47 protein-coding genes, 1 tRNA gene and 3 pseudogenes (2 of these 51 only partly in view) are annotated in these 57671 nt (G+C 41.8%); 11 read left to right on the top strand and 40 right to left on the bottom strand.

The features are described from left to right. On the bottom strand, positions 1–730 hold the 5' portion of the coding sequence (locus tag BJI48_RS01335; protein WP_095331032.1) for a DUF5718 family protein. 95 nt of this gene lie to the left of the window's left edge; 730 of the gene's 825 nt are visible here — the first part of the coding sequence; it begins with the start codon at positions 728–730; its stop codon lies beyond the left edge, outside the window. 149 nt (positions 731–879) lie between these two features. On the opposite strand from BJI48_RS01335, the gene BJI48_RS01330 reads away from it, so the two are divergent. Continuing rightward, positions 880–2817, top strand: a complete 1938-nt coding sequence (locus BJI48_RS01330) for an acetate--CoA ligase family protein (RefSeq protein ID WP_095331030.1) — start codon at positions 880–882, stop codon at positions 2815–2817. On the opposite strand, the gene BJI48_RS09385 is transcribed toward BJI48_RS01330, so the two are convergent. The 3 genes from BJI48_RS09385 to BJI48_RS01320 form a co-directional block, all read right to left on the bottom strand. Further along, a complete protein-coding gene (locus BJI48_RS09385) occupies positions 2792–2962 on the bottom strand; it encodes a hypothetical protein (protein WP_180763007.1) in 171 nt (56 codons plus the stop codon). The genes BJI48_RS01330 and BJI48_RS09385 overlap by 26 nt on opposite strands. 705 nt (positions 2963–3667) lie before the next feature. After that, on the bottom strand, positions 3668–4879 hold the full coding sequence (locus tag BJI48_RS01325; protein WP_180763006.1) for a HAMP domain-containing sensor histidine kinase: 1212 nt from the start codon (positions 4877–4879) through the stop codon (positions 3668–3670). Next, a complete protein-coding gene (locus tag BJI48_RS01320) occupies positions 4866–5537 on the bottom strand; it encodes a response regulator transcription factor (RefSeq protein ID WP_095331092.1) in 672 nt (223 codons plus the stop codon). The genes BJI48_RS01325 and BJI48_RS01320 overlap by 14 nt, the downstream gene beginning before the upstream one ends. Positions 5538–5609: 72 nt before the next feature. Between BJI48_RS01320 and hisH the strand changes: the two genes are divergently transcribed. Beyond that, positions 5610–6224, top strand: coding sequence for an imidazole glycerol phosphate synthase subunit HisH (hisH, locus tag BJI48_RS01315; protein ID WP_095331090.1), 615 nt, complete (start codon positions 5610–5612; stop codon positions 6222–6224). 570 nt (positions 6225–6794) lie between these two features. On the opposite strand, the gene BJI48_RS01310 is transcribed toward hisH, so the two are convergent. Both BJI48_RS01310 and dnaG read right to left on the bottom strand, forming a co-directional pair. Next, positions 6795–7844, bottom strand: coding sequence for an argininosuccinate synthase domain-containing protein (locus BJI48_RS01310; RefSeq protein WP_095331026.1), 1050 nt, complete (start codon positions 7842–7844; stop codon positions 6795–6797). After that, complete coding sequence (gene dnaG, locus BJI48_RS01305; protein WP_095331024.1) at positions 7841–9496, bottom strand: DNA primase; 1656 nt, start codon at positions 9494–9496, stop codon at positions 7841–7843. The genes BJI48_RS01310 and dnaG overlap by 4 nt, the downstream gene beginning before the upstream one ends. 257 nt (positions 9497–9753) lie before the next feature. Between dnaG and groES the strand changes: the two are divergent. The 5 genes and pseudogenes from groES to BJI48_RS01280 all read left to right on the top strand — a co-directional run. Then, positions 9754–10023, top strand: a pseudogene (groES, locus tag BJI48_RS01300) (co-chaperone GroES); the annotation flags it as partial. Positions 10024–10062: 39 nt separating this feature from the next. Further along, entirely contained in the window at positions 10063–11706 is a 1644-nt protein-coding gene (gene groL / locus BJI48_RS01295) for a chaperonin GroEL (RefSeq protein ID WP_095331020.1), read from the top strand. A 295-nt stretch (positions 11707–12001) separates the two neighbouring features. Beyond that, complete coding sequence (locus tag BJI48_RS01290) at positions 12002–13075, top strand: NAD(P)-dependent alcohol dehydrogenase (protein WP_219350118.1); 1074 nt, start codon at positions 12002–12004, stop codon at positions 13073–13075. Between the two features lie 161 nt (positions 13076–13236). Next, entirely contained in the window at positions 13237–14826 is a 1590-nt protein-coding gene (locus BJI48_RS01285; protein WP_095331016.1) for an MFS transporter, read from the top strand. Further along, positions 14826–15785, top strand: a complete 960-nt coding sequence (locus tag BJI48_RS01280; protein ID WP_095331014.1) for a linear amide C-N hydrolase — start codon at positions 14826–14828, stop codon at positions 15783–15785. Before BJI48_RS01285 ends, BJI48_RS01280 begins: the two co-directional genes overlap by 1 nt. A 1-nt stretch (position 15786) precedes the next feature. Here the strand turns inward: BJI48_RS01280 and BJI48_RS01275 are convergent, their stop codons facing one another. Both BJI48_RS01275 and ccoG read right to left on the bottom strand, forming a co-directional pair. After that, positions 15787–16722, bottom strand: a complete 936-nt coding sequence (locus BJI48_RS01275) for a bile acid:sodium symporter family protein (RefSeq protein WP_095331012.1) — start codon at positions 16720–16722, stop codon at positions 15787–15789. Positions 16723–17115: 393 nt separating this feature from the next. Next, complete coding sequence (gene ccoG, locus BJI48_RS01265; RefSeq protein WP_095331008.1) at positions 17116–18498, bottom strand: cytochrome c oxidase accessory protein CcoG; 1383 nt, start codon at positions 18496–18498, stop codon at positions 17116–17118. Between the two features lie 253 nt (positions 18499–18751). Here ccoG and BJI48_RS01260 point away from each other — a divergent pair, with 253 nt between their 5' ends. Further along, entirely contained in the window at positions 18752–20347 is a 1596-nt protein-coding gene (locus BJI48_RS01260; RefSeq protein ID WP_095331006.1) for an ATP-binding cassette domain-containing protein, read from the top strand. An 884-nt stretch (positions 20348–21231) separates the two neighbouring features. Beyond that, complete coding sequence (locus tag BJI48_RS01255; protein ID WP_180763005.1) at positions 21232–22416, top strand: phosphoethanolamine transferase; 1185 nt, start codon at positions 21232–21234, stop codon at positions 22414–22416. 1347 nt (positions 22417–23763) lie between these two features. Here BJI48_RS01255 and BJI48_RS01245 read toward each other — a convergent pair. The 3 genes from BJI48_RS01245 to pyrG are packed head-to-tail and all read right to left on the bottom strand — an operon-like array spanning position 23764 to position 27880. Then, entirely contained in the window at positions 23764–24696 is a 933-nt protein-coding gene (locus BJI48_RS01245; protein WP_095331000.1) for an RluA family pseudouridine synthase, read from the bottom strand. Beyond that, positions 24684–26252 (bottom strand): single-stranded-DNA-specific exonuclease RecJ, encoded by a 1569-nt coding sequence (gene recJ, locus BJI48_RS01240; RefSeq protein ID WP_095330997.1) that lies wholly within the window; start codon positions 26250–26252, stop codon positions 24684–24686. The genes BJI48_RS01245 and recJ overlap by 13 nt, the downstream gene beginning before the upstream one ends. After that, entirely contained in the window at positions 26249–27880 is a 1632-nt protein-coding gene (gene pyrG, locus BJI48_RS01235) for a CTP synthase (glutamine hydrolyzing) (protein ID WP_095330995.1), read from the bottom strand. The genes recJ and pyrG overlap by 4 nt, the downstream gene beginning before the upstream one ends. 122 nt (positions 27881–28002) lie before the next feature. On the opposite strand from pyrG, the gene BJI48_RS01230 reads away from it, so the two are divergent. Together BJI48_RS01230 and prmC are read left to right on the top strand one after the other, a co-directional pair. Next, positions 28003–29217, top strand: a complete 1215-nt coding sequence (locus BJI48_RS01230; RefSeq protein WP_095330993.1) for a M48 family metallopeptidase — start codon at positions 28003–28005, stop codon at positions 29215–29217. Between the two features lies 1 nt (position 29218). Beyond that, positions 29219–30067, top strand: coding sequence for a peptide chain release factor N(5)-glutamine methyltransferase (gene prmC, locus BJI48_RS01225; RefSeq protein ID WP_180763004.1), 849 nt, complete (start codon positions 29219–29221; stop codon positions 30065–30067). Positions 30068–30103: 36 nt separating this feature from the next. Here prmC and BJI48_RS01220 read toward each other — a convergent pair whose 3' ends face one another. The 29 genes and pseudogenes from BJI48_RS01220 to BJI48_RS01085 form a co-directional block, all read right to left on the bottom strand. Then, complete coding sequence (locus BJI48_RS01220; RefSeq protein ID WP_095330989.1) at positions 30104–30544, bottom strand: copper resistance protein CopD; 441 nt, start codon at positions 30542–30544, stop codon at positions 30104–30106. A 683-nt stretch (positions 30545–31227) separates the two neighbouring features. Then, positions 31228–31302 (bottom strand) — tRNA-Asn (locus BJI48_RS01215). 139 nt (positions 31303–31441) lie between these two features. Next, complete coding sequence (locus BJI48_RS01210; RefSeq protein ID WP_095330988.1) at positions 31442–32773, bottom strand: nucleotide sugar dehydrogenase; 1332 nt, start codon at positions 32771–32773, stop codon at positions 31442–31444. An 88-nt stretch (positions 32774–32861) separates the two neighbouring features. Then, positions 32862–33011, bottom strand: a complete 150-nt coding sequence (locus BJI48_RS09380) for a hypothetical protein (protein WP_180763003.1) — start codon at positions 33009–33011, stop codon at positions 32862–32864. An 11-nt stretch (positions 33012–33022) separates the two neighbouring features. Then, positions 33023–34126 carry a DegT/DnrJ/EryC1/StrS family aminotransferase gene (locus BJI48_RS01205; RefSeq protein WP_095330986.1) on the bottom strand — a complete coding sequence of 368 codons (1104 nt, stop codon included), beginning with the start codon at positions 34124–34126 and terminating at the stop codon, positions 33023–33025. After that, positions 34116–34661 carry an acyltransferase gene (locus tag BJI48_RS01200; protein WP_095331087.1) on the bottom strand — a complete coding sequence of 182 codons (546 nt, stop codon included), beginning with the start codon at positions 34659–34661 and terminating at the stop codon, positions 34116–34118. The genes BJI48_RS01205 and BJI48_RS01200 overlap by 11 nt, the downstream gene beginning before the upstream one ends. A gap of 62 nt (positions 34662–34723) precedes the next feature. Next, positions 34724–35674: a Gfo/Idh/MocA family oxidoreductase gene (locus BJI48_RS01195; protein ID WP_095330984.1), complete on the bottom strand. Its 951-nt coding sequence runs from the start codon at positions 35672–35674 to the stop codon at positions 34724–34726. Beyond that, positions 35671–36831: a UDP-N-acetylglucosamine 2-epimerase (non-hydrolyzing) gene (gene wecB / locus BJI48_RS01190; RefSeq protein WP_095330982.1), complete on the bottom strand. Its 1161-nt coding sequence runs from the start codon at positions 36829–36831 to the stop codon at positions 35671–35673. Before wecB (BJI48_RS01190) ends, BJI48_RS01195 begins: the two co-directional genes overlap by 4 nt. Positions 36832–36833: 2 nt before the next feature. Next, a pseudogene (locus BJI48_RS09620) lies at positions 36834–37508 on the bottom strand (glycosyltransferase); the annotation flags it as partial. A 135-nt stretch (positions 37509–37643) separates the two neighbouring features. Then, a pseudogene (locus tag BJI48_RS09615) lies at positions 37644–38045 on the bottom strand (glycosyltransferase); the annotation flags it as partial. Positions 38046–38069: 24 nt separating this feature from the next. Then, the gene (locus BJI48_RS01180) at positions 38070–39050 is read right to left on the bottom strand and encodes a glycosyltransferase family 2 protein (protein ID WP_095330978.1); all 981 of its coding nucleotides are present in this window, start codon (positions 39048–39050) and stop codon (positions 38070–38072) included. A 174-nt stretch (positions 39051–39224) separates the two neighbouring features. Beyond that, entirely contained in the window at positions 39225–40277 is a 1053-nt protein-coding gene (locus BJI48_RS01175; RefSeq protein WP_095330976.1) for a glycosyltransferase family 2 protein, read from the bottom strand. Beyond that, the gene (locus tag BJI48_RS01170) at positions 40267–41886 is read right to left on the bottom strand and encodes a glycosyltransferase (RefSeq protein WP_095330974.1); all 1620 of its coding nucleotides are present in this window, start codon (positions 41884–41886) and stop codon (positions 40267–40269) included. The genes BJI48_RS01175 and BJI48_RS01170 overlap by 11 nt, the downstream gene beginning before the upstream one ends. A 138-nt stretch (positions 41887–42024) precedes the next feature. Further along, positions 42025–44313, bottom strand: coding sequence for a UDP-N-acetylglucosamine 2-epimerase (non-hydrolyzing) (wecB, locus tag BJI48_RS01165; protein WP_095330972.1), 2289 nt, complete (start codon positions 44311–44313; stop codon positions 42025–42027). Then, positions 44310–45134, bottom strand: coding sequence for a glycosyltransferase family 2 protein (locus BJI48_RS01160; RefSeq protein ID WP_257874337.1), 825 nt, complete (start codon positions 45132–45134; stop codon positions 44310–44312). The genes wecB (BJI48_RS01165) and BJI48_RS01160 overlap by 4 nt, the downstream gene beginning before the upstream one ends. Next, entirely contained in the window at positions 45134–45481 is a 348-nt protein-coding gene (locus BJI48_RS01155) for a hypothetical protein (protein WP_095330970.1), read from the bottom strand. The genes BJI48_RS01160 and BJI48_RS01155 overlap by 1 nt, the downstream gene beginning before the upstream one ends. After that, the gene (locus tag BJI48_RS01150; protein ID WP_095330968.1) at positions 45478–46044 is read right to left on the bottom strand and encodes a class I SAM-dependent methyltransferase; all 567 of its coding nucleotides are present in this window, start codon (positions 46042–46044) and stop codon (positions 45478–45480) included. Before BJI48_RS01150 ends, BJI48_RS01155 begins: the two co-directional genes overlap by 4 nt. Continuing rightward, a complete protein-coding gene (locus BJI48_RS01145) occupies positions 46044–46898 on the bottom strand; it encodes a methyltransferase domain-containing protein (RefSeq protein ID WP_095330966.1) in 855 nt (284 codons plus the stop codon). The genes BJI48_RS01150 and BJI48_RS01145 overlap by 1 nt, the downstream gene beginning before the upstream one ends. 47 nt (positions 46899–46945) lie before the next feature. Beyond that, positions 46946–47923, bottom strand: a complete 978-nt coding sequence (locus BJI48_RS01140) for a polysaccharide deacetylase family protein (RefSeq protein ID WP_095330964.1) — start codon at positions 47921–47923, stop codon at positions 46946–46948. An 11-nt stretch (positions 47924–47934) separates the two neighbouring features. Then, complete coding sequence (locus tag BJI48_RS09610; RefSeq protein ID WP_257874336.1) at positions 47935–48396, bottom strand: methyltransferase domain-containing protein; 462 nt, start codon at positions 48394–48396, stop codon at positions 47935–47937. A gap of 237 nt (positions 48397–48633) precedes the next feature. Then, the gene (locus BJI48_RS01125) at positions 48634–50550 is read right to left on the bottom strand and encodes a glycosyltransferase (protein ID WP_095330960.1); all 1917 of its coding nucleotides are present in this window, start codon (positions 50548–50550) and stop codon (positions 48634–48636) included. Further along, the gene (locus tag BJI48_RS01120; RefSeq protein ID WP_095330958.1) at positions 50547–51503 is read right to left on the bottom strand and encodes a LicD family protein; all 957 of its coding nucleotides are present in this window, start codon (positions 51501–51503) and stop codon (positions 50547–50549) included. The genes BJI48_RS01125 and BJI48_RS01120 overlap by 4 nt, the downstream gene beginning before the upstream one ends. A gap of 9 nt (positions 51504–51512) precedes the next feature. Further along, the gene (locus BJI48_RS01115; protein WP_095330956.1) at positions 51513–52556 is read right to left on the bottom strand and encodes a phosphonoacetaldehyde reductase; all 1044 of its coding nucleotides are present in this window, start codon (positions 52554–52556) and stop codon (positions 51513–51515) included. Then, positions 52546–53715, bottom strand: coding sequence for a phosphonopyruvate decarboxylase (gene aepY / locus BJI48_RS01110; protein ID WP_095330954.1), 1170 nt, complete (start codon positions 53713–53715; stop codon positions 52546–52548). The genes BJI48_RS01115 and aepY overlap by 11 nt, the downstream gene beginning before the upstream one ends. A 50-nt stretch (positions 53716–53765) precedes the next feature. Next, a complete protein-coding gene (aepX, locus tag BJI48_RS01105; protein WP_257874335.1) occupies positions 53766–55085 on the bottom strand; it encodes a phosphoenolpyruvate mutase in 1320 nt (439 codons plus the stop codon). Next, a complete protein-coding gene (locus BJI48_RS01100; RefSeq protein WP_095330952.1) occupies positions 55082–56038 on the bottom strand; it encodes a glycosyltransferase in 957 nt (318 codons plus the stop codon). Before BJI48_RS01100 ends, aepX begins: the two co-directional genes overlap by 4 nt. A 43-nt stretch (positions 56039–56081) precedes the next feature. Further along, positions 56082–56909 carry a 3'(2'),5'-bisphosphate nucleotidase CysQ gene (locus BJI48_RS01095; RefSeq protein WP_095330950.1) on the bottom strand — a complete coding sequence of 276 codons (828 nt, stop codon included), beginning with the start codon at positions 56907–56909 and terminating at the stop codon, positions 56082–56084. After that, positions 56906–57658, bottom strand: a complete 753-nt coding sequence (locus BJI48_RS01090; protein ID WP_095330948.1) for a phosphocholine cytidylyltransferase family protein — start codon at positions 57656–57658, stop codon at positions 56906–56908. The genes BJI48_RS01095 and BJI48_RS01090 overlap by 4 nt, the downstream gene beginning before the upstream one ends. Beyond that, positions 57655–57671, bottom strand: partial view of a gamma-glutamyl-CDP-amidate hydrolase gene (locus BJI48_RS01085; RefSeq protein WP_095330946.1) — the end only. Its footprint extends 583 nt past the window's final position; the window shows 17 of its 600 coding nt (coding positions 584–600); its start codon lies beyond the right edge, outside the window; it ends in the stop codon at positions 57655–57657. The genes BJI48_RS01090 and BJI48_RS01085 overlap by 4 nt, the downstream gene beginning before the upstream one ends.

Below are 57671 nucleotides of genomic sequence, written 5' to 3'. Positions count from 1 at the left end.
TTTTGTGGTTATACACGACAATAGCGATGACATCACCTTTTTTCAAAAATCTCTTCTCAGCAAAATGTGTGTAGCGTGTCGCCCCGATGGCGATGATGATTTTTGTGGGATAATTGGCCTCTTTGAGCACCGCACCCAAATCCTCCAAAACAGAAAATTCTTTTTGGGTGTTGAGCTTGGATTTTATCCAATCGATAAGTTTTTGATAAAAATAACTATAGCCGGTGAGTTCGCTATTTTCGCCATACATATGAACCTCATTATCGCAAATCAAAAAAGAAGCGATGGAATAATCATCACAGATTCCGCCAGGTGCAAACGAATCAATGGGGATTTTTTTTCCCATTGCCTTTGAGCCTTCTGAAAAGTTTTTTTTCTGTGAAAGCTTGGTGGCATTTTTGTCATTCCTCACCGAAGCGTCATTAAATGCCATAAAATATCTTGGAATCACCTGGGTTACTTTGCCATCCTCGTATTTTAGTTCGCATTCCAAGCCAACTTCTGGCTCTGCTTGGACATTGAAAGTGCTATCTTTGGGCAAAACAATGGCGTGATTATTGATACAATACCTACCCAAAGGCGTCGCACTGCTTGGGATATAAAAAGGAAAAATCCCTTTGGGAGCGTCTTTTTCTTCCCCGATAATATCGGCAAAATCGCTAGACTCCCCCGCTTGCTCTAGATGATTGGCAAAATTTCCGGCAACGCCAAACCCTAAATATTCTTTCATTATTTTTTTCCTTAAAATTTTTGATGGAAATCATACTCCAATTAAAAATAAATTTTGATAAAAAATTTCAAACTCTTGCAAACTCATCGAAGAAACGTAAAACTTAATCTATAATATACACATACAAAACAAATTTTCAAGGAGAAATAATGACAGAAAGCGAACTTTATGAATGGCTTAAAAAATATGGCATTCCAACGCCCCTGTATCGGGTTGTTGGAATGGATGAACCTATTTGTGTGGATTTCTTTCCTGCGGTGCTAAAAATCCAATCCCCCAAAATCATTCACAAAAGCGATGTGGGCGGGGTTGTGCTGAATCTTAATTCCAACGAAGAGCTTCAAATTGCCCGAGAGAAAATGAAGCAGACTATCCAAGAAATTCACAAGATTCCTCTGGATGAAAAAGATTGTTTCATAATTACACAAATGCTCAATGGAGAAGAATTATATGTGGGTTCTATTGAGGATAATACATTTGGAAATGTGATACTTTTTGGAAAAGGTGGGGTTTATCTCGAGCTTTATAAAGACATTTGTTATATTGATTCTGAAGCCAAAGAAGATGAAATATTGCGCGCATTCAAAACGACTAAAATCTCCAAACTTTTTGAGGGTTACCGCGGGAGCAAGCACGCAATAAGCGAGGTGGTTGCGCTCATCAAAAAGGTCCAAAACCTCATCAAAGACAATCCTGATATCAAAGAGCTTGACATCAATCCTCTCAAACTCACGCAAAATGGTCTCATCGCTGTCGATGCCCGTATCAAAAAAGCGCCCTCTAGCACCCCAAGCACCCCAACGCTCGAACGCCCGAATTTTTTGAGTAATCAACGCATTGCTATCATCGGGGCAAGCACGGATAAAACCAAAGCCGGCTATGTGGTGGCAAAAAATGCCATCGGTTTTGCAGGGGAGTTGTTTTTCATCAATCAAAAAGGGGGCGAGCTTTTGGGCAAGCCCTTGTTTAAAAGTATCGAAGAAATAGAGGGCGACATCGATACGGCGGTGCTGGCTATCCCGGCAAAATGTGTTATCCCTACGATCAAAGATCTGGTGAAGAAAAACTTGAAAAATCTCATCGTCATCACAGCGGGTTTCAAAGAAAGTGGCAGGGAAGCAGAGGAGCAAGAGATTGGCAAGCTTGCTAAAGAACACCATTTCAATGTGCTAGGGCCAAATTGTCTGGGGTATTTTAACGACGCTTTGAAGCTTAATCTCACCTTTGGGACAGGCAATCTTAAAAGCGGGGATTTGGCGTTTATCTCACAATCGGGTGCGGTGCTTGCTGGTTTGATGGATACTGCCAATACGCTTGGAATCGGCTTTTCACATATCTTTAGCACCGGTAATGCGATCGATTTGGAAAGTTCGGATTTGATTGCAATGCTCCAAGATGACCCCCATTGCAAAAGCATTTCGCTCTATCTGGAGGGGATCAGCAAGGGCAAGGCGCTATTAGAGGCTATCCGCAATTGCCAAAAGCCTATTTTTCTTTTCAAATCAGGCAAGAGTGAGGAAGCTGCCAAAGCAGCGTTTTCGCATACGGGCAATCTGAGCGGGAATTATGAAATGTTTGCGGGGTTGATGGAGAGTTTGGGTGTGAATGTGCTTGATAATATCGAGGCACTCATTTTGAAACCATCATTTAAAAACAGCGATAAAATCGCTATCATCACCAATGCGGGGGGTCCTGGCACGGTGCTAACCGATGCGATTGTCTCTAAGGGCAAAGCGCTCTATACACTCACCCCAAGTGATTTGGACGCTCTCAATGCTGTTTTGCCCCAACACTGGTCGCACAACAACCCTATCGACATCATCGGGGATGCCCTCGCTGATCGCTACAAAATCACACTTGATATTATCGATACATTTGAGGGGATTGGTTTTATCTATATGCTTATCACCCCCCAAGATATGACCGACCCGCTCGGTAGCGTGCAAATCCTCAAGCAAAATGCCTACAAACACAAAGTTGTCCCGATTCTCATTGGCGGGGAGATGGTCGAGGAAGCCAAAGCATTTTGCAGAAAAAACAATATCTTGTTTTGTTCGAGTATCACCGAAGCCACGTCGTTTTTATGAAGTCTTCATTATGCCTACTCGATTCAGTTTTGAAAAACTGAATCTGAAGACCGCTACGCAGAGCAAAGCTCTGCTTCGCTCCTAAAGTAACCATCTCATATTCAAGCAAGCTTGAATATTGGAGATAGATTTCTAAGGTTTTCATTATTTTTTAATCGATTCAGTTTTTGCAAACTGAATCTGAAGACCGCTCCCACCGATTAAATCGGTGTTCGCTCCTAAAGAACAGGGTTATTCCCAGCTACCGCTGGTCATCAACCCGTTTTATAAGGTTTTCAATTTTAAACCACTTTCAAACCAAGCAATCTACGCCCTGTCATCTGGAATTACTAAGGGGGCGTGACGGGGGTAGGGGTTTTAAAGGGGCTTAGGGGGGCGGTCTTCGCAATTCTAAGCCCCCCTAGTCCCTTTCTAGCTGGTATAAGAAAAAATTACTAGCGATATTACTATGGAAAAACCAAACTTTCATTATTTTTACTCGATTCAGTTTTGAAAAACTGAATCTGAAGACCGCTACGCAGAGCAAAGCTCTGCTTCGCTCCTAAAGTAATCATCTCATATTCAAGCAAGCTTGAATATTGGAGATAAGTTTTATAGGTTTTTATTTTGCTTGCTCGGTTGGCTCTGCCAACCTGAAGACCCGCTCATTATGTTTTACTCGATTCGGGTTAAAGCCCGAATCTGAAGACCATTCCGCAAGACACTTAATCTTGCTCTATTCCTAAATTATTCTAACCCCCGCCTGATTTATTTCACGCTAACGCTTCTCATCAACCCCGCTCCAATGCAATCTAACGCATTTTTTATCATACCAAGCAATATATCCAAGCCTTTACATCAAGTTTTTACATCAAGCCTTTTGCCATCGCAATAAAAACGCACTCCCTTTGCCTATTTCGCTTTGGCATTTTATCTCGATACCATAATGTTTGCATAGCTCGCCAACAAGCGAAAGACCGATACCAAACCCCCCTTGAGATGGGTTACATCGGGCATAGCGTTCAAAAATTTTATGCACTTCTGCTTCGCTCATACCGCACCCGCTATCTTGGATACTCAGGCAGTGCGGTTCTAGCCTGATGGTGATTTCCCCGCCTTTTTTGTTGTATTTGACCGCATTACTCAAGAGATTATCGATAATACAGCCGACACCATCTTTGTTTGCCTCGATAGTAGCGGGATGCAAAAAGGTCTGGATTTTTAGGTTTTTGTGTGCAAACAAAGGTGTAAAAAACTCAAGCCGTTGTTCAAGAATCTCTTGGATATTGATAGGGTTTTTTTGCCCAGTATTTGGCGAAAAGCTATGCAAAACCAAATTTTGATAGATACTCGCGATGGTTTTAGCAGCGATATGGATACGATTGATTTTTTTGAAGTCATCACCAGGAATGTTTTGCGGATTTAGCCTTTCAATACTCATCAAAATAACGCTTACAGGCGTATTGATTTCGTGTGTGGTATCTTTGATAAAGCGATCAAGAAAGGTTATTTTGTCTTGGAGTGGTTTGAGCGAGAGTTTGAGTAAAAAATAAGCGATAAGTCCCACCCCTAAAAGACAGAGCAATAAAAATCCGGCTGTTTTGACTCGGAGTCCCCAAATCTCAGGGGTGATGGCATCCCCTTTCATCACGATTTTATAGCCAAAAGATGGCGGGATGGGAGAGATTTTTTTGTGGTGTTTGTGGTGCTTGAATGAGCCAAAATCAATCACAATATAGCCTTTGGAGACATAAATCCCATTTTTTTTGAGCTTTTTTGATGGCTTTGGCAGGTCTAAATGATTGTATAAGACATTGCCTTGTTTATCGCTAATCATAAAATCCGTGTTGAGGTTTAGGGTTTTGATTTCTTCTAAGGTGGCGGTATCGAATTTGCCGTATTTATCGATGACTCGGTTGATGGCTACGAAGTCTTCGCGCAAGTCGTTGGCTTTTTCGTGGATAATCAAGCCATAGCCCCTGTCATAATAAAGCCCAAAAAGTATGCTCAAAAAAATCGCCGTCGTCAAAAGATAGAGTGCGAGAATCTTGATAATAACGGATTTTTCTTCAGTGTTTGACATAGCAGTAACCATTTCCTCTCTGATTGATGATCTTGTCTTTCCCAATTAGTGCGCGTAGGTTTTTGATATACACACGCAAGCTCATCTCGCTAGGCTCTTGGTGAAAATCCCACAATCTTTCAAAGATTTCTTGCTGGGAGATGAATTGATTGGGTTTTTGTAGCAAGATACTCAAAAGCTCGATTTCTTTTTTGGGCAAAAAAACCAATTCTTCATCGCGATAAATGGTTTTGCTCACCAAATCAAACCGCACCCCATTGCCAAAATCTTCAAAATCCTTGTTGGTGTGAGCAAAATTTCTTTTCAAAAGTGTCTGGATACGTAACAAAAGCTCGGCAAGCTCAAAAGGTTTGCGGATATAATCATCACAGCCACTTTGGTAGCCAAGCTCGAGATCTTTGAGTTTGGCAAGCGATGTGATAAAGATTGCTGGGGCGAGTTTGCCCGCTTCTCGAAGTGTCTTTAACGCCTCAAAACCATCCCCTTGTGGCACCATCACATCAAAAAGATAAAGATCAAAGTGATTTTCATACCCCATATCGAGTGCTTCAGTGGCATTTTCACAATGCCAAACCTCAAAATGATGTTCGCTCAAAAATTCCAAAAGGATTTCAGAAAGTAACACATCATCTTCTAATAAAAGGATTTTATAAGCCATTTCAAACCCCATTGAAGTTCATTTCTGGTTTCATTTGGGTTATAATACCTCAAAAATTCAAGAAGTGAAATGATGCGAATCGGTATTGTGAATTATGATATGGGGAATCTTGCGAGCGTGCAGAATGCCTTTGAAACTATTGGTATAAAGACTCAGATCCAAACAGATCCATCGAAGTTGTTAGAATGCGATAAGCTCATTTTGCCCGGTGTGGGGGCATTTGGCGATGCGATGAAAAACCTTGAAAGCACGGGGATGAAAGAAGCCGTGCTGGCATTTGCCCAAAGTGGGCGGTATATCCTTGGGATTTGTCTGGGGATGCAACTGCTTTTTGACAAAAGCGAGGAATTTGGCGAACACAAGGGGTTAGGGCTGATTGCTGGGGAAGTGGTGAGGTTTCAAACCCCCCATCTCAAAGTCCCCCATATGGGCTGGAATCAATGCCATTTCTCTGAAAATGCTAGCGAACACCCTTTGTTAAAAAATATCCAAAATCAAACTTATCTTTATTTTGTCCATAGCTATCACGCCCGTTGTGATGACGCACGCACGATCCTTGCGAGCTGTGTTTATGAGGATACTTTCCCAGCGATTGTGGCGAAAAACAATATATTGGGTATCCAACCTCACCCTGAAAAATCCCATAATGAGGGGCTAAAAATCCTAAAAAATTTTGCCAATCTTTAAAAAATAGTGAAAAATATAGTTTTTATGGGAGAATTTTGCAAGGATAACGCACCGGATTTTGCTAGATTTTGCTCCATCAAAAAACAATTTCTTGGCTTTATCGAAAAATAATATTTTACTTTTTGTGGATTTTGCGGGGTTTTTGGTTTATTTTTAAAAAAATAAATTTGGTTGTGTTGTATATTGTCTGAAAAATAAAAATATATTTAAAGTATTTCAATATTTTTCAGGTTCAGTTTGCAAAAATTGAATTGAGTCCAACATAATAAAAACCTTAGAAAACGGGTTGATGACCAGCGAAGCTGGGAATAAATCGGGTGGGCGGGTAAAATAACTTTAGGAGCGAAGCAAGATTTTACATCTTGCGCAGTGGTCTTCAGGTTTGTGAAACAAACCGAGTAAAACATAATGAAAACCTTAGAAACCTATCTCGAACGCACAGCCTCTGGCTGGGTGTGAGATGGTTACTTTAGGAATGGAAAGAGGCTTTGCCTCTTGGAATGGTCTTCAGATTCGGGCTTTAACCCGAATCGAGTAAAACATAATGAACCAAAACCTTTGGAAAATAAATTATTTTAAAAATAAAAATTCCCTCGCTTCTTCCCTGTCATACGGCTCTAAAGCCAGTTCCTTTTCCCCGATACGCACGCGGTAGCTTTGATTTTTTTGACTTTTGCCATAACCGAGCACAATCCGCCCAGCTAGCACTTTGTCCGCATCGCTGGCTTGAGATTCTACCAAGCCAACAGGGCCATTGCATTCAAGCAACTCGATTTTATCCATCAAGGGGTGTGGCGCAGCGATTTTGTGATTTTCATCTTCATTTCTTGCTATCACGCACCTTGCGCCATCTTTTAGCACGAGATAACGCCCGACTTTTACCATCGCACTATCTTCAATCACCATTTTTCGATGACTGCTTAAGTCTTTGAGTTTCAAACTCACGCTTGTATCGGTGAGCAAACAGCCCCCACCAGGGTTTTCATAATATTTCCAGCCAAAATTTTTGAGCATTTCTAGCTGGGTGCTTCTGCCCCTGCCACTGACATCTAGCAATTTTTCTCTATCCACCCAGAGGGCTTTTTCGGGAAATGTAGGCTCTAAAAGCTTCGCACTCATTGGTCTTAACACCAGCTCATCAAGATATTTGGGCTTGCTAGAATCCTCTGTGTCTCGGCTCAAGATCGTATCAAAAGCGCTATCGCTCCCGATCTCTCTAACGAGCTTCCTGACTTGATCGAGTGCTTCTCTGCGCTGGCTTTTGGGGCGTTGCCCGATGACCTCTCCACTGATGACAAAATCTGCTTTTAATTCCAAAAGCTTATAAAATGCGTTTTTAAACATATTGGCGTGGCAGTCGATACAGGGGTTGAAAAACCTACCATAGCCGTATTTTGGCTCAAAAAGCACCTCATCAAAAAACTGCTTCCTGATATCGCATACCTGAAGCTCTACGCCGACTTGGGCGGTGGCGTTTTTGAGGTATTCAAGCTTGTCGCGATTACCACCAAATCCGATGTTAAAATGCAGGGCAATGACCTCAATACCCTGATCTTTGAGTAGTTTCATACTGATCATACTATCTAGCCCGCCACTAAATAATGCCAATGCTTTTTTCATATGGGTATCAATTCTCCTTGTCTTAGTTTGATGATGGCGTTTTTGATTTTTCGGATTTGGAAGCTTCTTTCTTCAAAGCTCAGATCAACGTTTTTGCTTACATTTTCGAGGCGATTTTGATAATGCTTCAAAACCAACAATTTTAATTCATCTCTAAACCCGCCCTCGCGCAACAAAAGCCCCTCATCAATGGCGATACCAATGAGTGCGGGGTTTGCAAAATCCCCCCGACAAAGGGCGTCAAATTCTTTGGCTCTATGGCGAAATGCCCGCACATCGATATATTCGATCGCCATATCAAGTAACGCTCTATCTTCTAAAATGTATTTGATGATGAGGCTTTCAAGTTTGTCAGGCGAGTTGCTTTGCGGGAGATTCATCGCGGGGTTTTTGGGATAGATTTTTGCACTCCCTTGGTATTTTGGGGCAATGAGATTCAAAGGGATTTTTAAAATCTCTGCGACAAAATTGCGGTATTCTTCTTGGAGTATTGGGGAAAGCTCGTGCAAAAATCCCGCACTCTCTTTGAGCGCACTTTCTTTTTGAAGCGGATCGCTAAGATCGTATTTTTTGGCGATTTGGCGGAATGCAAACTCGATAAAAGGGACGGGTGAAGAAAATAGTGCCTCAAGTTCATCGGTTTTTTTTCTCACGACCATATCGGCAGGGTCAAGCCCCCCATCAAATATCACCACACCACCTGCTTTACTTTCTTTGGCAAGCAACATCGAGGCTTTGAATGCCGCGTTGATACCGGCTTTGTCCCCATCGTAGCTGAGGATAATCTTGGGATTGCCTTTGGCAAGCAATGGGAGATGGTCGCGATTGAGCGCTGTTCCGAGTGTCGCCACAGCGGTATTGAAGCCGGCTTGATGGAGCATAATGACATCCAAATACCCCTCAACAACGATGATTTGATTGTATTTATAGATATGTTCTTTGGCAAGATGGTAGCCATAAAGCAGTTTTGACTTGCTGAATTGCTTGGTTTGTGGGGAGTTGATGTATTTTGCCAACCCCTCTTTGAGCGTCCTGCCCCCAAAGCCTACGACCTTGCCATTGGGCGAATGGATGGGAAACATAATGCGTTCTGCAAACCGCGCATAAATGCGTGCATTGTCCTCGCCAAGCACGCCTAAGGCGATCAATTCTTGCTTGTCTAGCCCATTTTCTTCCACAAATCTTGCTGTCTCAAAGCTAGGACCGCAAAATCCTAATCCAAACTTTTCAATAAAGCCCAGCCCCACGCCTCTTTGCAAGAGATAATCCTTATAAGGTGGCGACTCCATCAAGCGCCTTTGATAAAATCGTGAAATTGTCTCTAAAAGCTTGGAATCATCTTTTTTGGATACGGAGTTTTTTTCGTATTCAAGGGAAAAATTAAATATATCAGCGATTTTTTCGATCGCCTCAGCGAAATTGATTTTTTCATACTCCATCACGAATGCGATCGCATCGCCACCCACCCCGCAACCATAGCAATGATAAAGCCCTTTGGTGCGATTGACAACAAAGCTGGGCGTTTTTTCATCGTGAAAGGGGCAACAGGCGACAAAATTGCTCCCAACACGCTTCAAATCAATGTATGAAGCAACCACATCAACGATGTCAATGACTTGTTTTAAGCCCTCAATCGAGGCTTGCGTGATCATTTTTTCCCTTGTATTTTTTGATTTTATTTTATCGAAAATTATTATCCTTAACTCTTAAACCAAACGGCATAATGCCAAAAATCTGAAAAGTTATGCAATATCATTATATTAATATTTAGTCTATATGACTAATATATTTTGATACATTTATCATAAGCATATTGACTTGTTTAATAAAATCCATTATAATTATGGCACTTAAATTTTTTAAGTGCTAATTTTTCAGATAAATTAAACTTGAAAACAAGGAGACAAAAATGAAGTTCAAACCACTTGGTGAAAGAATCTTGGTCGAAAGACTCGAAGAAGAAAACAAAACAAGCTCTGGGATCATCATCCCTGATAATGCAAAAGAAAAGCCATTGATGGGTGTGATAAAAGCCCTTAGCAAAAAGATTAGTGATGAGTGCAAATGCGTGAGTGAGGGCGATACCGTCGTTTTTGGAAAATACAAAGGTAGCGAAATCAAACTCGATGGCAAAGAGTATATTGTTCTTGATCTTGAAGACGTTCTAGGCGTTTTGAGTAAATAAAATAAAATAAAAACATCATATAAGGAGTAAAAAATGGCTAGTAAAGAAATCAAATTTTCAGATGCTGCAAGGAACAAACTTTTTGAAGGCGTAAAGCAACTCAGCGACGCTGTCAAAGTAACAATGGGACCTAGAGGTCGCAATGTGCTAATCCAAAAAAGCTATGGCGCCCCTGCGATCACAAAAGATGGTGTGAGTGTCGCCAAAGAAATCGAGCTTGCTGACCCTATCGCTAATATGGGCGCACAGCTTGTCAAAGAAGTAGCGAGCAAAACCGCTGATGCAGCAGGTGATGGGACAACAACAGCGACCGTTTTGGCTTATAGTATTTTCAAAGAGGGCTTGCGAAATATCACTGCAGGTGCCAATCCTATCGAAGTCAAAAGAGGGATGGATAAAGCGAGCGAGGCTATCATCGCTGAACTCAAAAAAGCAAGCAAAAAAGTCGGTGGCAAGGATGAAATCGCACAGGTTGCGACGATTTCTGCTAATTCTGATGAAAAAATTGGCGCACTCATCGCTGAAGCAATGGAAAAAGTAGGCAAAGATGGCGTGATCACCGTCGAAGAAGCGAAAGGTATCAATGACGAACTTAGCGTGGTTGAGGGTATGCAGTTTGATAGGGGTTATCTTTCGCCTTATTTTGTAACCAATCCTGAGAAAATGACCACCCAGCTTGAAAATGCCTATATCCTTTTGACAGACAAAAAAATTTCAAGTATGAAAGATATTTTACCTTTGCTTGAAGCGACAATGAAAGGTGGCAAACCATTGCTTATCATCGCTGAAGATATCGAAGGTGAGGCGCTCACAACATTGGTCGTCAATAAACTCAGAGGCGTGCTTAATGTCGCAGCGGTCAAAGCCCCTGGATTTGGCGATAGAAGAAAAGAAATGCTTAAAGACATTGCGATTTTAACAGGTGGTCAAGTGATCTCAGAAGAGCTTGGCAAAACACTTGAAAATGCTGAAATAAGCGATTTGGGGCAGGCGGCTAGGATTGTGATCGACAAAGATAACACCACTATCGTCGATGGCAAGGGCAATAGCAATGATGTCAAAGACAGGATCGCCCAGATCAAAACCCAAATTGAAGCTACAACGAGTGATTATGACAGAGAAAAACTCCAAGAAAGGCTAGCTAAGCTTAGCGGTGGGGTTGCTGTTATCAAAGTCGGTGCGGCGTCTGAAGTCGAAATGAAAGAGAAAAAAGACCGCGTTGATGACGCCCTTTCTGCGACAAAAGCAGCGGTGGAAGAGGGTATTGTCATTGGCGGGGGTGCAGCGCTCATCCGTGCAGCCCAAAAAGTCGAGCTCAAGCTTAGCGATGATGAACTTATCGGCTATGAAATCATCAAACGTGCTATCAAAGCCCCGCTGGCACAAATCGCCTCAAATGCTGGCTATGATGCGGGTGTGGTGGTAAATGAAGTGGAAAAAAACAAAGAATCTTTTGGGTTCAACGCTAGCAATGGTGAGTATGTCGATATGTTTAAAGTCGGTATCATCGATCCGCTCAAAGTCGCTAGAGTAGCACTTCAAAATGCGGTATCTGTGTCTAGCTTGTTGCTCACCACAGAAGCGACCATCAATGAGATCAAAGAAGACAAACCTGCTCCTGGTATGCCAGATATGGGCGGGATGGGAGGTATGGGGGGAATGGGCGGTATGATGTAAGCCCCGCCTTACCACCTTTGCCTTGCTATAGTCTTTTATAAAAAATTTTTCTACCCCTTTCAGACTGCCTTTTATGCGGTTTGGAGGGCTTCAAACTCTTAAACCCCATAAAAACCTTTTAGTTTTATTGCTTATTTTTCTCAAATCTGTGAGTAATCCATTGTAAAACTTTTGATTGTAAAAACTTTTTTGTCTAATTATAAAGATGTTTCTCAAATTCCCTTGAGAATGTTTTGTTATTACTTGGATTATGTTTTGGTTTTATAATCACTCAAACCAAAACAAAGGAAGTTCTATGCAAACACCCACAAACACCCACCAAAGAATCCCCGCAAAAGGCTATGCCGTACATTCAAAAGATGGCAAATTCGAGCCTTTTGCTTTCAGTCGCCACCCTGTTGGGGCAAATGACATCTTGGTCGAAATCCTTTATGCAGGCATTTGTCATAGCGATATCCATAGCGCACGCAGTGAATGGCGCGAGGGGATTTACCCGATGGTGCCAGGACACGAAATCGCTGGGCGTGTGGTGGCAATAGGCGCAGAGGTGAGTAAATTCAAGGTTGGCGATTACGCCGGTATCGGCTGTATGGTAAATTCTTGCGGGGAATGTGAGGCGTGCAAAAAGAGTCAAGAGCAATTCTGTGAAAATGGCAAAACCGTTTTTACCTACAATTGTTTGGATTATTTTCACGATAATGAACCCCATTATGGCGGATATTCTGACAATATTGTCGTGAGTGAAAATTTTGCTATCAAAGTCCCGCAAAATGCGCCATTAGAAAAGGTCGCTCCTTTGTTGTGTGCGGGAATCACGACATATGCCCCTTTAAGATTTTCAGGCGTGAAAAAAGGCACAAAGGTCGCTGTAGCCGGGTTTGGCGGTTTGGGTAGTATGGCGGTGAAATACGCTGTGGCGATGGGTGGGGATGTCGCAGTTTTTGCAAGAAATGAAAACAAAAAGCAAGCTGCCTTTACTATGGGGGCAAAAAGCTTTTACACCTCTACAGATACGCCTAAAGAAAGGTTTGATCTCATTATCTCAACCATCCCAGAATCCTATGACGTGTTAGCTTACATCAAGCTACTTGCCTATGACGGGGAGCTTGCTATCGTGGGGTTGCCACCCAGTGCTGTTGTGCCAAAGATTCCAATTTCTCAGCTTGTCTATAATGCTAATCGCAAGGTCTATGGCTCACTCATTGGCGGTATCAAGGAGACCCAAGAAATGCTTGATTTTTCATTGCAAAATAAAATCTATCCTGAAACAGAGCTTATCACCCCTCAAGACATTGATACCGCTTATGAAAATCTCACCACTGGAAAAGCCAAATTCCGCTATGTTATCGATATGAAGCGTGCAAACTGAGTATTTTTACTCAGTTTTTGTCCTAAAATTACTCAAATTTCAACTATTATGTAACTTTTTGTAAAAAATAGGGAATTTAATTTTATATTGCCTAAATAATCTTTCATCAATATTTATAAAATTCATATAATCAAAAGAAACCAAAATTAAAGGAACTTTTGATGAATAAAATAAATTCCAAGCAAACTTTTCTCATTTTGCCTCTTATTATTTTGATGATGGGTCAATTTGGCACGAGTGCGGACAATAATTTCTTAGCCATCGGGGCGCGGGCGATTATCCAAAGCCTCAATGCCAATATCTCCGATATTTCGCTAGCCAATTCGATTTATTCGTTAATTGCGGCTTCTTTTATGATTGCCGGCGGGTTGTTGGCTATCACGCTGGGGTTAAAAAATACATTCAGAATCGGCGTGATTTTGGCCGCTACTGGGGAATTTATCCTTGCATTCTCCCCAAATATCACGTTGTTTATCTGGGGCGGGCGTGTTTTGGTTGGTTTGGGGGCATCCTTGCTTATCCCGAGCGTGCTAGGGCTTATCGCAGCGATTTACCAAAAAAAAGATCGTGCCATCGCTTTTGGTTTCATCGGCACAGCCACGGGGATTGCCAAGATTTTTGGGATGGTCGCTGGTGGTTATATCATTGACTTTTTTGGCTTCCGTGTTGCTTTTGGTATTTTGGGCGTTTATTTTCTCATTTTGCTTTTTATGAGTATTTTTATCCCGGATACTTCGGGTGCGGGCAAAAAAGTGCGATTTGATTTTTTAGGGACCATCATCGCTTCGCTCGGGCTTTTTTTGTTTGTCATTGGAATCAATAAAATCTCGATTTGGGGGCTTATCGAGCCTATCAAAGCGCCATTTGAAATCTTTGGCATTTCGCCGGTTTTGTTTTGTATTGGCGCAGGTTTGGTGCTTTTGGCTATCCTTATCCCCATCGAAAAGCGTATTGAGGACAAATATGGCCAAGCTTTGTTGCCACGAAGCTTTTATCAAAACCCTGCCGTGCGCAATGGTCTTTATGGCTGTGCGATGGTATTTGGCGGGCTTGGGGCGATTATTATCTCCATCAATCCGTTTTTTATGCTCGTGGCGCATTTTAGTGCGGGGCAAACCGGTGTAGCCGTCCTCCCGACCTCCATAATGATGATTTTGTTCTCCGTAGCCATCCCGAGATTGTTCCCTAATATCAATCGACGCTTTGCTGTGCGTATGGCATATATGTCTTTTATCGTTGGATTTTTACTCATTGCTGGGGGTATGCAAGAAAATGGCGTGAATGTGGCTATTTATTTTGGTTTGGCATTTTTGGGGGCAGCGATGGGGATACTCACCTCCCAAGCTGATAGCGTGGTGGCTAATTCGCTCAATAAAAAAGATGCCGAGCAAAGCGGGGGTATCCAAGCGACGACTAGAAATATTGGCGAAGCCCTTATTATCTCGATTTTAGGGATGTTTTTGACCTTTATCCAGCCGGTGGTGTATGAAAAATCCGTCCAAAAGCTCGATGTTTCACAAACCTCCAAAGAATATGTCGCCCAAACCAAATTTGCCTTTACGAGTAATGATAAATTTGACCAAATGAACGCACAACTCCCAGAGAACGACCAGAGCATTCTTAAGGAACAATACATTCACGATCGGCTTTTGGTTTCTCGCCTCACAATGCTTTTATCAGCCCTCATATCCTTGCTCGCCCTCTTTGGCACCAGGCATATCCCCACTACCAGAACAGAAGGAGAAAAATAATGTGTACCGCTTTTAGTTTAGAAACCAAACAAGGATTTGTTAGCGCTAGGACGATGGAAAGCCCAACACCTGGGAGTTATGAACATTTTGTAACGCTGAGTTTGCCACGAGGATTTTGCGTGAGTAACGCCCAAAATATGGCTATCAAAAACAAATACGCAATGGTTGGGAGTAGCCATTATGGGCTATATGCTCTCTGTGATGGGGTGAATGAAACCGGGCTTTCTGGCAGTGTGAATCTTTTCCCTCATCTCGCTTGCTATCCCCAAACGCCCCAAAAAGAGCTTTCTTTTGCCCCGCAAGATTTGCTTCCCTACCTTTTGGGGAATGCCAAAGATTGCAAGGAAGCCAAGGCGATAGCAGAAAATGTCGAGATGGTTGCGATTGCCTTTGAGGACACTGGCAAGGTTTTGCCCCTGCATATTGCATTGTTTGATAGCAAAGGCGGGTTTTTAGTCATCGAGCCTACTGCCACAGGACTTCAAATCTATGAAAGCCCGATCCGTGTGATGACTAACGCCCCAGATTTCCCTTGGCATATCAAAAATCTTGCCAACTATGCCCACCTCAAAACAAATAACCAAAAAGATAGTATTTTCAAAGATATTTTTCCATTTGGGCAAGGGAGCGGGAGTATGGGCTTGCCGGGGGATTTTACCCCAGCATCTCGCTTTGTGCGTGCGAGCTTTTTTCTGAGCGCTTCGCCGGTATTTGAGAGTAGCGAGGAGGGCATAAGGCAGGCACTAAGAATCTTACACCAATTTGACATCCCTTTTGGCAGTGTTAGTGAAAAAATCGGCGAAGAAGAAGCCCTAGAAATCACGCAATACAGCGCAATGATGGATAATGTCGCACGCAAATATTATCTCAACTATTATCGTGAGTTTGATGTGATTTGCTTTGATTTGGAGGATTTTTTGGAGTTAGAAGAACCAAAAATCCTCAAAACGATGAGCTAAATCAGCCTTTGATTTTGCTATACACGCTTGCAAGCAGGCTACCTGAGACATTGTGCCAGACGCTAAAAATCGCTGCTGGGACCGCTGCAAGGGGGTAAATAGCAAAATGGCTCACAGCTAGCGAGGCAGCTAATCCAGAATTTTGCATCCCTACTTCAATGGAAATCGCTTTGATTTGTGCGAGGGAAAACCCCATCAATCGTGCGATAACAAATCCAGCCAGATAGCCCAATACATTATGCAACATTACCACGAGCAAAATCGTCGTAGCGCTTGTTAGCAATTTTTGGGCGTTCGCACTCACGATAGAAGTGACGATCGCCACAATGCCAATCGTAGAAATCAATGGCAAAATCTCCTCAAAACGCTTCGAAAAGTTTGGGAAAACCTTGTGAATTAGCACGCCCAAAATAATAGGGAGCAAAATGACTTCAATGATGGAGAGAAACATACCCCACGTATCTACTGCCACACTCTGATTGGCTAGCAGATAGATGAGTAGGGGCGTGATGATGGGTGCAAGCAAGGTCGTGCAACTTGTGATCGCCACAGAAAGTGCCACATCGCCCTTAGAAAGGTAGGTGATGACATTTGAAGATGTCCCTCCCGGACACGCCCCAACAAGTATCACACCGAGGGCAAGCTCGACGCTTAAGCCAAAAATCTTCACCAAAACAAATGCCAAGCAAGGCATCACGATAAATTGTGCTAACACGCCAATGAGGACGGCTTTTGGCTTCAAAAACAAGAGTTTAAAATCATTTGCCTTGATACACAGCCCCATCCCAAACATAATCACCCCGAGCAAAGGCGTGATAAACGATGGTCTGATAAATGTAAAATATTGGGGTAAAAACAACGCCAAAGCACTCAAAATCACCACGATGAGTGCCAAATATCGTCCCGAAAACACGGCACATTTTCTTAAAAACTCCACAGCGATCCCTTTGTGGATTTGTCTTGGGCTTGTTTTTTTTTGAATGCAAATAAGTCAAGACAAATCAAAACTAATTTTAAAAATGTGATTATAACAAAGACTTTGCTTGTCATCATAATAAAAATAATAAAATATTTTATTGATAAAGTATTTTTTGATGGTGTGGGTATGCAAGGGCTTGCCTCGATTTATTTTTTTCCTTGATGGTAATTTATGGGGTTTTGGTTTAAATTTGCTTTTACCCAATCGATTCAATCGTGCGTGCAGTGCGATGTGTTTTTGAATTGATTTGTAGGAGGCAAGTTTTGCCCCCAAAAAGTGGTTTTTGGATTTGGGTTTTAACCTAAATGGTGTAAAAAAACAATGGAGCAATGAAGCCCCTCTGCACGCCTCTTATTGGTGTTTTTTGATAACATCAGCACGCGGATAGACAAAGACGGTTTTTCGCTCAATGCGGATTTTCTCCGGATCATCAGTCGCAAATGCTTCGATGGTAATAGGGATAGTAAGGTCGTGGTTGGCATTATCCCCAAGAGGTGCTCTGGCTCGGAGAATTACTACTTCCCTGATTTTTGCCCCCGCAGAAAGCGGGATCTCCCCTTTAGGGCGCATAATCTCAATATCATCACGATTTTTAATCCTGAAAGCATAGCGGTGATTAACTTTGTCGGTATTTTGAAACAAAAAGACATAATCATTGTCAATGATATTTTGGCTTCGGATTTCATAGAGTTCGGTGGTGCGACTGATGTTGAGGAGCATTTGTTCCTTTTTGCCTCCCATCGCTACGAGCAGGGCAAAAACAAGTCCCAGCACGATGATGTAGCCAATGGTTTTGAATCGGAAATATCTGACTTTGGTTTTGCTCTCAAGGGCATTGGGTGAAATCCAGCCAATCAGCGAGGGTTTGCCAAGCTTACCCATCACGCTTGTGCAGGCATCGACACATTCAAGACAATTGATACATTCAAGTTGCATTCCTTTGCGAATATCGATGTGCGTAGGGCAGACACGCACGCATTTTTCGCAGTTGATACATTCAGCGTTGCTATCACGTTTTTGTGGTGGGAGAGGGATTTTTTCTCCTGCTGGGGTGTAGATAGGACCGCCACGCTTTTCATCATAAATCGCTGTGATGGTATCATCATCATAAAGCACAGATTGGATACGGGCATATGGGCACATATAAATGCAGAAATTTTCAGCGATAAATGTAATATCAAAGATCAAAAACCCCGCAATGCAGAGCCAAAATGCTAGCAATACTTTATGATCGAGCGGGGAGGCAAGATAGGCAAAAAAATCCTCTGGTGGGACAAAATAAAACAAAAATACCGCTGCAGCCATCAATGCGATGAAAGCAAACATAATAATCCCGATGATTTTTTTGACATCATTGCTGAATTGGTTGAATTTAGGCTTTTCTTGTTTGTTAGAGATTTTTTTGCGGAGTTTGAGGATTTTGGTCTCGATAAGATCACGATAAATCACACGAAATATCGTCTGTGGGCAACTCCACCCACACCAAATCCGCCCCCCTAAGGTTGTCATAAAAAACACACCCACAAATAAAATAATGAGCAAAAAAGGTAGCAAATAGAGTTGCTGGACATTATAAACAACCCCAAGGAGGTGAAATTCCATATGATCAAACGATAGCAAAAAAATATGATTGCCATTGATCGTGATAAAAGGCAGACTGATGGCAATCAATGTGATGATGGTATAGACAAAATAACGTTTTTTCCGATAAAAAATACTCCGAAGTGTGTCCATTTATCTCTCCTTATGTGGGACGCACAGGGCTTTAGCGATAATCGTGAAAAACCGCTTGAAATCATCATAACCTGTTGTGTGTCCGATTTTTTGGGCAATTTACTTCTAATGTTGGTTAGTTTCGATGTTGTTTGGGTGCAATCGAATCCAGACAGCTTGTATTGTATAACTTTTGTCTTGAAATTCAAATTATCCCCACTAGTTTTGGTAAAATTTGATGAAAGTATTTTAAATTTTAAACAAGGGACTTTATATGCTACAAACCATCAATCTGACTATGCGTTATGCGAGTAAAAAACTTTTTGAAAATGTCTCCATCAAGCTGGATAAAAACAAGCGATACGGGCTTATCGGGGCTAATGGTGCGGGTAAAAGCACGTTTTTGAAAATCCTAAGTGGTGTCTATGAACCCAGTAGCGGGGAGGTCATCATCGAATCAGGGCTAAGGCTTGGGGTTTTGGGGCAAGACCAGTATGCGTTTGAGGATTTGAGCCTCAAAGACGCTGTTTTGATAGGGAACAAACGGCTTTATGAAGCCCTCAAAGAAAAAGAACATCTTTATGAAACGGGTGATTTGAGCGATGAAAAGGTCAATGAACGTTTGGGTGAGCTTGAAATCATCTGTGCTGAAGAAGATCCGATGTATGAGCACGAGGTTGTTATCGAAAAGATTTTGGAGGATTTGGGCTTTGAGGCATCCAAGCATACCGAGCTGATGAAAACGCTCACCGGCGGGGATAAGTTTAAGATTTTGCTTGCACAAGTGCTTTTTCCCAAGCCCGATATTTTGTTGCTTGATGAGCCGACAAACAATCTGGATTTGCACTCGATTGGCTGGCTAGAAGAAAATCTCAAGCGCCACGAAGGCACGATGGTAGTAATCAGTCACGACAGGCATTTTTTGAATGCGGTTTGCACGCATATTTTGGATATGGATTTCCACACTGTGCGGGAGTTTAGCGGGAATTATGATGATTGGTATATCGCTTCGACGATTATTGCAAAGCAACAAGAAGCAATGCGGAATAAAAAACTCAAAGAAAAAGAGGAATTAGAGACCTTTATCGCACGATTTTCTGCCAATGCATCTAAAGCCAAGCAAGCCACATCCCGCCAAAAACAGCTTGAAAAGCTCAACATTGAGAGTTTGGCGGTTTCCACTCGGCGTGATCCCAGCATAGTTTTTAAGCCCAAGCGCCCCATTGGCAACGAGGCTTTGGAGTGTGAGGGGATTTCAAAAAGCTATGATGGGCGTGTTGTGCTAGAAAATGTGGGTATCAAGGTCCTGCCCGGAGATAAAATCGCTATCATCGGACCTAATGGTGTAGGCAAAAGCACGCTGTGTAAGATCCTGGTTGAGGAGCTTTCGCCCGATAGTGGCGGGGTGAAATGGGGGGCAACGGTGCAAAGGGGGTATTTCCCTCAGAATGTGAGCGAAGAAATCAAAGGCGAAGAAAGCCTTTATGAGTGGTTGCGGGGATTTGACAAAAAAATAGAATCAGGTGAGATCAGGAATAGCTTGGGGCGAATGCTCTTTAGTGGCGAGGAGCAAGAAAAGAGTATCAATGCCTTGAGTGGGGGCGAGAAACATCGGATGGTGCTTTCAAAACTGATGCTTGAGGGTGGGAATTTTTTGGTGCTTGATGAGCCGACAAATCATCTTGATCTTGAATCCATTATCGCTTTGGGCGAGGCGCTTTATAAATTTGAAGGGTGCGTGATTTGTGTGAGCCACGACCGCGAACTTATCGATGCGTATGCCAATCGGATTATCGAGCTTGTTCCTAGCGAAAATGGGGCGAAACTAGTCGATTTCAAAGGTAGTTATGAAGAATATTTGCAGCGGTAAAATCCCGCAATCAAAAGCGCTTATTTTTGGTCTAAATTTTTAGATTGGGTTTGTGCATTTGATGGGCAAAATAAAAATCTTTGAAACTTTTGTAATCTATTCTTTAATCCGCCTCTAAATACTTTAAGGAATAAAGCAGGGATTTGCTCCCTGTGTGGCAATCTTCTGCTTAATTTGTTTTTAAACAAATTAAGCAGAAGATTGCTGAAGTATTATCCAGACTTAAATAAATAATGATTTATTTAATAATATTTTTTAAAAATCACCAAAACCCCCATTTTTATAGGCTTTATGTCATAAAATATACAGAATCTTCAAATATCTTTGAAATCTTATCGGAACTTAAAATATCCTAGAATTTATTATGTTATAATATAAACTTAAAATATATTTTTCATAATTAAGGATATGTGGTGGTTTTGGATAAGAAATTTTGTGTGTTTGTTTTAATTAATACTATATGTGTTTTTTTAGCCCCATTTTCAAAAATAAACAAATATACTCAAACAATCCTTTATAGTTTTATTTTTATATTATTAATTTATCTTATTTTGGATTTTATAAAATACAAAAAAATAAGAAATTTTTTAAGAGATTTGATTATTATTTTTTGTATGTTTGTGGGTTTTATTGATTTATTTTGCATTTTAAATTTTAATATCGAGATTTCTGTTCCAACGGCTAGGATATTTTTAGGGACACAACAAAATGAAGCCAAAGGGTTTTTAACATTTTATTTTTCAATGCCAAAAAATATTATTTTTATACTATTTTATTCGGGCATTTGTATTTATATTTTTTGTAGTAAAAAAGATTTTAATATTAAAATAAATAAAATTTTTGTTTCCATATTTCTTGGAATTGCGTTGATTGTTTTAGGAGGATTGTCAATACGGGATTATATCAGAGGCACATCCCATAAATTTCATACATTAGAAAAGCTCGCAAAATATGTTAATGTGAGTAATATTTTTTATTCTGTGTTGGTAGCAAAAAATCAGATGGAGGGCTACCTTGATGGTTCAAAATTTTTGGAAGTTCAGCTTAAAAATTTCAAAACCTATTTGTTAAAAAATGATTCCAATATTCCAGATATTGTGCTTGTCATTGGTGAAAGTGCCTCAAAAAATTTTATGGGAATTTATGGCTATTCACCCGACACCACGCCCAATCTAAGCGCTATCAACAAGAACAAAAATGCTGGAGAATTGTTTGTTTTTGATGATGTTATCAGCCCTTATGCCAGCACGAATGAAGTATTTAAAAGACTTTTGACTTTTAGTGATTATGAAAATAAAAATACCCCCTGGTATGAGAAAATGAATCTTTTAGATATTATGCGACAAACAGGTTATAAAACGCTCTGGCTATCCAATCAAGATAAAGAAAGCTTTTATCGAAATTCTCAAGATTTGTTAATGCAACGAGCCGATAAGGGGATTTATGAGCGTAGTGGTGCTTTTGATGGGGCATTGTTGGATACCTATAATAAAAATAAAAGCTTTTTAGATAATAAAAATTTTGTTATTTTTCATCTGATGGGTTCGCATCCAAACTATCAAGACAGATACCCTGCAAAAGATAAGATTTTTCAGACAAAAGATATTGATTTAAAAAATTTTCATTTTGGATTTTTTGGAAAGGAAAAAGATATACAAATTATTGATGACTATATCAATTCCATCGCCTATACCGATGAAGTTTTGAAAAATATTTTTGAACTTTTTGATGATCGTGATGCGATTATTTTTTATTTGAGCGATCACGCCCAAGATATTTTTCAAAGTCGCCATTCAGTCGGACACGCTTGCACAAAATACGGCGTTGAGATTCCTTTTTTGATCTATGTTACCAAGACTTTTATCCAAAAACATCCCGAAAAAATAAAAATGATAAAAAATGCCTTGCATAAACCCTTTATGACTGATGATTTTATCGAGTCTTTTTTGCCGTTGGTGGGAATAGAAACTCAGGATAATGTTGCTAGCAAGAATATTTTTAGCCCTGATTTTGATGAAAAACGCAAGCGAATTTTTTGCGACAATATGAACTATGATGGCAAGCGGTAGGTGGTTTTCCTATTTCTACTTGATCCGCAAGCGAATCTGAAGACCGGCTCATCTATTTTTTACTTGATTCGATAAATCGAATCTGAAGACCACTCACAGGAGTAATCCCGCTCGCTCCTAAAGGATTTTCACCCGCCCATCCAAAGAGGTTTTAGGAAGGGGGCGGGTAGCTTGCCAAGTAAAACCCGCCCCCTGCATAATAAAAAAAATAAAAAGGTGGAAGACCAAAAACATTATTTTCTACTCAATTCAGTTTTGCAAACTGAATCTGAAGACCGCTTCGCAAGGCAAAGCCCCCAAACGCTGCTAAAGTTCAGGGTTATGACGGCGTTCACTTCGTCATCAACCCGTTTTCTAAGGTATTTAATCTTATCCACCAACAAACCCAGCCAGCTACGCACTTTCACCCTATCAACTAAGGGAGCGGGTCAGGGGGAAAGGGTTGTTGAGGGGAATTTGACCCACCCGCCCATCTGGGCGGACTTCGTAAGGAGAGGCGTAAAGGTGAAGCCAACTGCTTGGCTTCACTAGCCTCGCACGCCGATGTGTTTATGCTCCGATAGGAGCATAGCATACGGCTAGCCCCCCTTCCCCTTAAAAGGCGTAAGCCTCATTAATTTGAAATCGATTCGGGTTAAAGCCCGAATCTGAAGACCGCTACCACCGATTGAATCGGTGTTCGCTCCTAAAGTAATCATTTCACACCCAAGCTACGCTTGTGCGTTGGAAATAGGTTTTTAAGGTTTTCATTTTGCTTACTCGGTTTGTTTGTAGCAAACCTGAAGACCATTTCGGGCAAGCAATTAAGGTTTGGGCGTCCGGTATGCTCCTGATAGTCGCACATCGCAATCGCCGTGCGGAGCTAAAAAAGATAAGCAGTTATCTTTTTTTAATGCTCCTCCTGTTCCTAAAGGACACAAGCAAGCGACTTCCCCTCCCATCGATAAATATTTGAGCCGAAAAGGAACGGAGGCTTATTCTTTTCGTGGGTTAATTGGGGGAGAGGCGTAAAGGTGAAGCCAACTGCTTGGCTTCACTAGCCTCGCACGCCGATGCGTATATGCCCGCAAGGGCATAGCAGACGGCAGGTTAGGGGTGGGATAACTCCTTTTGTTGAAAAAGAAAAATATTATTTTTCCACTCGGTTTGTCTGAAAACAAACCTGAAGACCGGCTCATCTATTTTTTACTCGATTCAGTTCTTTAAACTGAATCTGAAGACCAAACCGAGAGGCAAAGCCTGTCTCCATTCCTAAAGAATGGGGTTATGGTCAAGCTATCGTTTGCCTCATCAGCCCGTTTTTATTAGCTTTGAACTCGGTTTGTTAAAAACAAATCTAGCAACCACTCACGGGAGCAAAGCCCCAACTCGTTTCCATTGTAAAAAATCTTGAAAGCGTGATGATTGCGTGTTTTTGGTGCGGTTGCTTGTGATGTGGTAGCTTACATTATTATAGGCAAAACTTAAGCTATGGGCGTGCAACATTAGGGTCGGTGTTTTGTCTTGAGCCTGCTTTTTTTGGGCTAAATAATCCCTAGCCACCTCATCGCTGACACCATAGAGACAATCCCCGATGATTTTGTGTCCGATATGGCAGAGATGGATTCGGATTTGATGGGTTCTGCCAGTGATGGGGATGACATTGAGCAAGGTCGTATCTGAGGGCGCATCATAGAAGATAGGCGTGATTTGGGTGATGGATCTTTTACCATCGGGAGATATTTTGCAACGGATACCCAAATCGGTATGCCTATCCGCACGCTGTGGCACACAGATGGGGAGATCGATGGTTTGGGGCATTCGCACCCTCCCAAGGACTTGGGCAAAATATTGCTTTTGAACTTGTTTTTTTGCAAATAAGGCTTTGAGTGAGGCTTCATAACGCTTTTTTCTGCTAATCATCACCAGCCCGCTGGTTTCATAATCGAGCCGATGGACGGGGTTTGCCTCTTTTCCAAAGTCTGATTTGAACGCATCAGAAAGCGTAAGGTGTTCAAAATAGCCCTTTGGGTGGATGAGCATTTTGGGCGGTTTGTCATAGATGGCAAAAAACGGCGTAACAAAAATCGGCTCAAGCTTCACAAGAGTGGGGCTAAAATATGTCAGCGTAACGTTTCCTGCGATGGTTTGGGATTTTCCGATAGGGAGATTGTTTTGCCTGAGGCGTTGTTTGTCTAAATGCCTTTGGGCTTCTTTTTGCGTGCAACCTAGCACTTCCATCACGAACAAAAAGGATTTTTTGGGGGAATGGAGCGTGAAATCTTTGGTTACAAAGGGCATTTTATGATGGTTTTTAAAATCATTAGCGGGGCATTGCTGAAGCCATCTCGTTGGAGATTGAAGCGGATATTGACTGCGTCATTGGCTTGATAGAATGTTTCGCAAAAAAACGCCATCGCTTTTTGTTTGCGTGAAGCGATATGAAATTCCAACTGCTGGTGGCGTGATTTGAGGTTTTTAGCGGATGTAATGGTGAGGTTTTCGCACAAAAAGCTTGGCTGTGGGTTGCCCTGCCCATAGGGTTCAAATCGCTCCAATATGCTAAGGAGTTCATCATCAATATCACAAGGGTCTAAGATACCCAAATCCTCATCAGGCTCTTTTTCTTTTAAACGGGGCATTTCAAAATCCCTGAAAGCTTCAAAAAATGATTCCAGATTTTTGTGTTCGATTTGCAGGCCAACGGCTTTGGCGTGCCCGCCAAATTGCGTGAAATAGCCCGAATGTGCTTGGAGCGCTCCGATCAGATTAATATCGCCATAGCTACGTGCGCTACCTTTGAGGGTGTTATCTTTTTGGCTCAGCACAATGGCGGGCTTGTGGTGGGTGTTGGCAAGATTGGCAGCGACAATGCCAAGAACGCCTTCGTGCCAATCTTTGCCATAGGCGATGACGCAGTTTTTTCCCACTAGTGGCGTATTTTGTGCGAGTTCAAGGATATTTTGTGCGGTTTGTTTTCTGGCTTCATTGAGCGCTTTAAGCTCCAAAAAAAGGCTTTGGGCGGTTTTTTCATCATTAGCGAGCAAGAATCTTGCTGCAAGATTCCCATCACCCATTCTCCCCGAACTATTGATGAGCGGGGCGATAGAGTAGGCGATGTCTTGGGCGGTCAGCGTTTTGGTTTTAACAAAGTTTTTGAGTATTTGGTTGGGTGCTAAGGGCGAAGTGATGAATTTTTTTAGCCCGGCTTTTACAAGGATTTTGTTGATTTTAAGTAGTGGCATCATATCGGCAATCGTGGCGATACAGACCAAATCAAGCAACCCAGAGAGCGAAATCTCTAGCCCCATTTCTAGCTTGATAGCATTGCAGAGATACCAAGCGAGCGTTGCCCCGCAGACTTCTTTTTGGGGAAAGGGGCAATCGGTTTGTTGGGGATTGATGATCGCATCAGCGGTGGGGAGCTTGTCTTTGATGGTGTGGTGATCGGTGATGATAAAAGGGATATGGTGCTTTTTGCAGTATTCTCCGGTTTCAAACGCACTGATACCATTATCGACGGTGATGACAAGCTCGGCGGGATTTTTTTCTACGATGGTTTTGCTGATACCATAGCCATCATTGAAGCGATTGGGGATAATGTAGGCAAAGTTTTGGTAGCCAATGAGCCGAAAAAATCGTGCCATAATCACGCAAGATGTGATACCATCGACATCGTAATCCCCTACGACAAGGATTTTTTGATTTTTTTTGATGGCTTTTGTGATGAGGGCGGCAGCTTTTTTGGCGTCTTTGAGTTCATAGGGGTGAGGGAGTTGTTGCAATGAAGTGAATCTATCATCTCTAAAGCGCCTTGAAAGGGCATTTTCTATCTCTTGTTTGCTGATAAAATTCATTTATTTTGTAATGTCAATGTTTTTTTGACAAATTCCAAGATGATGGGGTTGGGATTTTGCAATCTGGAGGTAAATTCGGGGTGGAACTGCACGGCGACAAAAAAGGGATGATCGCTGATTTCTATCGCTTCAATCAGCCCATTTGGGGATTCCCCGCTGATGATCATCCCATTGTCTTCGAGATTTTTTTTGTATTTAGGATTGGCTTCATATCGGTGGCGATGGCGTTCTTTGATGGTGCGTTGGTTGTGGTAGGCACGGGCTAGTTTGGTGTTTGGTGCGATATTGCATTCGTATTCACCCAGTCGCATTGTCCCGCCCATCGGGGATTGGTGGGTGCGGATCTGTTCTTTGCCTTGCTGGTCGATAAAATCCTCAATCAAATACACAACCGGGTTTTTGGTTTGAGCGTCAAATTCTGTGGAATTGGCATCAGGGATTCCCAAGACGTTTTGGGCAAATTCGATGATGGAGAGTTGCATTCCCAGACAGATCCCCAAAAACGGGATTTTGTTTTCTCTAGCGTATTTGATCGCTTCGATTTTGCCCCGCACGCCCCTTTCTCCAAACCCGCCTGGTATGAGTATCCCATCGACATCTTGGAGTTCTAAAATGGTTTCAGAAGAAAGCGTTTCGCTATCAATCCATTTGATATGCACGCCCACATCGGTATTTGCCCCAGCGTGCGTGAGGGCTTCTATGAGGGATTTATAAGATTCTTTGAGGCTGAGATATTTACCGACAAATCCGATGGTGATTGCATCTTTTGGGGAGATGATTTTTTTGACTAATATGTCCCATTCATCCATTTTGGGCTTGAGCTCGCCAAGTTTGAATCGCCTAGCAATCGGGGTGAGGATATCTTCTTTGAGGAAATTCATCGGGCATTTGTAAATGCTTTCGGCATCTTCAGCGACAATCACGCTATCATCATCGACATCGCAACTCAAAGCGAGCTTTTTTTTGAGTTCCTTGCTGAGGGGCTTTTCACAGCGTGCCAAAATGATTTGCGGGGAAATCCCAATGCGCCTGAGTTCTTGGACTGAGTGCTGGGTTGGCTTGGTTTTGAGTTCTCCAGCAGCCTTGATCAGCGGGATAAGGGTAACGTGAATGCTAATAACCAAATCGCCCCCAAGCTCGTGCTTCATCTGGCGCATTGCCTCTAAATACGGCATTCCCTCCATATCCCCGACAGTGCCACCAAGCTCAATAATCAAAAAATCACTCCCTATCCCAGCGACTTTGATCCGATTTTTGATTTCATCGACGATGTGAGGGACGATTTGGATCGTTTTGCCTAGATACTTGCCGTGGCGTTCGTTTTCGATCACAGAGAGATAGATTTGCCCGGTGGTGAAGTTATTTTGTTTGGAGAAATTTTTATTCAAAAATCTTTCGTAATGCCCGATGTCAAGGTCGGTCTCTGCCCCATCAAATGTAACAAATACTTCGCCGTGCTCTAGGGGGCTCATCGTGCCGGGATCGACATTGATATATGGATCGATTTTTAAAATCGAGACTTCAAAGCCTGAATGTTGCAACAATGTGGCGATCGAAGATGAGGATATGCCTTTTCCAAGCGAGCTTAGCACCCCGCCAGTAACGAATATATATTTTGTTTGTTTCATTGTTTTTCTCACGAAATTTTTGCAGTATCTTAGTCAAAATGCGGTTAAAAGTGATTTAATTTCGGTTAGATTTATGCTTTTAATGTAAAATTCATCTCATTTAAAAAATATTGGGTGGTAGGATGCTTTATTTATTAGCTTTGATATTTGGTGTTTTTTATACACTGCCAAGCATTATTTTGGCTTGTCTGCAGTTTCGGTATATTCGGTTTAGGATGGAGCAACCCCCAGTAATTTTGTCGCCAAAAGATTATCGTGAAGCCGGCGAATATTCACTCGCAAAGTTGAAAGTCTCCATCATTTCGAGCGTGATTGAATTTATCGTTTTTTTGTTTTGGGTTACTATTGGCTTTTGGATGCTTGGAAATTTCCTTAACTCGCTTGATTTTTCTGAAACCATCCGTTCTTTATGTTTTGTTTTGGTATTTTTGTGCGTAGGGTCTGTGATTTCTCTGCCGATAGGTTTTTATACGACAATGGTCCTTGATAAAAAATTTGGCTTTAGCAAAAGCACCTTGGGATTGTTTATCAAAGACACCATCAAGGGGTTTGCGATGTTGCTCGTTATCGGGGGGATTATCGTGTTTTTGTTGCTTGTTGTGATGGATCATTTTTCGTATTGGTGGTTTGCGGGTTTTGTTTTGATTTTTGCTTTTGCTATCTTGACTAATGTGCTTTATCCTATCTTGATTGCCCCGATTTTTAATAAATTCACCCCGCTAAATGATGATGTTTTGAGAGAAAAAATCGAAGCGATGATGGTGAAAGTGGGCTTTAAAAGTAGCGGGATTTTCATCGTGGATGCCAGCAAGCGAGATGGCAGGCTGAATGCGTATTTTGGTGGGTTGGGCAAATCCAAGCGGGTGGTCCTATTTGATACATTGCTCCAAAAAGTCTCTCAAGAGGGATTGCTCTCGATTTTGGGACACGAATTGGGGCATTTCAAGCATAAAGATATTTTGAAAAATATTTTAATAGTCGGGGTTCTTTTGTTTATCGTCTTTTTTATCGTAGGGAATCTCCCGCAAAGTATTTTTGAGGCGATGGGTGTGCCAGCAAACCCTGCGGCTACGATTACATTTTTGCTCCTTATTAGCCCAGTGATTTCGTTTTTGGCAATGCCAGTTATGGGGTTTTTTAGTCGCAAGGCTGAATACCGAGCCGATGAATTTGGCGCGAGTTTGACGAGCAAATATTCTTTGGCAGAAGCCTTGATACGTATCGTGAATGAAAACAAGGCATTCCCTTGTTCGCACCCTGCGTATATATTTTTCTACTACACCCACCCGCCACTACTCAAACGGCTTGAGGCATTAGATTATCATATGGAGAAATGAATTGAATATCCTAAAAGCCCTCCAATACGCTAAAAGAGAGCTTTTACATTCTGAGTTTGGTTCGGAGATTCGTGTAAGTCTTGAGGCGGAAATGCTTTTGGGCTTTGTGCTAGATACTACGCGTGAATGGTTGCATACGTGGGGCGAACGCAAGATCAAACCAAGCGATTTTGATAAACTGATGGAATGTGTCCATCGGCGAAGTCAAGGCGAACCCATCGAATATATCGTTGGGAGGGCGAATTTTTTTGGTGAGACATTTTATGTCGATAATCGGGTTTTGATTCCTAGACCAGAAACGGAGTTGTTGGTCCAAAAAGTCCAAGCATTGATTGTGTCGGAGGGGATTTCTGACATTGGTGAGATAGGCACAGGGAGTGGGGCGATTGCGATTATGCTTGCGCTTTTGTGCCCAGATATTTCCATCATTGCGAGCGATATTTCAGAAGAAGCCCTTGCAGTCGCACAAATCAATCTCAATGCCTTTGGGGTAGGTAATAATCTCAAAGACCGCATTGATTTGGTGTGTGCAGATCTGTTGGGAGGTGTGCAAAAATCGCCCGAGCTTTTGGTTTCCAATCCACCTTATATCGCCAATGATTACGCATTGCCAAAAAATGTGCGTTATGAGCCAGACACCGCTTTGTTTGGCGGGGTTGTGGGTGATGAAGTGTTGCAATCCATCATCGAATTTGGGGCGCAAAGAGGGATTCGATTTTTGGCTTGTGAGATGGGCTATGACCAAAAAGAACGCTTGGAAGCCTGCCTTTTGGCATTTGGGTATCAGGGTGATTTTTATCAGGATTATAACGGGCTAGATCGGGGGTTTGTTGCTGAGCTTAAAAACTAGCTTCGCATTTGTCATATTTTTTTGATAGCTTGGCTTTCAGGCATAAAACATCATTTTTGCCAAAACGACGATGAAAAATCCTAACAAAAGCGCTACGGGATGAATGATTTTACCTATGGGGCTGGGTTTTTTCAAGATAAATTTATAACTTAAAGAAATAAAAACCATTATAAAAATACCAAGTGCAAATATTACTTTTAGTATAAGAAACTTTTGGAGATTTGAGTTGAAATAACCCATATCTTTGCCGATGTAACTGCTTATCATCATCCCACCGGTTAAGATGAGCAACAAAACACAGATAGGCATAATCTTTGTGCCCCTTTCCCCTATAGCATTGCCAGCCTTTTTGGCTATTTTGATCCCGAATTTTTTTTCGATATTTGGGAAAATAAAAACATCAAAAAACAAATATCCTAAAAAGATGATCGCACAAATCAAATGGATAGTGAGGACAAAGGGGTAAATTGTTTGCATATTTTTCCTTTAGAAATGAAGCTGACCCGCCCGTTGATAGGCTAAGTTCGCGCGAGTGGTCTTTTAGATTCACAACGTGAATCGAGCCAAAAATCTATAAAATTATATCAGAATCCAGAAAAAATAAAATTTTATTTATAGAGTTTGGGATTTAAAATTTGTGTTTATATCGACTCGATCTGGCATTAATGTGTTGGGTAAATATCACTCCAAAAGTCGCAAGAAAGTCGGTGGCAAGGGTGGCAAAAACTATCAAAATCGCCTATCTATCAAAAAAGTAACCACTTTAGTAACCATTTTTTCAAATTTGTATATATTATGATACGTAAATTATTTTTACAAAAATCACCTAAAACATCGTAAATAGTGAATCTGAAAGGTTCTAAAAAGTAATGGTGGTGGCAGATGTAGGATACGAACTTATGACCAATTTGAATTTATGGAAACATTTATAAATGCTATCTGGTGCTAATCGGAATAATCATCTCAAGTGGTTGCAAGAATAAGACATTACAAGGTTGTATCAAAAAAGTAACCACTTTAGTAACCATTTTTTCAAATTTGTATATATTATGATACGTAAATTATTTTTACAAAAATCACCTAAAACATCGTAAATAGTGAATCTGAAAGGTTCTAAAAAGTAATAATATATAATGAAAAGATAGGAAAAAAAGTAAATGTGGCTCCAGATGTAGGATTCGAACCTACGACCAAGCGGTTAACAGCCGCCTACTCTACCGCTGAGCTAATCTGGAATATCTGTCGGTTTTTGTTTTGAGAAGTGAAATTATAAGTTATTTTAAAATATAAGTCAAGCCTATTTCAAGCTAACTTTAAAACCTTAAAACCCCATCGTAAATCGATGGCAAAAGCCTTAAAATCAATGGTTTTAGCCTACAATCTTGCGTGCGCCTTGCGCCCAAAAAAGCCTTTGAGGTCATAAATCACGCCGTTTTCACCGAGCAATTCGTGCGGGTTGATGGTTTCAAAACTTTTGTGTGCGACTGCAAGGATAATCCCATCATAACGGGTTTTTTTGCCTGTTTTTTCTATCATTGTTGCTTTGGTTGTTTCGCTAGATGTTTTTTTGCCCGCTTCTTGCTCTGCCCAAACGGGTGTGTCTAACATCTCAAAGCCATAAATTTTCTTTACTTCATTTTTGTCTGCGAGCGGGTCATAGATAGCGACATTGCAACCAAAATCAAGCAATTCCTGCCTGACTTCAGGGATTTTGGAATTGCGAATATCTGGGCAGTTTTCTTTGAATGTGACACCGAGTATCAAAATATTGGCATTGAGTGCGGGGATGGCATTTTTTGAGAGGAGTTTTACCATTTTTTGGGCGATGAAAGCCGGCATTAAATCATTGATATATCTCCCTGTGGCGATGATTTTGGGGTGATAGCCAAACGAAGCGGCGATATGGATGAGGTAGTAGGGATCCACGCCGATACAATGCCCGCCCACAAGACCGGGGGTGAATGGCAAAAAATTCCACTTCGTGCGTGCGGCTTCCAAGACATCTTGCGTGTCGATTCCTAGGCGTTCAAAGATGATAGCCAGTTCGTTCATCAAGGCGATATTGATGTCTCGCTGGGCATTTTCGATGGCTTTGGTGGCTTCTGCGACCTTGATAGATGGGGCAAGGTGCGTGCCTGCGGTGATGATGGACGCATAGAGCGCATCGATTTGTTTTGCGGCAGCTGGCGTGCTACCTGAGGTGATTTTGACGATGTTGGTGAGCGTGTTTTGGCGGTCTCCGGGGTTGATACGTTCGGGTGAGTAGCCCACGAAAAAATCTTGATTATAAACCAAACCGCTCGTTGCCTCCAGCACAGGCACGCAATTTTGCTCCGTGCAAGTCGGGTAGGTGGTGGATTCATAGATGACAATATCACCGATTTTTAGAAATTTCCCCACAAGACTTGAGGCGTTTAACAATGCGCTAATATCGGGTTTTTTGTAAGTATCGATAGGCGTAGGCACAGCGATGATATAGATTTGGGCGTCTTGAATGCCGTCTTCTTCGTGGCAAAAACGCAAAAATTTTGCCTTTAAAAAATCCTCATCGCTGGCTTGGAGATTGCTATCGTGGCGATTTTTTAGCTCACAGATTCGCTTGGCATTCACATCAAAGCCTATCGTGGGGTAGCGCTTCCCAAATTCAAGCGCTAGAGGTAGCCCGACATAACCCAGCCCGATAATGGCGATGGTTTGGTGGTTCATTGTTTTCCTTTAACATTATGTTGATTCGGTTCGCTTTGAGCGAACCTGAAGACCACTTCGGGCGAGTAATTAAGGTTTAGGCGTATTGCTATGCTCCTTTTGTCGCATATTGCAATCGCCGTGCGGAGCTACCAAAGCCAAGCAGTTGGCTTTGGCTTAACGCTCCTCCTCCTAAAGTTACCATTTCATAGTCAAATTGCGTTTGTCTATTAGAAATAAATTCTATCGTTTTGGTCATTATTTGTTCCTCTAAATTACGCATTCACAGATAAACGCGATTTCTTCTTCGCTTAGATACGGGTTCATCGGTAGGCTTAAGATTTGTTTTGCGACCCGCTCACAAACTTCAAAATCGCCCGCCTGATAGCCCAGATACGCAAAACAATCTTGCAGGTGCAGGGGCTTGGGATAATGGATAGCATAGGGGATATGATGGGCGGTGAGATTTTTTTCGAGCTTGTCTCTGTGTGGGGAGAGGATGGCGTATTGGGCATACACACTTTGGGTGTTTTTTGGGATTTTTTGGCGGGCGAGGGGCTTATTTGCGAGGTATTTTTCATAGAGTTTGGCGACTTTTTGGCGTCTTGAGATTTGGGCGGGGTAGTGCTTGAGTTTGACTCTCAAAATCGCAGCTTGGAGGCTATCTAGCCTCGCATTAATACCGATATGTGCGTGTTGGTAGCGCCTGCTTTGCCCGTGGATTCGCAAGGCTCTGATTTTGTCTGCTAGCCTGTCATCATCGCAAAACACCGCCCCGCCATCGCCATAGCACCCCAAAGGCTTCGCAGGGAAAAAGCTCGTGACACCAAGCCCGCTGTGATGGGGGCTTTTTTTGCAAACGCCGGCTTGGTTTGTGCTAGTTGCCCCAAAGCTCTGCGCCCCATCTTCGATGACAATGAGATTATGCGCTTTTGCGATGGCGTTGATGGTTTCCATATCGGCAGGCAGTCCAAAGAGGCTCACAGGGATGATGGCTTTGGTTTTTGGGGTGATATGGGCTGGGATTTGTGCGGTGTCAATGTGGAATGTATCGGGGTCAATATCGACAAATACGGGCTTTGCACCGATGAGGGCTATCATTTCAGCTGCAGCGATGAAACTAAATGGTGTCGTGATGACCTCATCACCCCTGCCAATCCCGCTTCCAAGCAGTGCGAGCAAGATCGCAGAAGTCCCGCTCGAACAGGTGATGGCGTGCTTTGAGCCGATAAAATGCTTGAGTTCTTCTTCAAATAACGCCACTTCTTCGCCCATAATAAAACAAGCACGCCCTAACACCCTTTTTATCGCTTCATCAATCTCGCTTTGATATTCCTCGTGGGCTTTAGCTAGATTGGCAAAATCAATTTTCATAAGCTCTTATCTCATCGCCAACAAGCACGTATTCCCTGCCATCATAGCTATCGATCGCGCGATTTTGGCTATCAAAAATCATCTTGTTCCCTGCCTTATCCACCCAGCCGATTTGCCTAGCGGGAATACCTACGACTAATGCAAATGGTTTGACAGCTTCCCTCACCACCGCCCCAGCCCCTACAAAGGCGTATTCTCCGATGGTTATCCCGCAAACAATCGTGGCATTTGCCCCAATAGTGCAACCTTTTTTCAGCGTTGTTTTTTTGTATTCGTTTTTTCGCACGATAAACGCCCTTGGGTTAATCACATTCGTAAAAACGACCGAAGGTCCGATAAATACATCATCTTCGCATTCCACGCCCTCATAAATGCTCACATTATTTTGGACTTTGCAACCATTGCCGATTTTGACATTCGGTCCGATGACACAATTTTGCCCAAACGAGCAGTTTTGCCCGATACGTGTCCCGCTCAAAATATGGCAAAAATGCCAAATCTTGCAATCTTGCCCGATCAAAACATCGCTATCCATAACGCTTGAAGGATGAATAAGGCTTGAGGGATGGATAACGCTGTTTGAATCACGCCAGCTTTTCACGCTAGCACCTTTTGGCACAAAGGGTGATAATCGCCCACAAGCCCGATGGGTTGGGTATTTCTAATATCGTGAATAATCTGGATACACATCCTGGCATCTTCTAAGCCAAAGCCCTTGCCATCTAAAATGTCTTGATAGCTTTTGGTATGCAAGTCGGTGAAACCATCGCTAAATTCGATTTCTTCGTTGTCGATGATGATCGAGCGGTAGGTTTTTTTATCGGTGATATTTGGGGGGATATGTGCGGGGTTGATAGAGAGAAACCACCGCACCCTAGCGTGTTTGAGCTCAAGGTATCCCCCGATACAATCGGGTTTGCTGGTATGGACACTGCTTTTTTTGGGTGTCCCAAAGATAAAACACAGCATATCAAAGAAATGCACCCCGATATTTGTCGCAATCCCCCCGCTTTTGCTCTCATCGCCTTTCCAGGAGACAAAATACCATTTTCCCCGACTTGTCAGATAGGTCAGCGTGATGTCATAGACTTTATTAGGGTTGTTTTGGAGTTCGTTTTGGACCTTTGCTTTGAGCTTGAGGATACTGGGGTGGAGGCGGAGCTGGAGGATATTATAGACTTTTTTGCCACTTTCTGCCTCGATGTCAGAAAGGCTATCGATATTCCAGGGGTTGAGGACAAGAGGTTTTTCACAGATGGCATTTGCGCCGTTGTGTAGGGCAAAACGGATATGGCTGTCGTGCAGATAGTTTGGCGAACAAATGCTGATAAAATCCAAGCCTTGTTGCTTGCGTTTGAGCTTGTTGATGTGGCGATCGAAGCGTTCAAATTCAATAAAAAAATCCGCCTCTGGGAAATAACTATCCAAAATACCCACCGAATCGTTTTTATCCAGCGCACAAACAAGGCTGTTTTGCGTATCTTTGATGGCTTGAAGGTGTTTTTTGGCGATGTAGCCAGCCACGCCGATGATACCAAAGGTCTTCATAATATCTCCAAGATTTTTTTTGCAATCAAATTCCCCGAATCCCCGACGTATGGTTCTGGTGGGCTATACAAATGAGGCGGGAAAGGGGGATGAAATAAATCCCGCATATTACCAAAAGTTTCAATAATTTTTTCTTTATCAGCACCCATTAGGACCGCACAGCCTGCCTTGATAAGCTCTTCGTATTCGCTTTCTTCTCGCAAGATCAAACAAGGTTTGTTAAAAAAATACGCTTCTTTTTGCAATCCCCCGCTATCAGTCAGCACCGCTTGGGCGTGCTGGAGTAACCAGAGGGTTTGGAGGTAGCTTAGAGGCGGGGCGAATGTGATATGTTTGTAATGGCTTTTTTGGAGTTTTTTATTTTCAAATCCATCTGTATTTTCAAATTCGCTGGCATTTTCAAATCCATCGCCAGGCCCATCATTGCGAAATTTGCCCGCCGTGCGGGGGTGCATAGGGAAGATGACTTGGGTTTTGCCCCCGATGGTTTCTAGCGCTTCCAAGATAACGTGCAAGCGTTTGAGATCATCGGTATTTTGGGCTCTATGCAAGGTCGCAAGGACAAAATTTTGTTTGATAGGGATAGGGGGTTTTTTGGCGTAGGGGGCGTAATAGCGGGCATTGTCTTTCATAATATCGCCTGAAACGATGATATGGCATTTTGATTCGGTAAGTCCCTCGTTTAGGAGATTATTTTTGGCAAGTTCGGTGGGGCAAAAAAGCAAAGTGGCTAGCTTGTCGGTGGTAATGCGGTTTTTTTCTTCGGGCATATCAAAGTTGTAGGAGCGCAAACCCGCTTCGATGTGGATAATGGGGATATTTAGCTGGTGGGAGACGAGTGCGCCTGCGAGTGTGGAGTTGGTATCGCCATACACCAACGTAGCGTCGGGTTGGTGGGTGCGTAGGATTGTTTCTAGGGCATTTTGCATTCTTGCGATGGTTTGCAATCGATTGCCACCAATTGGCGGGGGGAGTTGGTAGGCAGGCGGGGTGAGATGGAGTTCTTCAAAAAAAATCGTGTTGAGGTTTTTGTCGTGGTGTTGGGCAGTATGGGCGATGGTTTCGGTGATATTTGGGTAGTGTTTAAAGGCTCGATTGAGGCAGGCTGCTTTGATGAATTGCGGTCTTGCGCCCAAGATAGTGAGGATTTTTATCATCGCTATCTTGGTGCGTTTGGGGGGAGATGTGGGGAGGCAAGCTTGCGGGCAACTTCTACAAATTCGCCTACGCCCTTGTCCCAAAGCATTCGAGCAACCAGCAAAAAGATGGTTTTTTCAGAGGGTGCAACAACAGAACGGGGCAAAAAATCAGGTGAAAAATCAGGTGAAAAATGCTCCAAATCGACCCCCTCGCTTTTGAGCAAAAAGGCTTTTGATGGGGTGATGATGTTTCTATTGATAAATTCTGTTTGGTCATCGGGGTTGAGGAACCAGACTTCTTGGGCGTGTTTGAGGGCTGTTTGATACATTTTTGATACCCATATTTTTAGGATTTTTTTCTTTAGGGTTTCTTTGAGGTTTTTTGATGTCGAATCGGTAAAGACATAGCCAAGCCCGGTGATGATGTTGATAGTAGGGATTTTGAGGCTAGCACAGGCAATCGAAGCGTAGATCACAGGCTTGATGGTGTAGTGGAAACTCATTGTGGGTTTGATGGAGGCGAGGATTTTTTTGATTTGAAAAAATGTGGCGAGGTCTTTAGCAGGGTTTAGCCCTTTGGGATCAAGCGTGATAGGGTGGAAGAAAAATCCCTCATTGATGAGTTTGTCGCTGAACTCATCTTGCGGGGCGATGATATGGATAGTAAAGCCGAGATTCTGGAGAGATTTTAAGACTTCGAGGCGAAAATTCACCATCCCAAAGGAGGAATTAGAAACAAAGCTAACTGCCCCGCAATGCCCCGTTAGCTTGCTTTTATAAATACCGATAATGTGGGCGAGGTCAAAGGTTTTGGCATATTGGCGCCCTGCATTGCCCATATTTGCCCGCTGCGTGTCTGTGAGGCTCAAAAAATACTTGCAGGCATTTTCGAGCGAGGAGGCGTCTTTGGGTTCGCATAAAATGCCATTTTCGCCGATGAGGATGTCGCCTTGGGGTTTGGGATTGAAAACTAGCTCTTTGCAACCGGGTGTATTGGTGGTGATGATGGGTTTAGCCATTGCCATTGCTTCCAAAAGCACGCGTGGCACGCCCTCACGATAGCTTGGCAAAACAATACAGCTCGCTTGGGCGATATGGCTTCTGACATCATTGGTTGTGCCTAGATAGGTGAGGATTTTTTGATTTTCCCATTGCTCTATTTGATGGGCGCTGATAGCAGCGGGGTTGCTCTCATCCGCTTTGCCTAAAAGCTCGAATACCGGTTTATTCAAGGGATTGCCTCTAAGGTTTTGATTTTAAAGTTTTATTTTTGAAAAACTCAAGATAAAAATAATGATTCTAGCATAAGTTTGCCATTTGTGATGGTGTTTAAGAGATTTCAAACACGCTTTTAAATAGGCGGGGATGATGGTGTTTGTTTGATCGTAGCGGTGTTCAAGCACAATAACGGATCGCAAAATATCTTGCATTTTGTATTTTGCAGGATAAAAATACGGGTGGGAGTTTAATTCTTTATCAGAGCTTAAAATATCTAGCCAGTGGATAATGGTGTCTATATCAGCGATTTTTTTGTCGCGGGCTTGGGGGGTGGATTGGCGGGTGATGGAGGTGGTATTTTCGTAATAAAAATAGAGCTTATTTTTGATCCCTGTGGATGATTTTGCCAAAAGCGTGATGACAAAATTTTGCAGGGCATCTTCAGCCATAGAGACTTTTTTATCTGCAAAATCGAGTTTTTTGGAAGCTTTATTCACAAGCTCTGTTTTGTAAAGTTTGCCACATACATTCCAAGGAGGCGTAGGGCAATCAAGAAAAATATTTTTAAGAATATTTTCATTTTTCAAATCTTTTGTGATAATTTTTGGGGTTTTGCGTTTGAAATTAGGGGGAAAAAAATCCAAACCAAAATGGATAATATCGGGCAATTTTTTTTGATGTTTTTTAAAAATATGTGCTTTTTGCAAGCATAATTCGCAGGTGGCAGGGTGTAAAAAATCATCACCATCAACAAACATACAATAAAGCCCGCTGGCGTTATTTGCCCCTATGATTCTTGCGTGAAATGTGCCTAGATTTTGGGGGTTGGAAATAATTTTTATTTGATTATCTTTGCTCGCATAGTCTTTGGCGATATGGATAGAATCATCGCTCCCGCAGTCATCAACGATGATGATCTCGATGTCTTTTAGGGTCTGGTGGATACACGAATCTAGGCAACGAATGATAAAAGGGGCGACATTATATACAGGGATAATGATAGAGATTTTAGGCGACACGGGCGTGTCCTTGCGCTAGATTGGGGAGATAAGCCGGTAGATAAGCGGGGGAAAAAATTGGATTGTTGGCAGGCAGATAAGCTGGATTGTTGGTAGGCTGTGTGCGGGGTTTGTTTTTTGGGTTTTTTGCGTGTTTTAGATTTTTTAGTCTGGGGTTTTGTAGTCTATGGCTTTCTAGGTTGTGGCTTGCCCCCCCCCCCCATTGGGTTTTTTTGCATTAGCTTGCTTGATGAGGGTGGCTAGTTTTTTGAGACCCAAAATGCAGGCGATGAGCCTTGCAAGGTTTTGCCACCTAAAATGATAACGCAAAGACAGCCCGACTGCTTGGATATAGCTATCATCCCAGAGAGGTTTTTTGGTGAAATGGTGTTTTTTTAGGATTTTATAGCCTTGGAGAAAGGCTTCTCTTCCAAAGAGCCGTGCTTCTAAAATCAATGCGCTTGCAATCTTTTTGCCATAATCTTCAATGAAACTGCTATATTGCGGGAAAGATTTTTTTAAATGTTGCAGGATTTCAAGGATATATTCAAGATTGTCGTATTTTTTCTTGAGGATTTCTGGGGAGTTTTGGCGGGTCATTGATTGTTCGTTGTTGCAATAATAATAAATAACTTTATTTTGTCCAAAGTAGCTTTTGGCAAAAAAACTTGCTACTAAAAGCACCAAGCCATCTTCACAAAATAAAAGGGGTTTCTTGACAAAATGGAGTGCTTCATAGGCGCTTTGCAATAATGGGGTGGCGATGATTTTATTGCATAAACTCTGTGCGTCTCTGCCTTTGGAGAAGATTTTACGCATACTATCACCTGTCCATAAGCCCTGATAAATATGCGGGGGGATACGCTTAAGGGTCTTTGGGAAATGCTGTAACTGCAAGGCAAATATATCGACATTGGTTTTGATGATGGCTTCATAAGCGATTTGGCAAGCCTCAAGGTCTAAGAAGTCATCGCCATCACAAGACATACAATAATCCCCCCTCGCATTTTCTACCCCTGTCTTTCTGGCTTGGAATAATCCAGAATTTTGAGAATGATGCAAGATGGTAATGCGATTATCTTTGCTCGCATACTCTGTCGCAATCTTGATAGAATCATCACTCCCGCAATCATCAACGATGATGATTTCGATGTCTGTTAGGGTCTGGTGGATACACGAATCTAAGCAACGGGTAATAAAAGGGGCGACATTATAGACAGGGATAATGATGGAGATTTTAGGCGACACGGGCGTGTCCTTGCGGGTCTTTTAAGGTGGGCTTACAGAGAGATTTGGAAAAAGGCTTATAATCGGGGCGATTGATAGGAGCGGTTGCGATGAGTGCAGTGAGCGGGCGTGTTGTGTCTTTTAGTCTATAGCCCCCCCCCCCAGCAGTATTTTTGCTAGCAAGATAATCTTGCAAGACTGCTACAATCTTTTGGCTTATAAATTGTTCATCATAGGGATTTAGGACCAAGATAGGCTTGCTAAGACTGGGGGTTTGATAAATTTTATTAGGCATAGCAAAGTAATGATTGGGTGATGTGGGGTCAAAGAGTGTAAGGAAAATATCACAATTTTGCTGGATTTTTAAGGTCTTTGCATAAGGGTTTTTGTCATAAAATATGATATTAGAATGCTTTTTGGCATAAGTTTTGATAATATTTTCTAAAATCCCAAAGCCCCCAATATGTAGTTCAAGCACTTGATTTTCTCCAACTATTTCAAGCAATTTTTTCACATATTTTTCTTCTTGAAATTCCCCAACATAGGCTATTTTGATTTTGTTTATGTTGGTTGGGGCGAGCGTTTTGGCACTTGCTTGAGGGGAGAAATGCATTACATCAGATTGGTTGATAATAAAATTGTCTATTTTTTTGAAGCCTAACAGATAGGCAAATAGCCTGATGAGGTTTTGCCACCTAAAATGATAACGCAAAGACAGCCCGACTGCTTGGATATAGCTATCACCTTTTGGGGGTTTTTTGGTGAAATGGTGTTTTTTTAGGATTTTATAGGCTTGGAGGAAGGCTTCTTTATCGAAAAATCTTGCTTCCAAAATCAGTGCACTTGCGGTTTTTTTGGCAAAATTGTCGATAAAAACACCATAACTCGGGAACGCTTTTTTGAGTTCTTCTAGTATTTCGAGGATATATTTTAGATTGGCATATTTTTGTTTTAAACTCTCTTGCGTGTGGGTTCTACTGACTGATTGGGCATTATGACAATAAAAATAGATAAAATCTTTTTGCCCAAAATAACTTTTTGCAAAAAAACTCCCTACAAGCAATAATAACCCATCTTCAAAAAATCGCAATGGTTTTTGGACAAAATTTAGCGCCTTAGAGGCATTTTTGAGTATTTGTGTGAGGATAATTTTATCGCAGAGTGATTGGGCATTGGGGCTTTTGGAGAGATATTGGCGCAAACTATCTTCTATGAGCTTGCCTTGATGGTTGCGAGGATTGATACGCAAAAATGTCTTTGGAAAATGTTGCATTCGCAATGCCAAAATATCAACTTTTTGCTTTGAGATTGCCCTAAAAGCGATTTCGCAAGCCCCAGGGTGTAAAAAATCATCACCATCAACAAACATACAATAAAGCCCATTAGCGTTATTTGCCCCTATGATTCTTGCGTGAAATGTGCCTAGATTTTGGGGGTTGGAAATAATCTTGATTCGATTATCTTTGCTCGCATACTCTGTCGCAATCTTGATAGAATCATCACTCCCGCAATCATCAACGATGATGATTTCGATGTCTGTTAGGGTCTGGTGGATACACGAATCTAAGCAACGGGTAATAAAAGGGGCGACATTATAGACAGGGATAATGATGGAGATTTTAGGCGACACGGGCGTGTCCTTGCGGGTCTTTTAAGGTGGGCTTACAGAGAGATTTGGAAAAAGGCGTGTAATCGGGGCGATTGATGGGAGCGGTTGCGATGAGTGCAGTGAGGAGAGCGGGCGAAGAGAGCGGGCGTGTTGTGTCTTTTAGTCTATAGCCCCCCCCCCAGCAGTATTTTTGCTAGCAAGATAATCTTGCAGTATTGTTACAATCTTTTGGCTTGCATAGCCGTCGCCATAGGGGTTTTTGATGGTTGCGATTTGTTGGTAGGCTTCTGGGTCGCCTAGCAATCTCAAGGATTCTTCAAATATTTTTTGACTATCAGTGCCGACAAGCTTGAGCGTGCCTGCTTCTACCCCCTCGATCCTCTCGGTTACATCACGCAAGATTAAAACGGGCTTGCCAAGACTGGGGGCTTCTTCTTGGATACCCCCGCTGTCAGTGAGGATAAGATCGGCGTGTTTGAGGAGATTGTGAAAATCTATCACGTCCAAAGGGGGGATGATTTTGATATTTTTTGAATTTAGCGAGCATTCTTTTGCGATTTCTTTGATGCGTGGGTTGGGGTGGATGGGGTAGATGATTTTTAGATTTGGGAGAGCTTGGAGGAGCATTTTGATGGCTTGGAAAATGCACTTGAGTCCATAGGGGATATTTTCACGGCGGTGGGCGGTGAGGATAATGAGCTTGTTTTTTCCTACCCAGTCTAAGATTTCAGAATGATAATCTTCTTTGATGGTGGTCTTGAGTGCGTCAATGGCGGTGTTGCCGACTACAAAAATATTTTTTGGGTTTTTTTGTTCTTTGATGAGATTTTGTTTGTTACGATCTGTGGGGGCAAAATGGAATTTAGCGATGAGGCTAATGGCTTGGCGGTTAAATTCTTCAGGGAAAGGGGCTTGGAGGTCATAGGTGCGCAATCCTGCTTCAATATGGGCGATAGGGATATGGTGATAGAAACAAAACAAAGCGGTGGCAAATGACGTGGAAGTATCGCCGTGTATAAGGATAATGGCTGGTTTGAAGTCTTTAAAAATCTCTTTGAGGCTTGTAAGGAGCTTGATGGTGATACTTTGGGGGGTTTGGGAATTTTGAGCGATAGATAGATCATAATCTGGTTGCAGGCGAAAAATATCCAAAATAGGCTTAACCATATCTTTGTGTTGCCCGCTTAGAATCGTGAGGGTGGAGATATTTTCACATTTTTTTAACTCGTTGATGAGCGGGCACATCTTGATGGCTTCGGGTCTTGTGCCAAAGATAGCACACACGATGGGCTTGGGTGTGAAATTTTCAAAATCCTCATAAAGCCCTAGCAATCTTTTTTCCATAATCTCCCAGCAATAATGCTTTTGGTAGAGCTGTTTGCGGGTTTGGATTTTGCTGGGATTGTTTTCTTTGTGGGCTTTTTTGATAGCTGTTTGCAGGTTGTTTTTAGAAAATTCTATCACTATGCCGATGTCATAGGCTTGGATAATTTCGCTAAAGCCTGTGTTGGCGACCATTATGAGGGGTTTTCCAAGAAAAAGGGATTCATAAAATTTATTAGGAGCAGCGAAGCGATGGTTTTTGAACGTGGGGTCATAGAGGGCGAGGAGAACATCGCAATTTTGCTGGATTTCTAGGGTTTTTTCATAAGGGATTTTGCCATAAAATATGATATTGGCGTGGTTTTTGGCATAGGATTTGATGGTGTTTTCTAATGGTCCAAACCCGCCGATGTGGAGTTCAAAATCTTTTTCTTCAGCAAGGATTTCAAGCAATTCTTTGAGATACCGCCCCTCTTGAAATACGCCGATATAGGCAATTTTTATTTTGTCTGTGTGGGGCGGGGTATGTGTTTTTTGGGGCTGTATTTTGGCGGGGGAATTGTGGATGATGTGAATCTTTTTGGGATTTGCTGGGGAGATTTGTTTGATTCTTTCTTCAGAACACAAGATGACCGCATCGGCGTGATTGATAATGAATGTATCGATTTTTTTTACCAAAAATGCGATCTTTTTGGGGACATTGGCAGCATCGATGTAATAGTCAAAAATATCATAAACAAGTTTTTTGCCTAAAATCTTTGTAGCAACAAATGCCATCAAGGCGGTATCAAAGTCGCAAGCGTGGATTACATCAATATTTTTGCGATGTTTAAAGATATGCCATAGGGCTTTGATCTGGAATTTGATGAGCGGCAAGAGGTTTTTTAACCCCGCACCATAGCTTGCTGGGATACCGATTTTTTCGATGAGGATTTCTCCATTTTGCAAGCTTTGCTTGGAGATGGTGTTTTGGTTGTTGTCTCTATCCCACGCCAAAACACGGATATGGGTGTTTGCTTTTAGGAGGGAATTGGCTTCTTTAAACACCCGCACATCGGGGTCGCAAGAATTGGAACGGATAAAAAGGATATGGCAAGACAGATGGGGGAGATGAGAGAAATTCATTGCTTTTTTGTCCCGAGCTTGACCCTGGCAAGATTTTTGTATCTAGCAGGCAAGAGATTGCGTAATACCACACGTGGGATAGTGTAAAAGATATATTTAACAGCGTGCAAAATAGGAAATAATTTATTGTATTTATAACCGATAGCGCAGTCTTCAGCAAACATTTTCCACGAAAGCGAGCCAGAGACGCCATTGAGATCAAAGACGCAAACGACAAGGTCAAGCTGGATAAAATGATAGCCGAGATGGTAGGCTTGGGTAAAAAATGCGGTGTCGCCTGCGATTTTGAAGCGTGTATCATAGGGGTAGGTGCGTAGCAACGAGGTGAGGATGAGGCTGGATTGGTGGGTGAAACGATGGTGGTATTTGTGATGGGTGCCACTGCGCATAATTTTGGAGCAAGAGGGATCAAAAATCACTTGCGTGTCGCCATAGAGGATATGACCGGGGGTGTTGCGGGCGTGGTATTGGCTCATCATCTCTTCTAGCGTGGTGTTGGCATAAAACACATCCCCGCTGTTCATAAAGTTGCACCATTCTCCATTGGCGTGCTTCACGCCTTTGTTCATCGCATCATAAATGCCCCCATCTTTTTCGCTCACAAAGGTGGTGATGGCGTGCTTGAAATGGGCGGGTTTGTTGGTGAAAAAGCCCTGAATGATTGCTTTTGTGCCATCGGTGCTATCCCCATCAATGATGATGTATTCGATGTTTGGGTAGGTTTGAGAGAGCGCTGATTCTAGGGTTTTTGCGATGTTTTTGGCGTCATTATAAACGATGGTGATAACAGAGATGAGGGGAGCGGGGGAAGTCATTGGCATTAGTGTTTTTTATAGACTGCTAGCACGGTGTGCCCATAGGTATCTGGGTGGATAGGGATGGTTTTTTTTCCAATGATTCCTAGTTTGTTGATAAGCTTGCGGAGGAGACTTGTATCAATAAGCGGGGTGGGGAGAAATTTTTTTGCCCACATTACAGAGCGATAAAAATCTGTGTGTTCTGGTTGGACACTTTCGTGATAAATCCCTAGAAGTTCCAAATCAAAAATCTTAGCGATATTTTTGAGTGTGTCATCTGAAAATCTACTGACGTGATGGGGTGGCATATTTAAGATTCCATTGACGCAATCTTTGAGAAAAGCGCTCTCACTAGGCACAGCAATAATCATATGCCCCCCCCCCTAAGAGCCTCACGTTTCCCACTCAAAAAGCCTCGAGGATCTTTTACGTGCTCAAGCACTTGAAAGCTACACACTACATCAAAAGAACCTTGATGTGATTGGGAATATTCTTGGATGGATATATTTTCAATTTGTATGCCACGTGATTGGGCTAATTTCTTGGCATCAGTGCTGAATTCAAGCCCGACATAATCTGGTGTAGATAAAAATTTCGCAAATGCTCCCTTGCCGCAACCAACTTCTAAAACTCTATCTTGGGGCTTGATAAAGTTTTTGGCTTGATGGTATTCGTTTTTTTCATCCATATAATACCAGGGTAGCTTGTTGAGCGCATTATAAAAATCATCATCGCCGGTGGGCATTTCGCCATTTTTATCGGTAAAAAATCTCAGATCGCAATCTTTACAATGCCAGTAGCAGACATCTGAAGCAATCAGGGGGCCAACATCAATTTTGAATGCACGCTCATAGAGCTTGATGAGATCATTTTTGTGAATGGTTTGCTCAATTTCGCAATGGTCTTGCTGGCATAATGGGCAGAGTGGGGGCATTATTTTCCTTTGAGTTTGGATTGAATATATCGCTTGATAGGTCTTAGATAGGGTCTTGCAAATTCCAACGAAGAGATGATGGCAAACATCACTTTACTTGCCCCCCCCCCTAGAGATTTTATACTTGGATGTAATTTTTGATTTTTGATTTTTTTAAAGATGGTGGCGTGAGTGTTTTGTAAAATACCTAGGTTTTCTAATCCCATTGCTTTGGCAAAAAGATTGAAAGTGTAGCGGTAGTGAAAATTTTGTGGCAGGTGGCATTGGATACACCCGTGAAAACAATTCGCAATGAGCGCTTCGCCCCCGATTTTTAATGGGGTTATCATTTCTTCAAAGGTTTTTAGGGGATCTTCTACGTGTTCTAATACGTCTGTAGCGATAATGCAGTCGATTTCTTTGGGAAGTGTGTCAATAAAGTTGATATTGGGATAATCTTTAATACATTTTCTTGAATATTCGCTAGGAAATGGTTCGTAAATAAGGATTTTTTTCTCAGGGGCTTTTTGGGCAATAGTCTTGGCTAAGCTCCCAAAACCCCCGCCATAATCAACAATGATTTCAAAATCTGAATGGGCTATGTAGGAAGCGATGTCTTGGCGGATTTGCATAGAAAGTTCGTGGCTTTCGATAAAGAGACCATTGAGTATCCAAACGGGATGATTGTAATACGCACCAATTTTTTCCCAATCTAAATTGCGGTTATCGCAACCCATTTCATACCAGACCTTATCCATCAAATACCAGATTTGTTCTAGATCATCTTTTAGCTCGGGGTTTTGTGCATTGAGCAACGATTGGATGGTTTGGTGTTCATAGGGAGAAAGATTTTTGTCTTCTAATGGTATATGCATCACACGCCTTTAATTCTGTTTTTTGTGAGATTATACAACATAAATCTTTAAGCAGTTATGATTATTTTTTTGCGTATTTTAAAGCTATTTTCTAGTCTGAAATTTTCGTGAAAAAATATTCGAGGCAATGCGGTTAAAAATTTTTTATGTTGTGGATAAATAGTCCCTTGTCTTGTTGTTGTAGCTGTTTTAAAGTTTAGATTTTTTATAAGCTCAAAATGCCTCGAACTCACTTCAATCCTGCTTCCAAAGGGGTAGGCAAAATGCTTGGGGGTGTAGTTGATCTTGGATTTAAACAATTCGTTGGCAGTTTGGATATCTTGGGTGATTTGATCAGGGGAGAGATTATTAAAAATCGGGTGAGAATGGGTGTGATTGCCGATTGTAGCGATAGGATCTTGAGATAGTAGTTTGATTTCTTCCCATCCCATACTTAAAGAATCATAATGTCTAGGGTCATAAAAAATACCTAGTTTGTTCATAATGGAGTTGGCATCTTCATAGCTTGAGGAATTGGCAATGATAATATCACGCAATCTTAAAAATGCGTATTCTTTATCTTTGACATTTTTTACATCTATTTTCTCCCCAGCAATAGTAACCATATCAGATTCTAACAAATAATCTTCCAGAGCAAACCACCACATATTATGCGAGCGTTGCGGGAAAGATGTGCAAACATAGATACAAAAAGGGATTTGATATTTTTTGAAAATAGGATAACCAAAAATGAAATTATCTTTATAGCCATCGTCAATGGTTATCACTAATGATTTTTTTTCTAAATTTCCTTGAATCAAACCTTCATAGAGAGTATCTAATGAGATGAAGCGATAGCCTTCTGATAAGGAAGTTGTGATGAAATCTTCCAAAAAATCAGGTGTAACTTTCATATTTTCATTCGGGCTAAGTCGGTTATTTTCTAGTGGTGCAATGCGGTGGAGCATTAAAATAGAGGCGTTTCCTCTAAATATTTTTTGAATGATTTTGAGTTGCGAGAGTTGGTTTAGCAGAGCTTTTTTCATACGTTTTGTTTTTATCTTTTTATGGCTTTGATGGCGATAACTACTTGATAGTCATTGTCTTGATAAGATAATTCTTCTGGTTTTAGCTCTTCTGCACTAATGCCTTGCAATTCCGCGATCGCAGTAAGCACATTCCCATAGGCTTGCACCATCACATTTGCTTCACCAAATACCCTGTTAAAGTCTTTTTGTATGCCCATATCGGTGAAGCGATGGTAATCGCCCCAGCGCTCATAATCATAGCGACTGATTTGGATGAGACCTGCTACGGTGATGAGTGCGACGCCATTTGTTTTTAGCATAGAGTGAATGCCTGCAATCGCTTTTTGATATTCATCAATAAAATTTAATGTGAAAGTGCAGATAAAGCAGTCAAGATAGTTTTTAGGGAGATTTTGATATTGCGTGAGATCACCTACAATCGTGGCATTGGGATTACTATGATTGATGTGTAAGATTTCAGTTTTTTTCACTCCCCCCCCCCGTATTTATTTATGTAGCGAGATTCGGCAATTTCGCATACTACACCTTGAATGTGGCAAGAATTTTTGCTTAAAAAATCGTTGGTATATGCCCTATCAATAGGTGTGCCCCTGTCTAAGCCAAATATATTGGAGATAGGTTGCAAATGCCTCATATTTTTCCAGTTAGGTTTATTAAAATGGCGATTAAAGAGTGCTTTTATCTTATGATAAGATTTTTTGGTGATTCTAAAAGGGAGCTTGATTATTTTGATAATCAGATGTTTCAAAACTTTCCTTGGTGTTTTTTTGTATTGGCATTATAGCTAAATTCGTTTGTAAGATATTTTGATAGGCTTCAATATAACGTTTTGCGATGGTTGCGGATTCAAAATCTCTCAAGACTTTGTCGCGCGCATTTTGGGCGATGGTGGCGTAGGTGTGAGGTGTGAGACCCAAAATCCACGCAATCCCGGCACTGAAATCCTCGCAATCTAGGGGCTTGGCAAGATAGCCATTTTGTTTGTGCGTGATCATATCGGCATTGCCACCAATATCAAACGCTACTACAGGCGTGCCACAAGAGAGCGATTCCATAATGGCATTGCTGAGATTTTCTGCCAAACTTGGGATGACAACCACATCAGCAGCGTTATAAACCAGCTTCAAGCTCATATCATCATAGAGATGCCCTAAATAATAAGTTTCTATACCCTCAATATTTTCTATATTGCCTTTTTCATTTGCCGAAGCCCCAAAAATAATGAGTCTAAGATTTTCTTTGTTTTCAAGCTTGCTTAAAGCCATCTTGAGTTGCGGGTAACCCTTTCTGTCAATGGCTGTGGCGCTAATCGCACCAAAGGCAATAGTTTTTTTAGAGTGATTATAAAACGCTTGATAAATTAAGCCCCCCCCCCCAAGGATATTTTCATAAGCTTTGATGTAATCTAGAGATACTTTTTTGGAGCTAAAATTTTTTATGGCTTTTTGCTGTGCGTTTTGACAAAGAATCTGATAATTTTGGGTAGAGAGATTGAGCACCCATTCGATCCCAGCGCTCAAGTCAGAAGCCTCAAAGGGGGTTGCAAGATAGCCTGTTTTTTTGTGTTCGATAATGTCCTTGAGCCCTCCAACATCAAAACACACTACGGGTGTCCCGCACGCAATGCTTTCGCTTGCAACTTGCCCAAAGGATTCTGCCAAACTTGGCACAACCACCACATCAGCAGCGTTATAAACCAACTTCAAGCTCATATCATCATAGAGATGCCCAAGATAGTGGGTTTCTATACCCTCAATATTTTCTATCTCGCCGTTTTCATTTGCCGAAGCCCCAAAAATGATAATCCTAATATTTTCTTTGTTTTCAAGCTTGCTTAAAGCCATCTTGAGCTGCGGGTAGCCCTTTCTTTCGATACTAGTGGCGCTAAGCGCACCAAAGGCAATGGTTTTTTTGCGATGGGAGAGGTTGAGGATTTCACGTGCGGTGTTTTTATCCATCGGGGAGTAGATCTCTGTATCGATAGGATTGGGTAAGTTGATGATTTTTTTGTCTCTTAATAGCACGGATTCTTTAGCGCACCTAGCAATCCAGCGACTTAGCCCGTTGATTGTGAGATTAAGCTCTTTGTAGGTTTTTTGCTTGGCTCTAAAGCCCCAAAAACTCAGGTCAAACGGGAAGCTAGAATGAAGCAGGGGGCATTTTTTACAACGAACGCTAACCCCTACACAGGCGGCTGCCACTACGTGGCAGCCGCCTGTGTAGGGGTTAGCGTCGTGTAAGCTCCAAAGCAGTGGGGCTTTGATTTTTTTTAAATCTTTGATATTCAAAAACCCCCCATTGATCCAATGCAAATGCACGATGTCGGGATTGAGGTCGTTGATAGTTTTTATCAAAAGCCCGTTATGGAGGAAATCTATGGAGAAAATATCCTTGTGGCGCTTGGGATAAAATGCGAGCGGGAGATTACAGAGGGCAGGGCGGAGTTTTTCGATGATTTTTTGCGTTTTAGTTTTTGCCAATCTCACCACACTGGGAATATCTGAGGTTTTGGTCTGCACCAGCATCACCGAATCTATCCCTTGCTTCAAAAGGGCTAAATGCAACCGCAAACACGCACGCCCCGCACCGCCAGAATCTTGAGAAACCAGATGGAGTATTTTCATTGTGCGATTCTTTTGATAAGTGTCATCAGCGGTTTAGTTGTCATCATAGTAATCAGCCTTGTATTTTGAAAATGGCAGGTCGAGATTGATGTAATATGGCATATGCCCGGTTCTTTGCTCGAGGGGGGGGGTATCATATAATCATTATAAAGCCTTGTGAGGTAGGCATTATAGTTATTGGGTGCGGGGAATTGCGTATCTTCAAAATCAAGCTGTAACGTTGGCTGAAAATCTTTGAGATAATGGATGGCGTTTTGATATACTCCCAACACAAAGCCACTGGCAACGATTTGGGAGTCATCGAATTTGTATTTTTGGGATAGAAGTTCAATTTTGTGTTGAAAATATTTTAAAACAGGGTTGAATAAAAGTTTGGAACGGGTCGTAAGGATAGCTTGCTTGATTTGCTTGATAGGGAATTTGTTTCTGTCTGAGACTTTTGCTTCCCAATATTTTTGGTAGCGGAGATTCCCATATTTTAAAAGCTTATGAAAATGTTTTTTTGCTTCTTCAGGGTCGTTTCCTCCCCCATCAAGGATAAAAATATCGATCCCCAAACCGCTTTTGTATTTGACATTGTTTTTAGCAATTGTGGATTCAATGCAGGTTGTTGTGGTATCTTCAAGCTTTGCAAAATTCCAAATGTAATTTTGCGTCTTATTCCAGTGTTTAAGGATAAATTTTGAGTTAAAAACTTGATGTGTCTGATTTAGATAATCTTGTCTATCAAGTTCAAGAAGTTTTTCATAATCTTGCCGTGGCATATAAAAATCCATATCATCATCCCAAGGGATGAAGCCTTTATGGCGGACCGCTCCAAGCAAAGTGCCACAGGACATAAAATACCTTAATTGATATTTTTCACAAACCCTTTTAAATTCTTTGGCAACATCAAGTGTTTTTTCTTGAAGTCTTTTTAGTAGTTGCGGATCCATTATTCCAGATTCTTTCATTTTCACTCCTTATGATTTGCCCAATAAACTAGATTTGATGTTTTCTAGGTCAAAAAGACTATTTTTTGCCCTGGCATTTAGGGATTGGAATATCGTTTCAATATCTTTTTTGCTGATATTATAATCTTTAAATTCTGTGGCGACTTTGAGTTTTTTAAAAAGATCTTTGATGGGCTTGATAAAAGGCGAGAGAATCTCTTTTGAGGCTTGGTTGGTCAGGTGATCTAGCAAAAATGGCAACGTGAAGCTACAGGCAATGCCGTGGGGGATATTTTTTTGCATAGTGATAGGATAGCTCATAGCGTGAGCTAGGGCTGTTTGTGTTGATGAAAATGCCAGACCTGCAAAAATACTAGCAAGCGTGATTTGTTCTCTCAAAAAAAGCGAGTTTGGCTGGGCTATCAAATCGGGCAGGTGGTTTGTAATCAGAGAGATGGCGTTGAGGGCATTGTGGGTGGAGATAGGGTTGGCGTTTTTGTTCCAAATAGATTCTATAGCGTGAGACAGCGCATCTAGGGCGCTCGATATGGTGATGTCTTCAGGCAGACTCATCATCAATGTGCAGTCATAAATAGCTTCTTTGCAATAGAGATGTTTTAAATGGAGAGAGTATTTTTTATTGTTGCTTTTATCCCAAATCGTTGCCCAAGGGGTAAGCTCTGAGCTTGTGCCAGCTGTCGTGGGAAAGGCATATACAGGGATGATAGGAGAGGTTTGTTGCAAGAAAATGTCATCCCCTTTTATGCCAATAGGAGCACGGAGGCTCAGAATCTTGGCTACATCAAGCACGCTTCCCCCACCAACTGCGATAATGGCATCGCAGGATTCTGCTAGGTTATGCAAAGACGCAAACATTTGAATTTGCGGATTAGAAGGGATAGTATCGATGATGGCAGTGAGGTGTTTTAATTTTTTGATTTTATCGACCAGTCCATTTTTTTTGAAATATTCTGAAGTGATTAATAGAATATTTTCATACGGGATATTTTTGATTTCTTCTAGGTGATTTTTGCCAAATTTGATTTTGACTGGATTGTAAAAATCAAATTCCATTTTTATCCTTTGAGTTTTTAATAAAATGTTGCAATCTTTGTTTTACTTCTTTAGGTTTGATTTTGGGGCGACTTAGGTTTTCTTTGCTCCCTTTTTGGATTGGTAGGTAGATAAAAGTCGCACCTTCTGGATTTTGAGAATATATAAAATGATCCAAAGTATTTTTGAAATCCTCCAAATTCTCTGGAGTAAAAACATTTTTATAGCCACAGCTGAGCGCAATTTGGGGGATATCCGAATAAGGCGATAAGCTAAATTGCCCCCCAGTAGAATCGTGACTTTGATTGTCTAGGCAGATGTGGCAGAAATTCCCTTTTGCATAGAAAGCATTAGTAGTCAGATTCCCCATACGCATAAGCAACGCCCCATCCCCATCAATAGCAATGACTTTTTGTGTGATTTTTAGGCTTAGCCCTAGTGCCAAAGGAGAAATGCAACCCATAGAACCTACCATATAGAGTTGATTGGGGCTGTCTGTGATTTCATAGAGTTCTCTGCCTGTTTTGCCTGTAGTGGCTAGAATGATGGCCTCTTTGTATTGATGGATAATATGCAGGGCTTCTATTCTTTTGGGTTTTTCTTTTTCGGGGTTCTGTGTTTTTGGTGTCTTTAGCACACAGAGGTGGGGATTGGCTGGGATAGGGGATTGGGTTTGGAGTTCTACGGGCTTAAAAGTGTTTTTTCGCACGATGAAAATAAAGCTTTTATTATTGGCAATCGCATTTCTTGCTGATAATATTTGTTTGGAAGCTTCAGAAATATCGGGACTTAAAAAATCATAATCGATCTTGCAAACTTCTAGAATTTTGTCGGTGATAGTGCCTAAAAGTTCGTGTTGGGGTTCATCGGCAATGCCCGCCTCTCCCCGCAAGGAAACAAACCCTAAAATAGGCAGTTCAAACGTGTAATTGAGGCTCGTGAGTGGTGAGAGGGCATTGGAAAGCCCGCTATTTTGCATCAAAACAACACCAATTTCGTTTTGGGAAAGACTGATCCCTGAAGCAATCGCAATGGCGTCCCCTTCGTTGTTTGCCATAATAAAAGATTTTTCATTTAAGGCGTGATTGATCAGAGGGGCTAAAAAACTACAAGGAACGCCTGCAAAGGTTTTGAAATCATATTGTTTTAATATTTTGCCAAATTCTTGGGTATCAAGCATATTTTTCCTTTTTGTCGTGGGTTGTCAAATGCGATAGGTGGCAGGTTTTTTCATCTTGTTCCGGGTATGAGGTTTAATATTTCTTTTATATCCATACACATTCCCTCTATTTCTTTACTTCTATCGTGTAGCAAAATACCTTCAGCTACAGCTTTCATCGCTGGGTATGAGGCTCGCAAGAGATGATTGGCATAAATGATTATATTGCCCCCCCCCCCATTCAAGGCTTTTGCAGTGGTTTCATTGAAGCTTGTTGGGACAATGACTGCAGGCGTGCTTGAGTCAATTTTGCGGAATTGTTTTAGGAATTCAAAAATCTCATCAGAGGTTTTTTGACGGGAGTGGATCATAATCCCATCAGCCCCCGCCTCGATATAAGCCTGCGCTCTGTGGAGTGCATCAGGTATCCCTTTTTCTAAAATCAGGCTTTCAATTCTTGCAATAATCATAAAATCAGAAGTTATTTGCGCCTTTTTGCCAGCATTTATTTTAAGGCAGAAATTCTCTATGCTCTCTTGATTTTGAGGCACCTCATTCCCAAAGAGCGAATTTTTCTTTAACCCTACTTTATCTTCGATGATAACAGCGCTCACGCCCGTGCGTTCTAAGGATTTGACCGTGAAAACAAAATGCTCGCTCTTTCCCCCTGTGTCGGCATCATAGATGAGGGGCTTGGTGGTGACTTCAAAAATTTCGTTGATAGTCGTTAGCCTTGCGGTTAAATCAACCGCTTCAATGTCGGGCTTTCCTCTGCTGGTCGAATCTGTTAAGGAGCTAGACCAGATGCCATCAAATTCAATCTTGCCATTCCCTTTGCCATTTGGCTCTGCATAGGCGTGTTCGACGATAAGGGCTGAAATGGGATTATGGGCTTCTAATATCCGCAGAGGGCTTTTTGCCTGAATAAGTCTTTTGAGTAGGGATAATCTCGCATTGGTGCTGATCCCAATGGAGCGGGCATTTTCATTGAGTTGCGTAGAAGAAATACCTTCGGTGTAAGTGGGTTCTATGAGTTCCCCTTTGCCTATTTCTTTGAGGGTTTTGAGGACATTTTGTCTGGTTTTTTCTTGGGGACCAGATTTCCAATCATCCCCGTGCACGACAAAATCAGGGCGGATTTTTCTCAAGTTTTCTTCATAATCTAGGGTTGTCTGGGGGATGACTTGATAAACATATTTGATTGTTTCTATAATTTTTTTTCTTTGTTCATAAGTCATATAGGGTAGTCTTTTGTAAGAAGCGATAGCAGAATCAGTCAAAAGCCCGACAATGACTTTCCCATAACCTGAGGCGATTTTTAGGATATTGATGTGTCCTGGGTGGAGAAGATCCCCGCTCATCCCAACATAAACAATTTTTTGAGTGCTCATCGGCTAACCTTTGAATGTTTGATTTTTTTATAGATATTATGAATAGGTGTGTAAAGTTTGATTTTTTTAAGTATAGGTGCGATGAAATCGCGTCTATAGGAATAGAAAAAACTATGGTTTTCTTTATCGTGAATGGGGTTGTAGGCTAAGTTTTTAACCATTTTTGGAGAAAAATCCATTTCAAGTTTTTGGTTTTGCCAATGGATATCCTCCAGGCAATGTTCGCCTCTGCCATCGTGCCCACGATTCACAGATAGGGGTTTGATGGGGAAAAGCGTGAATTGCTTGGTCTTAAACATATGGTAGCACCAACATATATCGCCGTGTTTTTTACCTTTTTCTAGCATATCTAGTAATAACGGCAGCATATGGGGAGAAATGGCATTAAAGGCTTTGATTTGTTTTTTATCTTGGAGGAATGTATCAATATCTTTGAGTTCCCAATCAACGCTTTCATATCTATTTTTCCAAATGCCACTCCCCCAAGGTGAATACACCTTGAGCAAAAACACGTCATTAGGGTATTGCTTATGGGGTTTGAGTTTATAATGGGTATTTGAGGTGATAGAAACAATACGTTCATCGTCCTTATAAAATTCTAAGGCATTGTTCATATATTCCAAAAATCGATTGGAAACCAAAATATCATCTTCAAAGAAAATCAGCCTATCGTATTTGCTGAATACGTATTTTATGGCGTCTCGAGAGGAATCAAAACTGCCTTTGTTATGATCCCAAAAAATCCCCTCGACATTTTGAAATCCTTTGATGGAGCGAATATATTCTCTGATTTTGGCAATGATTTCTTTGTGTTCTTCTTTGTAGGCATAGTCGGAAACGATATAAAGATCGGTTTTTTCGCATTCTTTGTTCTTTAGTAGCGAGCTAACAGCGTTTTGGAGGCAGTCAAGCCGGTCATAAACGGTGATGAGAACGGGGGCGAATGTGTTCATTGCAGACCTTTGGAAACATTTTAGGATGATGAATTGGGCGCAATTATAACACACCAGAGCAGAATTTCTGGTGAATCTGCCCGTTTATTTGGCTTTTGGCAAAGGCGATGAAATGATTGTTTTTAATATCGGACTTATTATAGATGAGGGGTTTTTTTGTCTCTATATCCAGAATAATCCCCCCGCTTTCTGTCAGGATAATATCACTTGCTGCTGTGTCCCATTCTTTCGTGCCATTGAGCCTGGGATAAATATCAGCTTTTTGGTGTGCTAATGCGCAAAGCTTTAGTGATGAGCCTAGCTGGATGGCTTTGAGATTATGCCGTTGCAAAAATTCTTGCGTTGCTTGATTGTTGTGGAAGTTGCTCGCGCAGGCAATGGGCGGTCTTGATATGTTGGGTAGGGCGCTTAGGTTTATGGCATTTTTGGGATCAAAGGATGAGTTTATTTGTGAAAAATATGCCCCACCATTTTTGTAAGCGTAGTAAAGGGCTTTTGTGGCGGGGGCATAGACAATGCCCAGTATGGGGAGATTGTTTTGTAATAGGGCGATGTTGATGGTGAAGCCGTCATTTTGTGCCAAAAAATCCTTTGTGCCATCAAGTGGGTCTAATAGCCACAGATAGCTCAAATCTTTGCGCTCATCATAAGCGAGTGGGTCTTCTTCAGAACACACGGGGATGGGCGCTATTTTTTTGAGTGCCTGGGTGATAAAATGATGGGATTGTAGGTCTGCTTGGGTGAGCGGGCTGGCGTCTTCTTTGAGATGGAAAGTCGTATTTTTATAGTGCTTGAGGACAATAGTGCCTGCTTGCAGGGCTATTTCAATCGTGGGGTATAGTAAATCTTGCCCAATGGTTGCAGGATTCATAAACAGACTTTTAAATCTTCTATGCTGTCTATTTCCGTCCAACCCCCGTGAATAAAAACAGGCTCTGCATTTTGATAGCGAAGAATGATGGCTTGTAAGAAACTTGTCATATACATATTGTCAAAATCTTTGCCATCATACAAGGCATTTTTGTCTAGTTTTTCATAAAAATCAATTACTTGAGGCAAAAAAGTGTGCGATATTTTAAAAAGCCCGATATATTGCCCCTGGACTTCATCAAGAGAGATTGGTTTTTTTCCGATTTCTATGATTTTGCCATCTTGGATTTTGAGTGTTTCTGCATCGCTGAGGGGATCTGTGAAACGTTGTTTCCATTGCTTTTCCCAGTCTTTGTCGATAATGATTCCCAGCTCGCCGTTATAGGTTTTGAGTTTGGCGATTGTCTCACTTTGATACACGATATCTGCATAAGAGATGATTAGATCTTCTTTATTATCAATGCATTCTAGCATTAGATCTTTTGCGCAAAACATCGTGGCAACCATATTGGTTTGCCCAAAACGTTCATTGAAAAAAAACCGCATATGTCTGTCTTTGAGATAGTTTTTCAAAACAGGATACAAGTAGCCTCCAACGATACTAATATCGGTAATGCCATTGTCTTGAAGGGCTTTGTATTCATAATCAATAATGGGTTTGTTTTGATACGCCACCATACATTTGGGGATATTGTCTGTCAGGGGGGCAAGGCGCGACCCTCTGCCGGCTGCTAGAATGAGAGCTTTCATTTTTTGACCTCTT

This window comes from Helicobacter sp. 11S02596-1 (genome assembly GCF_002272825.1).
Classification (GTDB): Bacteria; Campylobacterota; Campylobacteria; order Campylobacterales; family Helicobacteraceae; genus Helicobacter_J.
Note: the sequence above shows the minus strand (reverse complement) of the source record. Positions and strands in the feature narration are given on the sequence as shown.

Coding starts and splice junctions, on each gene's coding strand:
- BJI48_RS01200 (WP_095331087.1), bottom strand. CDS start 34,661: ATGGATAGCGATGTTTTGATCGGGCAAGATTGCAAGATTTGGCATTTT.
- BJI48_RS01145 (WP_095330966.1), bottom strand. CDS start 46,898: ATGCATATACCATTAGAAGACAAAAATCTTTCTCCCTATGAACACCAA.
- BJI48_RS01320 (WP_095331092.1), bottom strand. CDS start 5,537: ATGGCTTATAAAATCCTTTTATTAGAAGATGATGTGTTACTTTCTGAA.
- wecB (WP_095330982.1), bottom strand. CDS start 36,831: ATGATAAAAATCCTCACTATCTTGGGCGCAAGACCGCAATTCATCAAA.
- pyrG (WP_095330995.1), bottom strand. CDS start 27,880: ATGAAACAAACAAAATATATATTCGTTACTGGCGGGGTGCTAAGCTCG.
- recJ (WP_095330997.1), bottom strand. CDS start 26,252: ATGAATTTTATCAGCAAACAAGAGATAGAAAATGCCCTTTCAAGGCGC.
- BJI48_RS09385 (WP_180763007.1), bottom strand. CDS start 2,962: ATGAAAACCTTAGAAATCTATCTCCAATATTCAAGCTTGCTTGAATAT.
- BJI48_RS01260 (WP_095331006.1), top strand. CDS start 18,752: ATGCTACAAACCATCAATCTGACTATGCGTTATGCGAGTAAAAAACTT.
- BJI48_RS01280 (WP_095331014.1), top strand. CDS start 14,826: ATGTGTACCGCTTTTAGTTTAGAAACCAAACAAGGATTTGTTAGCGCT.
- BJI48_RS01155 (WP_095330970.1), bottom strand. CDS start 45,481: ATGATTATTGCTGTGCCTAGTGAGAGCGCTTTTCTCAAAGATTGCGTC.
- BJI48_RS01115 (WP_095330956.1), bottom strand. CDS start 52,556: ATGGAATTTGATTTTTACAATCCAGTCAAAATCAAATTTGGCAAAAAT.
- BJI48_RS01195 (WP_095330984.1), bottom strand. CDS start 35,674: ATGAAGACCTTTGGTATCATCGGCGTGGCTGGCTACATCGCCAAAAAA.
- BJI48_RS01150 (WP_095330968.1), bottom strand. CDS start 46,044: ATGCCCCCACTCTGCCCATTATGCCAGCAAGACCATTGCGAAATTGAG.
- BJI48_RS01160 (WP_257874337.1), bottom strand. CDS start 45,134: ATGCCAATGACTTCCCCCGCTCCCCTCATCTCTGTTATCACCATCGTT.
- BJI48_RS01140 (WP_095330964.1), bottom strand. CDS start 47,923: ATGAAAAAAGCTCTGCTAAACCAACTCTCGCAACTCAAAATCATTCAA.
- BJI48_RS01125 (WP_095330960.1), bottom strand. CDS start 50,550: ATGAAAATACTCCATCTGGTTTCTCAAGATTCTGGCGGTGCGGGGCGT.
- aepX (WP_257874335.1), bottom strand. CDS start 55,085: ATGAGCACTCAAAAAATTGTTTATGTTGGGATGAGCGGGGATCTTCTC.
- BJI48_RS01210 (WP_095330988.1), bottom strand. CDS start 32,773: ATGAACCACCAAACCATCGCCATTATCGGGCTGGGTTATGTCGGGCTA.
- aepY (WP_095330954.1), bottom strand. CDS start 53,715: ATGCTTGATACCCAAGAATTTGGCAAAATATTAAAACAATATGATTTC.
- BJI48_RS01095 (WP_095330950.1), bottom strand. CDS start 56,909: ATGAATCCTGCAACCATTGGGCAAGATTTACTATACCCCACGATTGAA.
- BJI48_RS01090 (WP_095330948.1), bottom strand. CDS start 57,658: ATGAAAGCTCTCATTCTAGCAGCCGGCAGAGGGTCGCGCCTTGCCCCC.
- BJI48_RS01310 (WP_095331026.1), bottom strand. CDS start 7,844: ATGAAAAAAGCATTGGCATTATTTAGTGGCGGGCTAGATAGTATGATC.
- BJI48_RS01205 (WP_095330986.1), bottom strand. CDS start 34,126: ATGAAAATTGATTTTGCCAATCTAGCTAAAGCCCACGAGGAATATCAA.
- BJI48_RS01290 (WP_219350118.1), top strand. CDS start 12,002: ATGCAAACACCCACAAACACCCACCAAAGAATCCCCGCAAAAGGCTAT.
- BJI48_RS01220 (WP_095330989.1), bottom strand. CDS start 30,544: ATGCAAACAATTTACCCCTTTGTCCTCACTATCCATTTGATTTGTGCG.
- wecB (WP_095330972.1), bottom strand. CDS start 44,313: ATGAATTTCTCTCATCTCCCCCATCTGTCTTGCCATATCCTTTTTATC.
- ccoG (WP_095331008.1), bottom strand. CDS start 18,498: ATGGACACACTTCGGAGTATTTTTTATCGGAAAAAACGTTATTTTGTC.
- groL (WP_095331020.1), top strand. CDS start 10,063: ATGGCTAGTAAAGAAATCAAATTTTCAGATGCTGCAAGGAACAAACTT.
- BJI48_RS01245 (WP_095331000.1), bottom strand. CDS start 24,696: ATGCCCTTTGTAACCAAAGATTTCACGCTCCATTCCCCCAAAAAATCC.
- hisH (WP_095331090.1), top strand. CDS start 5,610: ATGCGAATCGGTATTGTGAATTATGATATGGGGAATCTTGCGAGCGTG.
- BJI48_RS01285 (WP_095331016.1), top strand. CDS start 13,237: ATGAATAAAATAAATTCCAAGCAAACTTTTCTCATTTTGCCTCTTATT.
- BJI48_RS01330 (WP_095331030.1), top strand. CDS start 880: ATGACAGAAAGCGAACTTTATGAATGGCTTAAAAAATATGGCATTCCA.
- BJI48_RS09380 (WP_180763003.1), bottom strand. CDS start 33,011: ATGACCAAAACGATAGAATTTATTTCTAATAGACAAACGCAATTTGAC.
- BJI48_RS01325 (WP_180763006.1), bottom strand. CDS start 4,879: ATGTCAAACACTGAAGAAAAATCCGTTATTATCAAGATTCTCGCACTC.
- BJI48_RS01120 (WP_095330958.1), bottom strand. CDS start 51,503: ATGAAAGAATCTGGAATAATGGATCCGCAACTACTAAAAAGACTTCAA.
- BJI48_RS01100 (WP_095330952.1), bottom strand. CDS start 56,038: ATGAACACATTCGCCCCCGTTCTCATCACCGTTTATGACCGGCTTGAC.
- BJI48_RS01230 (WP_095330993.1), top strand. CDS start 28,003: ATGCTTTATTTATTAGCTTTGATATTTGGTGTTTTTTATACACTGCCA.
- dnaG (WP_095331024.1), bottom strand. CDS start 9,496: ATGATCACGCAAGCCTCGATTGAGGGCTTAAAACAAGTCATTGACATC.